Origin of the sequence: Streptomyces marianii (assembly GCF_005795905.1) — a bacterium.
In the GTDB taxonomy this organism is placed as follows: domain Bacteria; phylum Actinomycetota; class Actinomycetes; order Streptomycetales; family Streptomycetaceae; genus Streptomyces; species Streptomyces marianii.
On the sequence record NZ_VAWE01000001.1, the window covers coordinates 4037512 to 4094884 of the forward strand.

At 72.1% G+C, this 57373-nt stretch carries 49 protein-coding genes and 2 pseudogenes (2 of these 51 running past the window's edge); 24 read left to right on the plus strand and 27 right to left on the minus strand.

Translation table 11 applies throughout. The features are described 5' to 3' along the window. The 3 genes in view from FEF34_RS18110 to FEF34_RS18120 are tightly spaced (each overlapping or abutting the next) and all read left to right on the plus strand, a layout consistent with a single transcriptional unit that may run on beyond the window. A protein-coding gene (locus FEF34_RS18110) for a hypothetical protein (protein WP_407698285.1) crosses the window boundary here: on the plus strand, positions 1–802 show its 3' portion. Its footprint begins 503 nt before the window's first position; 802 of the gene's 1305 nt are visible here — the last part of the coding sequence; its start codon lies off the left edge, out of view; it ends in the stop codon at positions 800–802. Further along, positions 799–1440 (plus strand): precorrin-8X methylmutase, encoded by a 642-nt coding sequence (locus FEF34_RS18115; protein WP_138054099.1) that lies wholly within the window; start codon positions 799–801, stop codon positions 1438–1440. Before FEF34_RS18110 ends, FEF34_RS18115 begins: the two co-directional genes overlap by 4 nt. After that, positions 1437–2993 carry a precorrin-2 C(20)-methyltransferase gene (locus FEF34_RS18120; protein ID WP_138054100.1) on the plus strand — a complete coding sequence of 519 codons (1557 nt, stop codon included), beginning with the start codon at positions 1437–1439 and terminating at the stop codon, positions 2991–2993. Before FEF34_RS18115 ends, FEF34_RS18120 begins: the two co-directional genes overlap by 4 nt. Positions 2994–3403: 410 nt before the next feature. Here FEF34_RS18120 and FEF34_RS18130 read toward each other — a convergent pair whose 3' ends face one another. Beyond that, positions 3404–4531 (minus strand): cobalt-precorrin-5B (C(1))-methyltransferase, encoded by a 1128-nt coding sequence (locus FEF34_RS18130; protein WP_138054101.1) that lies wholly within the window; start codon positions 4529–4531, stop codon positions 3404–3406. 11 nt (positions 4532–4542) lie between these two features. On the opposite strand from FEF34_RS18130, the gene FEF34_RS18135 reads away from it, so the two are divergent. Continuing rightward, positions 4543–5277, plus strand: coding sequence for a cobalt-precorrin-6A reductase (locus FEF34_RS18135; RefSeq protein WP_138054102.1), 735 nt, complete (start codon positions 4543–4545; stop codon positions 5275–5277). Between the two features lie 17 nt (positions 5278–5294). Here FEF34_RS18135 and cobM read toward each other — a convergent pair whose 3' ends face one another. Both cobM and cbiE read right to left on the minus strand, forming a co-directional pair. Beyond that, positions 5295–6044 (minus strand): precorrin-4 C(11)-methyltransferase, encoded by a 750-nt coding sequence (gene cobM / locus FEF34_RS18140; protein WP_138054103.1) that lies wholly within the window; start codon positions 6042–6044, stop codon positions 5295–5297. Further along, the gene (gene cbiE / locus FEF34_RS18145; RefSeq protein ID WP_171053304.1) at positions 6041–7282 is read right to left on the minus strand and encodes a precorrin-6y C5,15-methyltransferase (decarboxylating) subunit CbiE; all 1242 of its coding nucleotides are present in this window, start codon (positions 7280–7282) and stop codon (positions 6041–6043) included. The genes cobM and cbiE overlap by 4 nt, the downstream gene beginning before the upstream one ends. A 173-nt stretch (positions 7283–7455) precedes the next feature. Here cbiE and FEF34_RS18150 point away from each other — a divergent pair, with 173 nt between their 5' ends. Both FEF34_RS18150 and FEF34_RS18155 read left to right on the plus strand, forming a co-directional pair. Further along, positions 7456–7959: a cation:proton antiporter regulatory subunit gene (locus tag FEF34_RS18150; protein ID WP_138054105.1), complete on the plus strand. Its 504-nt coding sequence runs from the start codon at positions 7456–7458 to the stop codon at positions 7957–7959. Between the two features lie 2 nt (positions 7960–7961). Next, the gene (locus FEF34_RS18155) at positions 7962–9209 is read left to right on the plus strand and encodes a cation:proton antiporter (RefSeq protein ID WP_138054106.1); all 1248 of its coding nucleotides are present in this window, start codon (positions 7962–7964) and stop codon (positions 9207–9209) included. 101 nt (positions 9210–9310) lie between these two features. Here the strand turns inward: FEF34_RS18155 and FEF34_RS41310 are convergent, their stop codons facing one another. Beyond that, positions 9311–9475 (minus strand): DUF6126 family protein, encoded by a 165-nt coding sequence (locus tag FEF34_RS41310; RefSeq protein ID WP_171053000.1) that lies wholly within the window; start codon positions 9473–9475, stop codon positions 9311–9313. A gap of 134 nt (positions 9476–9609) precedes the next feature. After that, a complete protein-coding gene (locus FEF34_RS18160; protein ID WP_138054107.1) occupies positions 9610–9987 on the minus strand; it encodes a hypothetical protein in 378 nt (125 codons plus the stop codon). A gap of 356 nt (positions 9988–10343) precedes the next feature. Between FEF34_RS18160 and FEF34_RS18165 the strand changes: the two genes are divergently transcribed. Beyond that, on the plus strand, positions 10344–10766 hold the full coding sequence (locus tag FEF34_RS18165; RefSeq protein ID WP_138054108.1) for a DUF7144 family membrane protein: 423 nt from the start codon (positions 10344–10346) through the stop codon (positions 10764–10766). A 374-nt stretch (positions 10767–11140) separates the two neighbouring features. Here FEF34_RS18165 and FEF34_RS18170 read toward each other — a convergent pair whose 3' ends face one another. Continuing rightward, positions 11141–11968, minus strand: coding sequence for an MBL fold metallo-hydrolase (locus FEF34_RS18170; protein WP_138054109.1), 828 nt, complete (start codon positions 11966–11968; stop codon positions 11141–11143). Between the two features lie 284 nt (positions 11969–12252). On the opposite strand from FEF34_RS18170, the gene FEF34_RS18175 reads away from it, so the two are divergent. From FEF34_RS18175 to FEF34_RS18190, 4 genes and pseudogenes are all read left to right on the plus strand, one after another. Then, positions 12253–12939, plus strand: coding sequence for a TetR/AcrR family transcriptional regulator C-terminal domain-containing protein (locus tag FEF34_RS18175; protein ID WP_234042445.1), 687 nt, complete (start codon positions 12253–12255; stop codon positions 12937–12939). Positions 12940–13094: 155 nt separating this feature from the next. Beyond that, entirely contained in the window at positions 13095–13553 is a 459-nt protein-coding gene (locus tag FEF34_RS18180) for a hypothetical protein (RefSeq protein ID WP_234042446.1), read from the plus strand. Between the two features lie 107 nt (positions 13554–13660). Then, positions 13661–13936 (plus strand): annotated as a pseudogene (locus FEF34_RS42930) (IS200/IS605 family accessory protein TnpB-related protein); the annotation flags it as partial. Beyond that, on the plus strand, positions 13923–15881 hold the full coding sequence (locus tag FEF34_RS18190) for an FUSC family protein (protein WP_171053305.1): 1959 nt from the start codon (positions 13923–13925) through the stop codon (positions 15879–15881). The pseudogene FEF34_RS42930 and the gene FEF34_RS18190, both read left to right, overlap by 14 nt. Positions 15882–16073: 192 nt before the next feature. Here the strand turns inward: FEF34_RS18190 and FEF34_RS18195 are convergent, their stop codons facing one another. Further along, positions 16074–16484 (minus strand): RNA-binding S4 domain-containing protein, encoded by a 411-nt coding sequence (locus FEF34_RS18195; protein WP_234042447.1) that lies wholly within the window; start codon positions 16482–16484, stop codon positions 16074–16076. Positions 16485–16603: 119 nt separating this feature from the next. Here FEF34_RS18195 and FEF34_RS18200 point away from each other — a divergent pair, with 119 nt between their 5' ends. Further along, positions 16604–18079 (plus strand): APC family permease, encoded by a 1476-nt coding sequence (locus tag FEF34_RS18200; RefSeq protein ID WP_138054110.1) that lies wholly within the window; start codon positions 16604–16606, stop codon positions 18077–18079. 21 nt (positions 18080–18100) lie between these two features. Next, the gene (locus FEF34_RS18205) at positions 18101–19063 is read left to right on the plus strand and encodes a hypothetical protein (protein ID WP_138054111.1); all 963 of its coding nucleotides are present in this window, start codon (positions 18101–18103) and stop codon (positions 19061–19063) included. A gap of 109 nt (positions 19064–19172) precedes the next feature. On the opposite strand, the gene FEF34_RS18210 is transcribed toward FEF34_RS18205, so the two are convergent. Next, positions 19173–21239, minus strand: coding sequence for a PhoX family protein (locus tag FEF34_RS18210; RefSeq protein ID WP_138054112.1), 2067 nt, complete (start codon positions 21237–21239; stop codon positions 19173–19175). A gap of 317 nt (positions 21240–21556) precedes the next feature. Between FEF34_RS18210 and FEF34_RS18215 the strand changes: the two genes are divergently transcribed. Next, positions 21557–23368, plus strand: a complete 1812-nt coding sequence (locus FEF34_RS18215; RefSeq protein WP_325063637.1) for a VWA domain-containing protein — start codon at positions 21557–21559, stop codon at positions 23366–23368. Positions 23369–23863: 495 nt separating this feature from the next. Here FEF34_RS18215 and FEF34_RS42935 read toward each other — a convergent pair. Continuing rightward, positions 23864–24165 (minus strand): annotated as a pseudogene (locus tag FEF34_RS42935) (ATP-binding protein); the annotation flags it as partial. A gap of 66 nt (positions 24166–24231) precedes the next feature. Between FEF34_RS42935 and metG the strand changes: the two are divergent. Further along, positions 24232–25887, plus strand: a complete 1656-nt coding sequence (metG, locus tag FEF34_RS18225) for a methionine--tRNA ligase (protein WP_138054114.1) — start codon at positions 24232–24234, stop codon at positions 25885–25887. Between the two features lie 202 nt (positions 25888–26089). Here metG and FEF34_RS18230 read toward each other — a convergent pair whose 3' ends face one another. Together FEF34_RS18230 and aspS are read right to left on the minus strand one after the other, a co-directional pair. Then, entirely contained in the window at positions 26090–26884 is a 795-nt protein-coding gene (locus tag FEF34_RS18230) for a hypothetical protein (protein WP_138054115.1), read from the minus strand. Between the two features lie 400 nt (positions 26885–27284). Further along, the gene (aspS, locus tag FEF34_RS18235) at positions 27285–29072 is read right to left on the minus strand and encodes an aspartate--tRNA ligase (protein WP_138054116.1); all 1788 of its coding nucleotides are present in this window, start codon (positions 29070–29072) and stop codon (positions 27285–27287) included. A 188-nt stretch (positions 29073–29260) separates the two neighbouring features. Between aspS and FEF34_RS18240 the strand changes: the two genes are divergently transcribed. Then, a complete protein-coding gene (locus tag FEF34_RS18240) occupies positions 29261–31450 on the plus strand; it encodes an ATP-binding SpoIIE family protein phosphatase (protein ID WP_138054117.1) in 2190 nt (729 codons plus the stop codon). Here the strand turns inward: FEF34_RS18240 and FEF34_RS18245 are convergent. The 3 genes from FEF34_RS18245 to FEF34_RS18255 form a co-directional block, all read right to left on the minus strand. After that, positions 31372–32478, minus strand: coding sequence for an AI-2E family transporter (locus FEF34_RS18245; RefSeq protein ID WP_138054118.1), 1107 nt, complete (start codon positions 32476–32478; stop codon positions 31372–31374). The two genes, FEF34_RS18240 and FEF34_RS18245, sit on opposite strands and share 79 nt — an antisense overlap. A gap of 177 nt (positions 32479–32655) precedes the next feature. After that, positions 32656–33612 (minus strand): pirin family protein, encoded by a 957-nt coding sequence (locus tag FEF34_RS18250; protein ID WP_138054119.1) that lies wholly within the window; start codon positions 33610–33612, stop codon positions 32656–32658. 282 nt (positions 33613–33894) lie between these two features. After that, positions 33895–34392 carry an SseB family protein gene (locus FEF34_RS18255; RefSeq protein ID WP_093653707.1) on the minus strand — a complete coding sequence of 166 codons (498 nt, stop codon included), beginning with the start codon at positions 34390–34392 and terminating at the stop codon, positions 33895–33897. 430 nt (positions 34393–34822) lie between these two features. On the opposite strand from FEF34_RS18255, the gene FEF34_RS18260 reads away from it, so the two are divergent. The 3 genes from FEF34_RS18260 to FEF34_RS18270 all read left to right on the plus strand — a co-directional run bounded on the left by FEF34_RS18260 (position 34823) and on the right by FEF34_RS18270 (position 38455). Continuing rightward, positions 34823–36649, plus strand: coding sequence for an acyl-CoA dehydrogenase (locus FEF34_RS18260; protein WP_138054120.1), 1827 nt, complete (start codon positions 34823–34825; stop codon positions 36647–36649). Positions 36650–36801: 152 nt separating this feature from the next. After that, positions 36802–38115 carry a M18 family aminopeptidase gene (locus FEF34_RS18265; protein WP_138054121.1) on the plus strand — a complete coding sequence of 438 codons (1314 nt, stop codon included), beginning with the start codon at positions 36802–36804 and terminating at the stop codon, positions 38113–38115. Between the two features lie 109 nt (positions 38116–38224). Further along, positions 38225–38455, plus strand: a complete 231-nt coding sequence (locus FEF34_RS18270) for a DUF6458 family protein (protein ID WP_138054122.1) — start codon at positions 38225–38227, stop codon at positions 38453–38455. Between the two features lie 225 nt (positions 38456–38680). On the opposite strand, the gene FEF34_RS18275 is transcribed toward FEF34_RS18270, so the two are convergent. After that, positions 38681–40477, minus strand: coding sequence for an NHL domain-containing thioredoxin family protein (locus FEF34_RS18275; RefSeq protein WP_138054123.1), 1797 nt, complete (start codon positions 40475–40477; stop codon positions 38681–38683). Between the two features lie 63 nt (positions 40478–40540). On the opposite strand from FEF34_RS18275, the gene FEF34_RS18280 reads away from it, so the two are divergent. Continuing rightward, a complete protein-coding gene (locus FEF34_RS18280; protein WP_234042448.1) occupies positions 40541–41257 on the plus strand; it encodes a hypothetical protein in 717 nt (238 codons plus the stop codon). A 232-nt stretch (positions 41258–41489) separates the two neighbouring features. Here FEF34_RS18280 and FEF34_RS18285 read toward each other — a convergent pair whose 3' ends face one another. The 6 genes from FEF34_RS18285 to FEF34_RS18310 all read right to left on the minus strand — a co-directional run bounded on the left by FEF34_RS18285 (position 41490) and on the right by FEF34_RS18310 (position 46556). Next, the gene (locus FEF34_RS18285) at positions 41490–41690 is read right to left on the minus strand and encodes a hypothetical protein (protein ID WP_138054124.1); all 201 of its coding nucleotides are present in this window, start codon (positions 41688–41690) and stop codon (positions 41490–41492) included. Between the two features lie 89 nt (positions 41691–41779). Beyond that, complete coding sequence (locus tag FEF34_RS18290) at positions 41780–42628, minus strand: helix-turn-helix domain-containing protein (RefSeq protein ID WP_138054125.1); 849 nt, start codon at positions 42626–42628, stop codon at positions 41780–41782. A gap of 12 nt (positions 42629–42640) precedes the next feature. Then, entirely contained in the window at positions 42641–43159 is a 519-nt protein-coding gene (locus FEF34_RS18295) for a DUF6879 family protein (protein WP_325063638.1), read from the minus strand. A 10-nt stretch (positions 43160–43169) separates the two neighbouring features. Continuing rightward, the gene (locus tag FEF34_RS18300; protein WP_138054127.1) at positions 43170–43412 is read right to left on the minus strand and encodes a hypothetical protein; all 243 of its coding nucleotides are present in this window, start codon (positions 43410–43412) and stop codon (positions 43170–43172) included. 474 nt (positions 43413–43886) lie between these two features. Next, positions 43887–45443: a recombinase family protein gene (locus FEF34_RS18305; RefSeq protein ID WP_138054128.1), complete on the minus strand. Its 1557-nt coding sequence runs from the start codon at positions 45441–45443 to the stop codon at positions 43887–43889. A 309-nt stretch (positions 45444–45752) separates the two neighbouring features. Beyond that, a complete protein-coding gene (locus FEF34_RS18310) occupies positions 45753–46556 on the minus strand; it encodes a carbon-nitrogen family hydrolase (protein ID WP_138054129.1) in 804 nt (267 codons plus the stop codon). 165 nt (positions 46557–46721) lie between these two features. On the opposite strand from FEF34_RS18310, the gene FEF34_RS18315 reads away from it, so the two are divergent. Then, entirely contained in the window at positions 46722–47546 is an 825-nt protein-coding gene (locus FEF34_RS18315) for a maleylpyruvate isomerase family mycothiol-dependent enzyme (protein ID WP_138054130.1), read from the plus strand. 126 nt (positions 47547–47672) lie between these two features. Here FEF34_RS18315 and FEF34_RS18320 read toward each other — a convergent pair whose 3' ends face one another. Both FEF34_RS18320 and FEF34_RS18325 read right to left on the minus strand, forming a co-directional pair. Next, on the minus strand, positions 47673–48971 hold the full coding sequence (locus FEF34_RS18320) for an MFS transporter (RefSeq protein ID WP_138054131.1): 1299 nt from the start codon (positions 48969–48971) through the stop codon (positions 47673–47675). Further along, complete coding sequence (locus FEF34_RS18325; protein WP_171053001.1) at positions 48968–49621, minus strand: GntR family transcriptional regulator; 654 nt, start codon at positions 49619–49621, stop codon at positions 48968–48970. The genes FEF34_RS18320 and FEF34_RS18325 overlap by 4 nt, the downstream gene beginning before the upstream one ends. Before the next feature lie 287 nt (positions 49622–49908). Between FEF34_RS18325 and FEF34_RS18330 the strand changes: the two genes are divergently transcribed. After that, a complete protein-coding gene (locus FEF34_RS18330; RefSeq protein ID WP_138057566.1) occupies positions 49909–50832 on the plus strand; it encodes a D-alanyl-D-alanine carboxypeptidase family protein in 924 nt (307 codons plus the stop codon). Positions 50833–50922: 90 nt separating this feature from the next. Here FEF34_RS18330 and FEF34_RS18335 read toward each other — a convergent pair whose 3' ends face one another. From FEF34_RS18335 to pdhA, 3 genes are read right to left on the minus strand one after another with little or no spacing between them, the layout of a single operon-like run. Continuing rightward, positions 50923–52365 (minus strand): dihydrolipoamide acetyltransferase family protein, encoded by a 1443-nt coding sequence (locus FEF34_RS18335; protein ID WP_138054133.1) that lies wholly within the window; start codon positions 52363–52365, stop codon positions 50923–50925. A gap of 10 nt (positions 52366–52375) precedes the next feature. After that, on the minus strand, positions 52376–53356 hold the full coding sequence (locus tag FEF34_RS18340) for an alpha-ketoacid dehydrogenase subunit beta (RefSeq protein ID WP_138054134.1): 981 nt from the start codon (positions 53354–53356) through the stop codon (positions 52376–52378). Positions 53357–53358: 2 nt separating this feature from the next. Then, positions 53359–54525 (minus strand): pyruvate dehydrogenase (acetyl-transferring) E1 component subunit alpha, encoded by a 1167-nt coding sequence (gene pdhA / locus FEF34_RS18345; RefSeq protein WP_138054135.1) that lies wholly within the window; start codon positions 54523–54525, stop codon positions 53359–53361. Between the two features lie 322 nt (positions 54526–54847). On the opposite strand from pdhA, the gene FEF34_RS18350 reads away from it, so the two are divergent. After that, a complete protein-coding gene (locus tag FEF34_RS18350; protein WP_138054136.1) occupies positions 54848–55507 on the plus strand; it encodes a response regulator in 660 nt (219 codons plus the stop codon). A 265-nt stretch (positions 55508–55772) separates the two neighbouring features. Beyond that, the gene (locus tag FEF34_RS18355) at positions 55773–56831 is read left to right on the plus strand and encodes a phosphotransferase (protein WP_138054137.1); all 1059 of its coding nucleotides are present in this window, start codon (positions 55773–55775) and stop codon (positions 56829–56831) included. 28 nt (positions 56832–56859) lie between these two features. Here the strand turns inward: FEF34_RS18355 and FEF34_RS18360 are convergent, their stop codons facing one another. Next, on the minus strand, positions 56860–57373 hold the 3' portion of the coding sequence (locus FEF34_RS18360) for a protein kinase domain-containing protein (RefSeq protein WP_138054138.1). 1115 nt of this gene lie beyond the right edge of the window; 514 of the gene's 1629 nt are visible here — the last part of the coding sequence; its start codon lies beyond the right edge, outside the window; its stop codon occupies positions 56860–56862.

The window sequence follows — 57373 nt, forward strand, 5'->3', positions numbered from 1 at the left end:
GTTGCTCGCAGAGGCGGACCGGCGGGCGGTGCTGCGGGTCGGGAGCCACGCCTTCCGTGTATGTGCCAGCCACGCCGCACGCGCGGCGCTCGCCGCGGCGGAGGCGTTCCTGACCGCCGCCGCCGAGGCGGGCACGGGAGCGTGGCGCGTGCGGGAGCTGCCGGAGGGGCAGGACATCGGCGTGGACGTGTGGCTGGAGCGGGCGGGAGTGGCGGCGCAACCGCTCCCCCTCCTCACCGGAACGGAACCCTCCGCCCCGGGCCTGCCTGCGGATCGGCCCGAGGGGCCCGGCACCGGACCGCTGCCCGGTGTCGTGGAGGGACCGGACGGCTGGACCGTGTCCGTCGCCGCCCCGCTCGGGCGGCTCACCGTCACGCAGCTGCGGGAACTGCTGCCGGCCCCCGCCGACGAGGTGCGGCTGACCCCGTGGCGCGGGGCCGTCCTGCCCGGGTTCGCGGACCGCGGCACGGCACTGGCCCGCCTCGAAGCACTGGGGCGGGGCGGCTTCATCACCGGCACCGACTCGCCCTGGTACGGGGTCGGCGCGTGCACCGGCCGGCCCGGGTGCGCCAAGTCCCTGGCCGACGTGCGGGCCGACGCGACTCCCGGCCTGGGCGGACTGCCCGTGTACTGGTCGGGCTGCGAGCGGCGCTGCGGCCGTCCGCAGGGGGAGTACGTGGACGTCGTGGCCACCGGGGACGGCGCGTACCGGGTGACGGCTCACGGCACTCCCGTACCCGTACCGTCCCGCGCCGAGCTCGCAGGCACCATCGCCACAGCCCGAACCCGTACGACGAAATGAGCGACAAGACCGTGTTCGACTACGAGAAGGACGGCGCGGAGATCTACCGCCGGTCCTTTGCCACGATCCGCGCAGAGGCGGCGCTCGACGCGCTCCCGGCCGACGTCGGCCAGGTCGCGGTGCGGATGATCCACGCCTGCGGCATGGTCGACCTCGTCCGCGACCTCGCTTACTCGCCCGGGGTGGTGGCCCGGGCGCGCGAGGCGCTGCGCTCCGGGGCGCCGATCCTGTGCGACGCGCAGATGGTCGCGAGCGGCGTCACCCGCAAGCGGCTGCCCGCGGGCAACGAGGTGATCTGCACGCTCTCCGAGCCGTCCGTACCGGAACTGGCCGCACGGCTCGGCACGACCCGCAGCGCCGCCGCGCTCGAACTGTGGCGGGACCGCCTCGAAGGTTCCGTGGTCGCCGTCGGGAACGCCCCCACCGCGCTCTTCCGGCTGCTGGAGATGATCGACGAGGGGGCGCCCCGCCCCGCCGCCGTCATCGGTGTGCCGGTGGGCTTCATAGGCGCGGCCGAGTCCAAGGACGCCCTCGCCGCACACGGGGGCGGTCCGGAGTACCTGGTGGTGCGCGGCCGGCGCGGCGGCAGCGCCATGGCCGCCGCAGCGATCAACGCGATGGCGAGTGAGGCGGAGTGAGCACACACCGGACCGGCAGGCTGTACGGCGTCGGGCTCGGCCCCGGGGACCCGTCGCTGATGACGCTCCGGGCGGCCCGGGTCGTCGCGGAGGCGGACGTCGTGGCGTACCACTGCGCCCGGCACGGCCGTTCCATCGCCCGCTCGATCGTGGCGGAACACCTGCGCCCCGACCACATCGAGGAGCGGCTGATGTACCCGATCACGGTCGAGACCACCGACCATCCCGGCGGCTACCGGGGCGCGCTCGACGACTTCTACGAGGAGGCCGCGGCGAGACTCGCGGCGCATCTCGACGCCGGGCGGACGGTGGCCGTGCTCGCGGAGGGCGACCCGCTCTTCTACGGCTCCTACCAGCACATGCACAAGCGGCTCGCCCACCGGTACCCGACCGAGGTGATCCCCGGCGTGACCTCGGTGAGCGCGGCGGCCGCGCGGCTCGGGGAGCCGCTGTGCGAGGCGGAGGAGGTGCTGACGATCGTCCCTGGCACGCTGCCCGAGGAGGAGCTGGCGGCCCGACTCGCCGCCACCGACTCGGCGGTGGTGATGAAGCTCGGCCGGACCTTCCCCGCCGTACGGCGGGCGCTGGAACGGGCGGGCCGGCTGGAGGACGCGCGCTACGTGGAGCGGGCCACGATGGCCGGCGAGCGCACGGAGCGGCTGGCGGACGTGGACCCGCAGTCGGTGCCGTACTTCTCGGTGGCGGTGCTGCCGAGCCGGATCGACGAGGTGCGGCCCGAGGCACGGCCCCGGGGCGAGGTCGTCGTCGTGGGCACCGGACCGGCCGGGCCGCTGTGGCTGACGCCCGAGACCCGCGGCGCGCTCGCCGCCGCCGACGACCTGGTCGGCTACACGACCTATCTGGACCGGGTACCCGTGCGGGCCGGGCAGCGCCGCCACGGATCGGACAACAGGGTGGAGTCGGAGCGGGCGGAGTTCGCCCTCGACCTCGCCCGGCACGGCCGCCGGGTGGCCGTGGTGTCGGGCGGCGACCCGGGGATCTTCGCCATGGCCACGGCCGTGCTGGAGGTCGCGGCGCAGGAGCCGTACGCGGACGTGCCCGTGCGTGTACTGCCCGGCCTCACCGCGGCGAACGCCGCCGCGGCTCGTGCCGGGGCACCGCTGGGGCACGACTACGCCACCATCTCCCTGTCCGACCGGCTGAAGCCGTGGGAGGTCATCGCGGAGCGACTGACGGCGGCCGCGGCGGCCGACCTCGTCCTGGCCCTGTACAACCCCGGCTCGCGCAGCCGGACCTGGCAGGTCGCCAAGGCCCGTGAACTGCTGCTCGGCCACCGTGCCCCGGACACCCCGGTCGTCGTCGCGCGCGACGTGGGCGGTCCGGAGGAGAGCGTGCGGATCGTGCGTCTCGGTGAACTCGACCCGGCGGTGGTGGACATGAGGACCCTGCTGCTGGTCGGCTCGTCGCAGACCAGGACGGTGCGCCGCGGTTCGGGCGAGGAGATCGTCTGGACCCCGCGCACGTACCCGGATCCGGCTCCCGTACACGTACCCGTGGACGCCTCGGCCCGGAGTGAGACCGCGCCGGGATAGGTCCGGCGGGAAGGACGGGCGCCGAATGCGGAGGAGGGCCCGGTGCGGTCCGGGCCCTGCCCGGGTCCGTTGCGGTCCGGGTCCGGGTTCTGCCCGGGTCCCTTGCGGTGCGGTGCCGTTCGGGTCCGGTTCGGGGCGCGGGACCGGTCCGGGTGCGGGTGCGGGGCCGTTACGGTCCGGGTCCGGGTCCGGGTCCGGGTCCGGGTGCGGGTGCGGTTCGGGTTCGGGTGCGGAACCGGTCCGGGTGCGGGTGCGGGGCCGTTACGGTCCGGGGCAGTGCGGTGCAGTACCGTGCGGTCCCGTTTCGACCGCGGGTTGAGCCGGGCGCGGAACGGGGGCGAGGACCCCTTCGTGTCAGGGCCCCAGGAGTTCGCCGGCCCAGGGGCGCTTCGCCTCGGATGCCCTTCGTCTCAGGGCCCCTTCGGCGCCGAGCGGCCGACCACCGTACCCGCGCGGTCGACGCACACCACGTCCACCGTGACCGGCGCACCCCGCAGCACCTCCAGTGCCTGGTCACGGGCGGTCACCGCCACGAGATCGCCCAGCGGGACCCCGTGGGCCGCGCACGACTGCAACGCCGCGAGACCGGTGTTGGCGGCGGCGACCTCGGCCGCCAGCGTCCCGTCCGCCCCTCCCCGGCGGGCCAGCTCCGCGAGGAAGCCCTTGTCCACCTGGGAGCGGGCCGAGTGCAGATCCATGTGCCCGGCCGCCAGTTTGGACAGTTTCGCGAAGCCGCCGCAGACGGTGAGCCGGTCGACGGGGTGCCTGCGGACGTACTTGAGCACCGCGCCCGCGAAGTCCCCCATGTCGAGCAGCGCGTCCTCGGGAAGCCCGTACAGGGCGACGACCGTCTTCTCCGACGTGGAGCCCGTGCACCCGGCGAGATGGGTACGTCCTGCCGCCCTGGCCACGTCCACACCGCGGCGGATCGAGTCGATCCACGCCGAGCAGGAGTAGGGCACGACGATCCCGGTCGTGCCGAGCACGGACAGTCCGCCGAGAATGCCGAGCCGCGGGTTCCAGGTGGAGCGCGCGATCTCCTCCCCGTGGTCGACGGAGACCGTGATCTCGACGTCGCCCGAACCGCCGTACCGGGCGGCGGCCTCCATGACGTGGTCCCGCATCATCTGCCGGGGCACCGGGTTGATCGCCGGCTCGCCGACGTCCAGCGGCAGCCCGGGGCGCGTGACGGTACCGACGCCCGGTCCGGCACGGAACACCACCCCCGAACCGGCGGGCAGGATCCGCACGGTCGCACGGACCAGCGCGCCGTGTGTGACGTCCGGGTCGTCGCCGGCGTCCTTGACCACGCCCGCCGTCGCGTGCCCGTCCGCCAGTTCCTCCACGGCCAGCGCGAACGCGGGCCTCTGGCCCTTGGGCAGCGTGATCGTCACCGGGTCCGGGAAGTCCCCGGTGAGCAGCGCGGTGTACGCGGCGGTCGTCGCGGCGGTGGCGCAGGCCCCGGTGGTCCAGCCGGGCCGGAGACCGGTGTGCTTGAGTTGGGCGCTGCGTCCGCCCACGGGCGCCGGTTCACTCATGGAGGTCCCCCGTGCACGTCCTGGTCCTCGGCGGCACGACGGAGGCGCGCGCCCTCGCCGAGTCGCTGCACGCGCGGGGGGAGCGGGTGACCACGTCGCTCGCGGGACGGGTCGCGGCGCCGAGACTGCCGCGTGGCCAGGTGCGGATCGGTGGCTTCGGCGGGGCGGAAGGCCTCGCCGCCTGGCTGCGCGAGCACCAGGTGGACGTGCTCATCGACGTCACCCATCCTTTCGCCGGGACGATCAGTTTCAACGCGGCGCACGCCGCGAACCGGGCCCATGTTCCCCTGCTCGCGCTGCGGCGCCCCGGTTGGATCCCGGTGGCGGGCGACGACTGGCACCCGGTCGACTCCCTCGCGCAGGCGGCCGAGAGGCTGCCCTCGCTGGGGCGCCGGGTCTTCCTGACGACGGGCCGCATGGGGCTGGCGTGCTTCGCGCACCTGGACGACCTGTGGTTCCTGGTCCGCTCCGTCGACCCGCCGGAACAGCCGCACCCCGCGCGGATGCGGGTGCTCCTCGACCGCGGCCCCTTCACCCTCGACGGCGAACGGGCGCTTCTCGCCGACCACGCCGTCGACGTCCTGGTGACCAAGGACAGCGGCGCCGCCGCCACCTCGCCCAAGCTCACCGCGGCCCGCGATGCGGGCATCCCGGTCGTCGTGGTCCGCCGCCCGCCCGTACCCGAGGACGTCCCGACGGTGGCGGGGGTGGAGGAGGCGCTGGCGTGGGTGACGGCGCTTGGGTAGGCGGGCCGGGCCGGCCGTCAGCAGACGTGCCGTTCCCGCGCCGGGTCGTACAGGTGGCTGTCGCGGAACTGGGAGGCGGCCAGGGTGCGGCCCACCAGGATGACCGCCGTCTTCGTGACGCCCGCCTCCTTCGTCAGCCCGGCGATCTCGTCGAGCGTGCCCCGGAGGACCAGTTCGTCCGGGCGGCTGGCCATGGCCACCACCGCGGCGGGGCAGTCGGGTCCGTAGTGCGGCAGTAGTTCGGCGACCACGCGGTCGACGTAGCGGGCGGCGAGGTGCAGGACGAGCAGGGCGCCGCTGCGGCCCAGGGTGGCCAGGTCCTCGCCGTCGGGCATGGGGGTGGCCTGCTGGGCGACGCGGGTGAGGATGACCGTCTGGCCGACCGTCGGTACGGTCAGCTCCCGCTTCAGCGCGGCCGCCGCGGCCGCGAACGCCGGGACGCCGGGGACGACCTCGTAGGGAATGCCCGCCGCGTCGAGCCTCCGCATCTGCTCCGCCACCGCGCTGAACACGGACGGGTCGCCCGAGTGCAGCCGGGCCACGTCGTGCCCCTCCTCGTGGGCGCGGACGAACTCCCCGGTGATCGCGTCCAGATCGAGGTCCGCCGTGTCCACGAGGCGCGCGTCCGGGGGACATTCGGCGAGGAGGTCGGCCGGTACGAGCGAGCCCGCGTAGAGGCAGACCCGGCACGACGCCAGCGTCCGCGCGCCGCGCAGGGTGATCAGGTCGGCGGCACCCGGTCCGGCGCCGATGAAGTAGACGGTCATGAGAGTTCTCCTGCCGGGGATCTGGTGACGGACCACTGCGTCACGGGCATCGCCTGCCGCCACCCGGTGAAGCCGCCCACTGGTACGGCGTGCGCCACGGCGAGCCGCACCAGCTCGCCGCCGTACCGCCGGTAGCGCTCCGCCAGCAGCGCCTCCGACTCGAGCGTCACGGTGTTCGCGACCAGCCGTCCGCCCGCCGGCAGCGCGTCCCAGCAGGCGTCGAGCAGTCCCGGCGCGGTGAGCCCGCCGCCGATGAACACCGCGTCGGGCACGGGCAGCCCGGCCAGACCGTCCGGCGCGGCCGCCGTGACGACCCGCAGTCCGGGCACACCGAGCGTCTGCGCGTTGCGCTCGATGCGCCGTGCCCGTTCCGCGTCCCGCTCGACGGTGACCGCCCGGCAGGAGCGGTGCGTACGCATCCACTCGATCGCGATCGAGCCGGAGCCGCCGCCGACGTCCCACAGCAGTTCGCCCGGCGCGGGCGCGAGCGCGGCCAGCGTCGCGGCCCGCACATGGCGCTTGGTCAGCTGGCCGTCGTTCTCGTACGCCTCGTCGGGCAACCCGGGCACGGCGCCGAGCCGGGGCACGCCGGGCTCGCGGACGCAGTCCACCGCGAGGACGTTCAGGGGATCGCCGGGCGGCCGGTCCCAGCCGGAGGCCGTACCGGTGACCAGGCGTTCCCGCCCGGAGCCGAGTTGCTCAAGCACCCGCAGCCGGCTGGGGCCGAAGCCCCTCGCGGCCAGCAGTTCGGCCACCTCCGCCGGGGTCGCGGCGCCGGCGCTGAGCACCAGCAGCCGCCGGCCGTGGTGGAGCGCGGCGCCGAGCCCCGCGACGGGCCTGCCGACCGTCGTCACGACCTCGGTCTCCTCGACCGGCCAGCCGAGGCGGGCACAGGCGTACGAGACGGAGGACGGATGCGGCAGTACGCGCAGTGCGTCAGGGCCGGCGATCTCGGTGAGGGTGCGGCCGATGCCGTAGAACATCGGGTCGCCGCTCGCGAGGACGGCAAGGCGCCGGCCGGCGTGCTCGGCGAGCAGCGCGGGCACGGCGGGGCGCAGCGGCGACGGCCACGGCACGCGCTCGCCCGGGCATTCGTGGACGGGCAGCAGGGCGAGCTGGCGTGCGCCGCCGACGAGCACGTCGGCGGAGCGCAGCACGGCGCGGGAGGTCTCGGGCAGTCCGTCCCAGCCGTCGGCACCGATCCCGACGACGGAGACGGCGGGGCGGGGGTCGGGCATCACGGACCGGACTCTACTGTCCGCGCAGGTGGTCCCCGGTGCGCGGGGGGATGAGACAACGGTCACCGGCGCGCGGCCCTCCCAAGATCACGTAATACTGAAGTGGAGAACGAGTTCCTGGTCCCGGCCCCGCCACGCGCGCCTCATCGTCCGACTCGGCTCCGGGAGGCACCATGGCCACTCGACGCACTTCCCTGCCGGGCGTCGGTACGCAGTTCGACATCACCTCGGAGAGCGGCCACCACCTCTCGCTGGTCGTCCACCAGGACGGCCGGCGGTTCCTCGGCTTCTACTCCGCGGACGACCCCGACCAGTGGGCGGCTTCCGTGTCGCTCACACCCGAGGAGGCCGGCGGGCTCGCCCGCCTGCTGGAGCCGACCCCCGTCGAGGGCTTGCGCACCGACGGACTCGACCTGGTGACCGAGCACATCCCGGTCCCGGCCCGCTCCCCGTACTCCGGACGACCGCTCGGTGACACCCGGGCCCGTACCCGCACGGGCGCCTCGATCGTCGCCGTCCGGCGCCCGAGCAGTGTGCACCCCTCGCCGGGGCCGGGCTTCCGGCTGATGATCGGTGACACGCTCGTCGTCGTCGGCACCAGGCAGGGTGTGGACGCCCTCGCCGGGATCATCGAGGGCTCCGGGGACGAGCCCGACGGCTCCGGAGCCGGAGGCTGACCGTGCACGGCACGACGACGCTCCTCGTCGAACTCGGCGGGATCATCCTCACCCTGGGGCTGATCGGCCGGTTCGCCGGACGCTTCGGGCTGTCCCCGATCCCCCTGTATCTGCTGGCCGGTCTCGCCTTCGGCACGGGCGGGCTGCTGCCGCTCAGCGCCAGCGGGGACTTCATCGCCGTAGGCGCCGAGATCGGCGTCATCCTGCTGCTCCTGCTGCTGGGCCTCGAGTACAGCGCCTCCGAACTGGTGACGAACCTGCGCACGCAGTACCCCTCGGGCCTCGTGGACCTCCTGCTCAACGCCCCGCCGGGCGCGGCGGCCGCGCTCCTGCTCGGCTGGGGGCCGGTGGGGGCGGTGGCGCTGGCAGGCGTCACCTGGATCTCGTCGTCGGGGGTGATCGCGAAGATCCTCACGGACCTGGGGCGGCTGGGCAACCGCGAGGCCCCGGTGATCCTCGGCGTCCTGGTCATCGAGGACCTGTCAATGGCGGTCTACCTGCCCCTGCTGACCGTGCTGCTCGCGGGACTCGGCCTGGCCGGCGGCAGCATCGCCCTGCTGATCGCCGTCGGCACGGTCTCCTTGGTCCTCCTCCTGGCGGTCCGCCACGGCCGGCATCTCAGCCGGGCGGTCTCCTCCGACGACCCGGAGATGCTGCTGCTGGTGGTACTGGGCCTCACCCTGCTGATCGCGGGTGCGGCGCAGGAGCTGCAGGTGTCGGCGGCGGTGGGCGCGTTCCTGGTGGGCATCGCCCTGTCGGGCGAGGTCGCGGAGGGGGCGAGACGCCTGCTCACCCCCCTCCGCGATCTCTTCGCGGCGGTGTTCTTCGTCTTCTTCGGGCTGTCGACCGACCCGACGGCGATCCCGCCGGTGCTGCTGCCGGCAGTACTGCTGGCCGTGGCCACCATCCTGACCAAGATCGCGACCGGCTGGTACGCGGCCCGCCGGGCCGGAATCGGCTCGCGCGGCCGCCTCCGGGCGGGCGGCACCCTCGTCGCCCGCGGCGAGTTCTCCATCGTCATCGCCGGACTGGCGGCCTCCACCGAGCCGCGCATCGTGCCGCTGGCCACCGCTTATGTGCTGATCCTGGTGATCGTGGGCCCGCTCGCGGCCCGCTGGACCGAGCCGGCCGTCCTCACGGTCCGGTCCTCGCTCCGCCGCAGCCCTCGGCCGCGCCCGCGGCCGCCCGGGGGCGCGGAGCGGGGGGCGTCCGTGCCGGACGGGGTGGTGGCCCCGGCGGCGGGCGGCTGATCGTTCCCGGCTCCCTCGCCGGCTCACGGGTCGCGGCCGGCAGGCGCCGCGGGGTCACGGCCCGCCCGCCCGTCCCACGGCTCGGCAGCACCCGGACCCGATCACTTCTGGGCGCTCTGCCCCACGTGGAAGAGCAGCCAGACGAAGCCCGCGAAGGCATGTGTGGCGAAGACGTACACGAAGACGCGCAGCGCGACGCCGCGCTCCTTCCAGCGCTCGCTCTCACGCGCGATCTCACCCTCGCTCCCACGCGTGGTCTCGCTCATCGGCGGCATCCTCCCGGGCCCGGGCGCGGCGCTCCGGGGACTCCAGCGTACGGGCGGGCCAAGGACGCGTTTCCCTCCCCAGCTGAGGTGCCCCAGGGCGAGGGGAGCTCAGTCCTCGTGCACGTAGAAGGAGCTCAGTCCTCGTGCACGTAGAAGGTGTAGAACATCACGCAGAACGTGGCCGCCGCGATGATCACGGACAGGACGACCGACGTGAGGATGCTGTCGCCGGAAAGGCTGTTGAGGTAGCCGACCGAGCAGCCGACGAGCGCCGCGTACGCCACCGCGCGCAGCTCCCGCGGGAGGCTGTGCTGGTAGCGGCCCAGCGCGTAGCAGAGCCCGGCGATCACCAGGCAGGAGATGAGCCCGATCGCGAACTGCGCGCCCGCGGACTCTCCGGACATGCGGGCGATGAAGGACGTGTAGAGGCCGTAGATCACGCCGATCACGGCCGGCAACGCAATGCCGAGGATGGTGCCGTGGTGCCGCTCGGGCACCGCCGCGTGGACCATGGCGGAGCTCCTTCCGCTGCCCCCGGTTCCCCTTCCCACCAGCGCACACCCGGGCGGCGGGTGCGGCAAGTGGATCAGGCGGGAGCCCTCGGCGGACCGTGCCGCGGGACCGGGCGGCACCACGGCGCCACCCTCCGACGGTCCCGCCCCGGGCGGGACCGGGCGGGCGCCCGAGTGTCCGTCCCCGGCGGGCGTCCCGGCCCCCGCGCTCTGCGCCGACCGAGCCGCGCACCCCGGCGCACCAGGGGCCTCCGGCGGCGCGGGGCACCCCGCCGGGTGCCACCGCCGGACGCGTGCGTGGCACGAACGGCTCAACAGAAATGTCCGCGATCGACCGTCCGGCTCATGCTGACGCCATGAGCCAACACACTGCACGGAGCACGCCCGGAGCGGGTCCGGACGCCGGCTGGGCGGCGGGGGGCACGCTCTTCGCCGGCGTCCTGATGATGGTCACGGGTGTCATCAGCATTCTCGAGGGCATCGCCGGAATCGTCGAGGACGAGGTCTACGCCCGGATCGGCAGCTACGTCTTCTCGTGGGACCTCACCGCCTGGGGCTGGGTCCATCTCGTCCTCGGGATCCTGGTGGCGATCACCGGCTGGGGGATCCTCAAGACCATGGCATGGGGGCGCTATCTGGGCGTCGCACTGGCGTCGCTCAACATCATCGTCCAGTTCCTGTTCCTGCCCTATCAGCCGTTGTGGGCGATCTTCTCGATGGCCATCTCGGTGTTCATCATCTGGGCGCTGGTGACCACGGAGTCGCGCACCGCGGCCTGACCGGGCGATCCGTCCGTGGACGGCTAAGGGCTTGCAGATCAATGACGTGCCCCGGAAGGACCCCGCTGATCGGCTTCCCGCGTCCCGCACCGGGGCCCGTCGTGCCGCCGGTGGCGTTCGCCGGCCCCTCCCGGACGTGGAACGGGCACGAAGCGAACACGCCGAGGGAGCGCTCGGATCGCCGAGCGCCCCCTCGGCGTCTCCCCGCGGGTCCGCGCCGTGGGCACGGCCGCCTCAGTCGACCGGCCGGCGGTCAGGAGCCGGGGCGCGACGGCGATTCGGGGCGTGGCGGCCCGCCGGGTGCGGTGCTCCGGCCGGTCGTGGGCCGTCCACTGCCCGGGATCCCGCACCGCGGTCCCGCCCGGCGCCTCAGCTCAGCCGCCGTTCGCCATCAGCTCGAACTCGAACGGGTCGTGCGACGAGAAGATCCGCACGAGACGAGGATGGGCCCGGCGCAGCCGAGTCAGCCGCTCCAGCTGGCCCAGGCGCATCTCGTGGTCGTCGGCGACGAGCCGCTGGTGCAGCGCGAGCGGCCGGGGGCAGCGCGGGCGGCGCAGGTCGATCTCGCCGTGGAAGAAATAGGCATCGCCCGCGTGCAGCAGCCAGCGGTCCGGCTCCTGGACCGCTACCGCGCTGTGGCCGCGGGTGTGGCCGGGCAGCGGCACCAGCAGGATGTCGGGGGACCGCAGCACCCGGGAGGCCGGGAAGCCCATCCAGTCCGAGTCGGCGTGATCGTGGACGACCCAGTCGACGCCGTGCGCCCACTGGGCGGGCAGGTAGCGGTTCGCCTCGAGGCGGGTGTCGCGCCGCATGGCCGCGCGGTACTCGTCCGCCATCACGTGGACCCGGGCGTGCGGGAAGTCCGCGAGGCCGCCGGCGTGGTCCAGGTCGAGATGGGTGATAACGATGTCCTTGACGTCGTACGGGTCGTGGCCCAGGGCCCGGACCTGGTGGACGGCCGTCCGCGACAGGTCCAGCACCGGCCGCATCGTGCGGCGGAAGAGAGTGCCGAGCCGTCGGGGATCGGAGACCTCGGCGGCGCCGAGACCGGTGTCGACGAGCACGAGCCCGGTCCCGGTCGCGATCAGCAGGCAGTGCGCCACGAGCGGGCCGCCGCCCAGGGGGCGCATCGGCGCGCAGTCGAGGTGGTGGATGGTGGTGGCCGAGCGCCGCTGACGGGTCGGGGTCGTACGCACAGGCATCTGTGCCTCCTGCTCACAGGGGGAAACCCGGCGCGAGGCGGCCGGGCTGGGAGAGGATGGTGGCTGTGCTGTTGTGCTCGGCGGACCGTTCGCTCGTGGCTCCGGTCCCGGAAGGCGCTCATACGAACGGCCGCGTCGTGCGCGGCCGGTCCGTCTTGCATCTCGCCCTGCCTCCACAGCAGTTGCGCCACTTACACCGTAAGTACGAGACAGGAGCGAAGCACTTACGCTGTAAGTCGTCAAGCGTTACCGCGCGTAGCCACCCGAAAGAGGAGCGGTCGTTCATGGCCCGAGGAGCACGACCTGAAGTCCCCGGACCTCGCGAGCCGTTGAGCCGGGACCGGATCGTCGGGGCGGCACTGGTGATCATCGACGAGGAGGGCGTGGAGGCGCTGTCCATGCGCCGTATCGCGGCCCGCCTCGGCGTCCAGGCCATGTCCCTCTACAACCATGTAAGGAGCAAGGACGACATTCTGGACGGGGTGACCGAGTTCATCACCACCGACATGCGGATGCCGCGCCGGGTGACGGGTGGCTGGGAGGAGGGCATCCGCGACATCGCGTACGGCTTCCGCAGGGCGTCTTTGCGCCACCCGCAGGCCTGCGAACTGGTGCTGATGCGGCAGTTGTCCACCCCCACCGCGCTCGCGCCGGTGGACACGATGATCGCGATGATGCTCGACCACGGCTTCGACGAGGAGATCGCGGTGCACGTGCTGCGGCTGTTCATCTCCTTCCAGGTCGGCACCCTTCTGCAGGAGGTCCGCAGCGCATCGGGGTCGGGCCGCGAAGGCCGGGGCACGGACGAGAGGCTGGCCACCCGCACCGCCTACTTCGCCGGCTCCGGTTTCCCCGCCGTCGCGAAGGTCGCGCCGATCCTGGCCGTGAACGACCACGAGGCCGAGTTCGCCTTCGGCGTCGAACTGCTCATCTCCGCACTGCGCGGACTGGCCCCGGTGGCGCAGGACTGACGCGGCCTGCCGGCGCCGCAGGGCCGCGGCCCCAAAAAACCCGCCCGTCCCACGGCTCGGCGGCAACCGGGCCGGCGCGGGCAGACGCCGCGGTCCGGTCTCCGCACCGGTCCACCGAGTGGCCGAACCCGGGCCGGGGGCGCACTCTGGTGCGTATGAGATCGAGCCATGGCACACGAAACGCCGTCGTGGCCGCCGCGGCCGCCGTCGCGCTCGCGGCAGGGATGACCGGCTGTTCGAACGACACTGGCGAGACGCCGAAGTCGGTGGCGTCCAAGGCGGGTGAGGCCGTCGAGTCGGCGACGGCGGCAGCGGCCTCCGAGATGGCGAAGATCAAGGGCGGTCTGAACGCCAAGGCCGACGTGAAGGCCGGGCCCACGGAGGCCGTGAACAACCGCCTCTCCAACGAGATCACCGCGACGAACCCCACCGACCAGGCCGTCGACTACACGGTCCTGGTCAACTGGAAGGACAGCAGCGGGAATCTGCTCGACGCGACCGTCGTGTCGATCGACGCGGTTCCGCCCGGCGGCACGAAGTCGGCGACGGCGCAGACCCATCGGGACCTGTCCGGTACGCCGCCGGCCGAGATCGGGCAGGCGCTCCGGCACTGAGCCCGGCACGGCGGCCGCACCACGGTGCCCGGCCCCGTAGGCCGACCGGACAGGCGGGCTGCCGGTCCCGTGCCGAACTCTGCCGGGCGGTTGGGCCGTTGGGCACGATCCGGCGATGCGCCCCGGGGCGTCCGATCCGGCGTCGGACGGCACCGCCCCCTGCTCACCGAAGTGTTGAGCAGGGGCACCGGACCGTCCAGGCCCGACCGGCGATCCTCGGGCGTGCGGAACCCCGCCCCCGCGTTCCCGGACCACGGACCCGATCCGGTCCGCCGGACGCGGACCGCACGCGGGCGGCCAGGACATCCACAACCGTTCGGAATGTCCGCAGTGACCAGGCATGGGTCCAGGACCCACTCCTGCCCGCTGATGAGGAACGGTGACGTGAGGGAGCGAGTACGGCTGACGCCGCCGGCGTGGCTGGTGTCGGGGCTGCGCCCGCAGCGCACACCGGTCAACCGGGCGGCGGTCGCCCGCGCCGCCGTGGCGCTGTCGGCCCCGCTGGCGGTGGGCTTCGCCGCGGACCGGCCGGTGTACGGGGCGCTGGCGTCGATAGGCGCGCTCTCCGGGGTCATCGGCGACACCGCCGACGCCTACCGGATGCGGATCTTCAACATCGCCGTGCCCCAGGTCTTCGGCGCCGTCGGCGTCACGCTCGGCACGCTCGTGTACGCCCAGGGGTGGCTCACCGTCGCCGTCCTCACGGCCGTGGCCCTCGTCTCCGGAATGATCTCGTCGATCGGCGCGGTCGCCTCGGCCTCGGGACTGCTGCTGCTGCTCAACGCGGTCATCGGGTCGGGGCTGCCGCTGCCCCGGCCCTGGTGGACCGCGCCGCTTCTCCTCGGGCTCGGCGGTCTGCTCGTACTCGCGCTGGCCCTGCTCGGCTGGCCGCTGCGCGGTGGCGCGCCCGAGCGATCGGCGGTCGCCCGCGCCTACCGGGCGGTCGCCGACCTGCTGGCGGCGGCCGGCGGGGACACGTACGACGAGCGCCGCCGGGCCGTCACGCAGTCGCTCGACGACTCGTACGACCTGATCCTCGCCCGCCGCGCCCGCGACCACGGCCGCAATCCCATGCTGGTCCGGCTGCTCGCTCAGCTCAACGCCCTGGTCCCGGTGGTCGAGGCGGCCCCCGCGGCACACCAGCGCGGCCGCCCGCTGCCCGCCGCGGTCCCCGCGGCGGTACGGACGCTGGCGGACGCCGTCGAGCGCGGCCGCTCGGGCCCGTACGAGCCGCACCTGCCGCAGCCCGCCACACCCACCGAGCGCGCGGTCGACCACGCGCTGCGGCACGCGACGACCGTCGTCCTCGGGCCGGACCCCGATCCCCACAACGTGGACGACCGCCTCGGCCGGCCCGCCGCGCTCGGGACCCGTGTCCGCCGCACGACGCGCGACGTGCTGTTCTCCGAGGCGTCCTGGCGCTACGGGCTGCGCCTCGCGCTCTGCATCGGCCTCGCCCAGGCGCTGGTGTCGATCGTGGAACTGGACCGGTCCTACTGGGTCGCCCTCACCGTCACCTTCGTCATGAAGCCGGACTTCGGCTCGGTGTTCTCCCGCGCGGTGGGACGCGGACTGGGGACGGTGGCGGGCCTGGTGGTCGCGGCGGCCGTGCTGGCCGAGGTGCCGCGCGGCTGGTGGGACGTGCCCGTGATGATCGTCCTCGGCGGACTCATCCCCGCGTTCTCGGCGAAGGGGTACGCCTTCCAGACGGCGGCGATCACCCCGGTGATCCTGCTGCTGTCCGACCTGATCAACCGCCAGGGGATCGGTCTGGTACGGGCACGTCTCGTGGACAGCCTGATCGGCTGTGCGATCGCCCTGGTCGCCGGGTACCTGCTGTGGCCGGAGAGCTGGCACAGCCGCATCGGGGACCGGCTCGCGGACTCGGTCGACCACGCCGCGAGCCATGTGGCGCTGGCGTTCGGCGCCGACGCCGGCCGGGGCGAGCGGGCGCGGTCCCGGCGCCGGCTGTACCGGGACCTGTCGGCCGTGCGCTCGGAGTTCCAGCGGGCGCTCACCGAGCCGCCGCCCGCGGGCACGCGCGCGGCCGCGTGGTGGCCGCTCGTCGTCGCCGTCGAGCGGATCGCGGACGCGACGACCGCGGCCCGGGTCCGGGTGGACTACGGCGCCCCAGCGCCCACGCGGAGCGAGGTCGACGAGGTCGTACGGCACCTGCGCGAACTCGCCGGGGACATCCGCTCCCGGGAGGAACCCGCCGTGGTGCGGACGCCGCTGGAGGGCGAGGAGAGGAGCGTCCTCGAACCGCTCCGCCAGGAGGTGACGGCGGCCCGCACGATCGCGTCCCCGTCCGGGGCGCCGGGACCGTGACGGCGGAGACGGACCGTCCGGGCGGGAGGCCGCGGCGGGGCGGCGATGCCTCGGCCACCGAAGGGGCGCACCACACCCAGGGGCCGGAGCGCCTGCGGCACCGCGACCGGCGGGTCCGCCCCCGGCTCCGGCCCGCGGCCCCTCACTCCGCGTGGCGCAGGCCGGACTCGGCACCGACCCGCGGCGTCCCCGTCACCGGGACGGGTGGCCGCGGCCGTGGAGGCGCTCCATCTCCCGCCGGTCGCGCTTCGTCGGCCGGCCCGCGCCCCGGTCCCGCACTCCCGTCGGTGCGGTGAGTTCGCGCGGCGGGGGCGGCGGGCTGTTGTCCACGTAGCACTGCGCCGCGGCGGGCGCCCCGACGCGCTTGCGGATGATGCGGGAGACCACCACGATCCGCTCCCGGCCCGCGTGGAAGAGGCGCACCTCGTCCCCGGCCTTCAGCGCGTGCGCGGGTTTGACGCGCTCCCCGTTGACCCGGACATGGCCTCCACGGCAGGCGGTGGCCGCCTGCGAGCGGGTCTTGGTCAGCCGCACGGACCAGATCCAGCTGTCGACCCGCACGGTCCCTTCCGCGGCCCCCGGGGCCCCCGCGTCATCCGCCATACCACCGAGGGTACGGCGGACGACTACGATGCGCTCCGTCCCCCCGTCGCGGATCCACCCCTTCAGCGCGGCCGAGACCCTGATCCATCGCCACATGCCCTGCCACACAAGGACATTCGATGAGCAGCAATCCCGGCAGAGGGCTCCAGCCCAACGCCCTCGGTACGTTCGACACCGTCGTGATGGCGGTCGCCGGCAGCGCCCCCGCCTACTCGCTCGCCGCGACCACCGCCGTCCTGGTGGGCGCCGTGGGGCTGGCCGGTCCCGCCGCGCTGCTGTACTGCGCGATACCCATGCTCGGCATCGTCCTGGCCTTCGGCCGCCTCGGCCGGATCGACGTCAACGCCGGAGCCAGCTACTCCTGGGTGGGCCGCACGCTTCACCCGTTCCTCGGCTTCCTCTCCGGCTGGGCCCTGGTCGTCTCCGCGACGATCTTCATGGTGGCCGGCTCCCTGCCGGCCGGTGCGATGACCCTCGCGCTCCTCGACCCGGGCCTCGCAGGCGACACCGGACTGGCGGCCCTGGTGGGCGCCTGCTGGTTCCTGGTGATGCTGCTGGTGGTCCTCGGCGGGGCACGGCTGACCGTGCGGGCACAGCTGCTGCTGACCGGCGTCGAGGTGCTGCTGCTGGTGCTGTTCCTGCTGGCCGCGTTCCTGCACAAGGGTTCCGCCGCCGCCTTCGACTGGTCCTGGCTGGGCTTCTCGCACTTCGACGGTGCCTCCGGCTTCGCCTCGGGCGCGCTCATCGCCGCGTTCTACTACTGGGGCTGGGACGTCACGAGCAACCTCAGCGAGGAGACGCGCGACAGCCGCAGGACGGCCGGTGTCGCGAGCCTCGTCGGTGTCGGCGTGGTGCTCCTGCTCTTCGTGTCGTTCACGGTCGCCGTCAACATGATCCTCACGTCGGAGCAGAGCCTGGCGGGCGGCGGCAACGCCCTCGGCGTGCTGGGCGACGAGATCTGGCCCGGCGTCGGCGGCAAGCTGCTGATCGTCGCGGTGATGCTGTCGACGGTCGCCACCCTGGAGACCACTCTCATCCAGGTCACCCGCTCGCTGTTCGCGATGGGCCGGGACCGCACGATGCCCCCCGCCTTCGGCGCCGTGCACAAGCGCTGGAACACCCCCTGGGTCGCGATCGCGGTGGTGGGGGCGGTGGCGCTGGTGATGCTCTTCGCCGCGACGGCCCTCGGCTCGGTCGGCGACGTGCTCTCCGACGCCGTCAACGCGATCTCCCTCCAGATCGCGGTGTACTACGGCCTCGCGGGCGTCGCGGCCGTCGCCGCGTACCGCGGCATGGTGCTGACGTCGGTGAAGAACTTCCTGCTCGGCGGGGCGTGGCCGCTGCTCGGCTCGGCCTTCATGTTCTGGATCTTCTTCGAGTCGCTGAGCGAACTGAGCACCGCCTCGATCGTGATCGGTCTCGGCGGGCTGGCGGCCGGGGTGGTTCCGATGCTCTGGTACTGGCGGCAGGGCAGCGCGTACTACCGGCCCGCGAAGCTCGACGCGGCACGGGCCATCGAGGCGGAGGCCGCGTGCTCAGGTGCCGCCTCCACCCGGCACGACGGTCCGCGCGACACCATGGCGACGGACTTCTGACCGCAGAAAGCAGGCTGGGACATGGTTGCTGCTCGCCGCCGCTTCGAGCCGGTCCTCGACCCGGACTTCGGTGACCGGGCGCTGACGGAGGCCCGCCACGACATCGTGATCGGGCGCTGGCAGGGGGTGCGCGACCTGCTGCACGCCACCGGGCCGGACTGGCCGCGCCGCACCCACCGGCTGCGGCAGCTCTCGCACGCCGCGGCGGGGTCCTCGGCCGTCGAGGCGTGGTGGGCGGCCGAACCGGAGAACCCCGACGCGGCCGTGCTGCGCGCCGCGACCGCGGTGGTCCGGGCCTTCGACGACGCCATCGCGCGGGGCCGGGGCGCCTCCGTGGACCGCGGCCGGATCGACGTGGCGGTGATGGCCTGCATCGGTGCCGCCGAGGCGGCGCCCGCGGACCCGATGCCGTGGGTGTCGCTGCTGACGGTGGCCAGGCTCTACGACGGCGGCGTGGGACGGCGTCAACTGCGTTGCTGGTGGGATGAGTTGCGACGGCGAGACCCGGACAACGTCGAGGGCCACGTGCAGTTGCTGCGCTACTGGTCGGCGCGCTGGCACGGCACGCACGGCTCCATGTACGACGTCGCCCGCGACGCGGCGGGCGCGGCCCCGCCCGGCTCCCCGCTGCCGGTGCTCGTGCAGATCGCCCGGGTGGAGGAGTTCCGCTATGTGGCGGAGGGTTCCCGCGGCCGGGCCCCGGTCCGCGACTTCGGCCAGCACTGGAAGCACGAGCTCGCGGTGACCGAGGTGCGGCGCACCTGGGAGCGCTGGATCGGCGGCCGGCCGGCGGGCCCGGTCCTCCCCGAGGAGGTGGGCGAGCTCAACCATCTGACGCACGCCGCCTGTTACGCCGGCGAGACGGACGTGGCACGCCGGCTGTTCGCGATGCTGGGCACACGGGCGGCACGGGTCCCCTGGTCGTACACGGGCGACCCCGCCGAGCAGTTCGCCCGGTTCCGCGCGGCGACCGCCTCCGACTGACGCCCCCGGCCGGCGCGGAGAGCCGCCGCGGACGGGCGCGGCGGCCCCGCGGGAACGGCCTCCCCCGTGGGCCCGGCGGGAGCGGCCGGGCCCACGGGGCTCACCGGGGTCAGACGCCGATGTCGCGGCCGTCCTTGCGGTAGACGGCGACGACCGACGGGCGCACGAGGCGGCCCGGTCCGTCGGGCCACACCGATGCGGGCTTCTCGACGGTCGCCCCGTCGATCTCCCCGGGGTGCTGGACGGCGACGATCACCCGGCGGTCCTGGATGATCGGGCCGCAGGTCTCGGCGCCCTTCGGCACCGTGAGGAACTGCTTCAGCTCACCCCGGCGCTCGCCGGTCGTCGCGACCCCGAACAGGCCGTCGTGCGAGCCCAGCTGGGCGCCGTCGGTGGAGATCCACAGGTTGCCGTGCGGGTCGAAGGCCACGTTGTCCGGGCAGGAGATCGGGCTGACCTTCTCCTTCGGGTAGCCGGCGAAGTACGTGGCCGGGTCCTCCGGGTCGCCCGCGACCAGGAACAGCCGCCAGGCGAAGCCGTCGGAGGACGGGTCGTCCCAGTGTTCGGCGAGCTCCAGGATCTGGCCGTGCTTGTTGAGGTTGCGGGGGTTGGCCTCGTCCGCACCCGGCTTGCCGGCCTTGCCCCGGTCGGTGTTGTTGGTCAGCGCCACGTACACGCGGCCCGTGCGCGGGCTCGGCTCGACGTCCTCGGGGCGGTCCATCTTGGTGGCACCGACCTTGTCGCCGGCGAGGCGGGTGAAGACGTACACCTCCTCGGCGGTCATGCCCGGGACGTGCGAGACGTCACCGGTGGCCAGAGGGATCCACACACCGCTGCCGTCGAACTCGCCGTCGTTCGGGAGCTTGCCGGTGCCGTCGATGTCCTGGGGGGAGTCTCCGGTGAGCTTCGCGACGTACAGCGTGCCCTCGTCCAGCAGCGTCAGGTTGTGCGCGCGGGCGGCACGGCTGCCGCCCTTCCGCATCCGCTTCGACGAGACGAACTTGTAGAAGTAGTCGAAGCGCTCGTCGTCGCCCATGTACACGACCGGGCGGCCGTCCCGGGTCAGCCGGGGCTGCGCGGCCTCGTGCTTGAAACGGCCGAGGGCCGTGCGCTTTCGGGGCGTGGAGTCCGGGTCGTACGGGTCGAGCTCGACGACCCAGCCGAAGCGGTGCGACTCGTTGGGCTCCTGGGCCGCGTCGAAGCGCTTGTCGAAGCGCTCCCACTTGCGCTCGGTGGCGCCGGTGGTCAGGCCGTAGCGCTTGTCGGTGGCGCTGGTGCCGTTGGCGAAGTACTGGTTGAAGTTCTCCTCGCCGTGGAGCGTGGTACCCCAGGGGGTCGTACCGCCGGCACAGTTGTTGAGCGTACCGAGGACCTTGGTTCCGGTCGGGTCGGCGGACGTCTTGAGCAGGGCGCTGCCCGCGGCGGGGCCCGTGAGGCGGAACTCGCTCGTAGCCGTCAGACGGCGGTTGAGCCAGTGGCGGGTGACGGGCGTGAGCTTGCCGCTCCTGCGCTCCTCCTGGACGACGACCACGGAGAGGCCGTGCGCGGCCCAGGCGATCTCGACCTGCTCGCGGGTCGGGTTGGCGGCGTCGTAGCCTTTGAACATCAGCTGCTCGTCCGTGTACTCGTGGTTGGCCACGAGCACCTGGCGGCCGTGCTCGCGCAGCGGCAGCAGGCTGAGGAAGTCGTTGTTGTAGCCGAACTGGCCTGCCTGCGCCCCGGCCGTCTGCCGGTCGGCGTCGAACGCGGGCGCGCCGCGCAGGATCGGCTCGCCCCAGCGGATCACCACGTTCTGGGCGTACCCCTCGGGAACCGTCACCTTGTCGGCGGTGTTGGGCCCGACCGGCGTGAAGCGCAGACCGCGGGCGCCGTCGCGCGTGCCGCCCCCGTGTCCGCCGTGGCGGGCGTCACCGGCGGCGGGCACGGCGGCTGCCTGCGCGGACGGCGCGTTCTGCGCGACCACGGCACCGCCGGCGGCGGTGGCGACGGTCACGACAGCGGCGGTGCGCATCATCGAACGCCGCGACAGCGTCGCGGCGATGACGTCACCGGCGTACTCGTTGTCGCTGGTGTTCGGCACCTCGTGGAAGCAGGCGTCCCCACAGCGGTACCGGCAGGTGAGAGCGGAACGACCGCCCGCGTGGTTCGAGCTCAGGAGCGGCAGCATTCTGCGCACGTCTTCCCCAATCCCCTCGGCGCCCCGCGCCGACATCGTGTCGGAATGTCTCCGGCCGCGACGGTAGGGGCACATGTGAGCAGTGCGGCGGCAGCCAGGTGAACGGGGGATGAATCCGGAGCGACCGGGGGCGCCCTTGACGCGGGAGGGGCTTGCGGCCGTACGGAAGAGGCGGCCGCTAACCTTACGTGTCCGCGCTGGCCGGAGCTGCGGCGTTGCCGCAGCCGGGCCGGACAATGCCGGAAAATGCGGACATTGATCGCACCCAATTCACGCGAAAGGCCTCGCTCATGGGCATTCGGAGCTTGCTGCGAAAGGTGTTTGGACGCGAGCGTACGGAGTCGTCCTCACCGGCCTCCACGACGACCCCCACCGTCTCCCCCTCCGTCCCGCCCCAGGCCGAGGCCCCCAACCCGCAGGACCGTGCGGCGGATCTGGTGGCGGCGGCGTTCGACACTCCCCCGGGCACGCGCCCGACGATCCCGCCGGCCCGGACTCCTTCCACGCCGGACGCGGCCGCGGGGACGGAAGCGGCCGCGGGGACGGAAGCGGCCGACGCGGCCGGGCAGGACAAGCCCGCCGAGGACGGTGCCGCCGCGACCGCCCCGGATGCGGGGACCGAGGCAGCTCCGGCCGCCGAGCCGGGGTCCGCCGCGACCGAAACGCCCACGGCGGATGCGGAGACGGCCGCCGAGGACGCGGACGGCGCGGCACCCGGGACCGCCCCGGCCGATGCGGCCGAGGCCGACGCCGGGGACTCGACATCCGGGACCGCCGTGGACGAACCCGCTCCCGCCTCCGACGCGAGGACAGGAACGGAGGAGGCCGAGCCCGAGGCCGCGGCTGAGGCGACCGCCGACACCGCGGAGCCGGTCACCGAGACGGGCACAAACGCCGACGCCGCGGTCACAAAGCCCACGAAGGAAGACACAGCCAAGACCGAGCCGGTCGCGGCTGAGGCGACCGCCGACACCGCGGAGCCGGTCACCGAGGCGGCCCCCGCCACCGACGCGGCGCAGGCGGAGCCCGCCACCGCGGCCGACGCCGAGACGGACACCACCGCGGGCGACACCGCTCCCACGACGCGCGAGCCCGTCGCCGCCGACGACGGCACCGGAACGGCTCCTGCCTCCGACGGGACCGCGGCCGAGCCGGCCAGCGACGCCGACCCGGCCCCCGCCGAGGACACCACCGTCGAGCCGAAGCCCGAACCCGCGGACACCACCGTCGAGCCGAGCCCCGCGGTCGAGCCCGTCGCGGCCGCCTCTGGTCCGGTCGCCGCAGCCACCGGCACCGAAGCCGATGCCGTCGAGAAGCCCTCCGCCACAGCCACCGGCGCCGAGACGGACCCCGAGCCCGTCGCCGCCGAGCCCGTCGCCGCCGCGGCCGGGGCCATCGCGACCGCCCCCACCACCGACGACGACACCGCCGCCACCGGCAAGCCCGCCTACTCCCTCGCACGCGTCAAGGCGCGGGCCGCGGCGCTCGTCGGCGCGTACAAGGCGGCCGGGGCGGCGCTCAAGGGGGCCGGGGCCGCCGGGGCGCGGGCGAAGGTGTACCTCGTGCTGGACCGGTCCGGGTCGATGCGGCCGTACTACAAGGACGGCAGCGCACAGCAGCTCGGTGAGCAGACCCTCGCGCTCGCCGCTCACCTCGACGAGGACGCGTCCGTCCACGTCGTGTTCTTCTCGACGGACATCGACGGCACCGGCGAGCTGACGCTCGCCGAGCACGAGGGCCGCGTCGACGAACTGCACGCGGGCCTCGGGCACATGGGACGTACCAGCTACCACCGGGCCGTCGAGGAGGTCGTCGCGCACCTCGAGAAGTCCGGCGCCGACGGCCCCGCGCTCGTCGTCTTCCAGACCGACGGCGCGCCCGACGCCAAACAGCCCGCCAGGCAGGCGCTGGCGGAGGCGGCCGGAAAGCCGCTGTTCTGGCAGTTCGTGGCGTTCGGCGAGTACGACGCCAAGGGCTTCGACTTCCTGCGCAAGCTCGACGCCGACGCCTCCGTGGAGAACGCCGCGTTCTTCCACGCCGGCCCGGACCCCCGCGAGCTGACCGACGAGGAGCTCTACGAGGGGCTGCTCGGCGCGTTCCCGAAGTGGCTGGACCGCCGCGGCGGCTGATCGCCGCGACCCGGCCGGTGTCGCCGGAAGGCCGCACCGGCCGGGGACGGGACCACGCGCCCGCAGAGCGGCCCGGACCCGCCCCACAGAGGTGCGCCCACGGGTGGCGGAAGGTTCCGGGGGCGCGGAGGGGTCGTGCCACGGACGCTCAAGCGTGATGTGGGGTGCCCGGAGGACCGGCCTTACCCGGTGAACGGTCCGGGGCACGCCCAGCTCACGCCGCCCCGAAGAGGAGCCCCCGGGGGACCCCGGACGCTGCCCGCCCGGCGCGGGCCGGACACGAACCCTCACCCCGTCGGGGCTCCGCCCGGACGGGGTCCGGCGGCGTCCGGGGACGGGCGCCCGCCCGTGTGAACCGGTCCGCCCCGCACCGGCAGCGACACCCGCACCACCAGCCCGCCCCCGGGCCCGGTCCCACCCCCTGACACCGAGCCCGCCGGCCCCGGACCGTGCGAAGGCCTGGGCCCGGGCCCGGGCCCAGGCCCACGCCCTAGCCCCGGCTCCGCCCGTATCCGTCCCGCCGTGCGCCACGGCGATCGAGCGCACGATGCTGAGGCCGAGCCCCGCGCCCGGGCCCGTCCGGTCCCGCCCCTCCCCGCGGCGGAACGGCTCGAAGAGCCCGGCGGCCTCCGCGGCGCCGGCCATCGGACCGGTGTTCGCGACGGTCAGCAGCCCGCCGTCGCCGACACCTCGACCGTCCCGCCCGGAACGTTGCAGGCCACCGCGTTCGCCACCGGATTCCGCACCAGCTGGGCCGGCAACAGCCGGTTGCCCGGGACCGTGCCGGCCCGGGAGGCCTCGGCTCGGACGCCGTACCGTTATGCGTGTGAGTCGATCTTCCGGCGGCCGTTAGGATTTCGACCATGGCGGCCACTGGATCCGAGAAGCAGGGGACGAGCGAAGGCGTGAAGGCCTTTTACGTATCGACCCCCATCTACTACGTCAACGACGCTCCTCACCTGGGCCACGCCTACACGACCGTCGCAGGCGACGTGCTCACGCGCTGGCACCGTCAGCGCGGCGAGAAGGTGTGGTATCTCACCGGCACGGACGAGCACGGTCAGAAGATCATGCGCACCGCGGAGGCGAACGGCGTCACCCCGCAGGAGTGGTGCGACAAGCTCGTGGAGGAGGCGTGGAAGCCCCTCTGGGAGCACCTGGAGATCGCGAACGACGACTTCATCCGCACGACCGAGCGCCGGCACACCGACCGCGTCCAGGAGTTCGTGCAGGACCTGTACGACAAGGACGAGATCTACAAGGGCGGGTACGAAGGCCCGTACTGCGTGGGCTGTGAGGAGTACAAGCTCCCCGGCGAGCTGCTGGACGGCGAGGGGGACCTCGCCGGCGAGCAACTGTGCCCCGTGCACAAGAAGCCGGTGGAGATCCTCAAGGAGGAGAACTACTTCTTCAAACTCAGCGAGTACGGCCCGAAGCTGCTGGAGTTCTACGAGGCCAACCCCGGCTTCATCCAGCCCGCGTCCGCCCGCAACGAGGTCGTGAACTTCGTCAAGCAGGGGCTGCAGGACCTGTCGATCTCCCGATCGACGTTCGACTGGGGCATCCCGATCCCGTGGGACGAGAAGCACGTCATCTACGTGTGGGTCGACGCCCTGCTGAACTACGCGACGGCGGTCGGCTACAACGAGAACCCGGCGAAGTTCGCGGACACCTTCCCCGCCGACGTCCACCTCGTCGGCAAGGACATCCTCCGCTTCCACGCGATCATCTGGCCCGCGATGCTCATGGCGCAGGGCCTCCCGGTGCCCGGCAGGGTCGCGGCCAACGGCTGGCTGATGGTCGGCGGCGAGAAGATGTCGAAGTCGAACCTGACCGGCATCAAGCCCCAGGACCTGACCTCGCACTTCGGCGTGGACGCGTACCGCTGGTACTTCCTGCGCGCGATCGCGTTCGGCCAGGACGGCTCGTTCTCGTGGGAGGACTTCTCCGCCCGCTACACGAGCGAGCTCGCCAACGACTACGGCAACCTCGCATCGCGGGTCGCCGCGATGGTGGGCAAGTACTTCGGCGGCTCGCTGCCCGAGGCCACCGCGAACGGCGAGGCCGAGAAGGCGGTCCAGGAGGGCCTGGCCAAGGCCGTGGCCGAGGCCGACCGAAGGATCGGCGAGGAGCTGGACTTCCAGGGCGGCATCCTGGCGGTCTTCGACTTCGTGAAGCAGGTCAACGGCTACATCACGGAGCAGGAGCCGTGGAAGGTCGCCAAGACTGCATTTGATCATGCTGCTGACGCAGCGGGCTCCGAGGAGGGCCGCGCCCGCCTCGCGACCATCCTCTACACGGCGGCCGAGTCGTTGCGGGCCGTGGCCGTGCTGCTGAACCCGGTCATGCCGGACACCTCGCAGAAGCTGTGGGACTCCCTGGGCGCGGAGGCGTCGCTGGGCGCCCTGGCCGCCCAGCGGGTCCAGGACGCCGCGGAGTGGGGCGGGCTGCCGGCCGGCTCGACGGTGACGAAGGGCGCGGTGCTCTTCCCGCGTCTCGAGGAGCCCAACAAGGCCTGAGGGCCCGGGAGGCGTCCGGTGCGCACGCGCACCTGACCGGCCCGCCGGACACCGGCCGCGGCGCGCCCGAGCGCATGGCGGGGCCGGGGAGTCACGGTTTCCCCGGCCCCGCCGCGTATCCGCCCCGCCGCGGATCCGCCCCGCCGCGGGCGGCACGTCCACCGGTCGGCGGTCATCGGTCCGGCGCCGTCCCGCCGGCCGGTCAGCGCGCCAGTGAGGCGCTGTCGCCCATCACGGCCACCGGCCGCTTGTCCGGATCCAGCAGGCGCAGCAGGTCGGCCATCCGGTCCAGTCCGAGCGAGACGCAGCCCTGGGTCGGGCCGTCGTGGTCGACGTGGATCCAGACGCCCCCGCCCCGGTCCCAGCCCATGGGCCGCCGCTCGTCGAGCGGGGTCAGTCCGGATTCACGGTTGTAGTTGATCGCGACGACGTAGTCGAAGGAACCCCGCAGGGTCTCACCCCGGAAGCCGGTGCCGACGGCCACGAACTCCTCGGACTGGTGGTACGGGAGTTTCGTGCCCGGGTCGGGCAGCCGGCCGCCGGCGTCGGTGAGCCCGAAGACGCCGATCGGCGAGCGGTGGTCCCCGGCCCAGTGCTCGTCGGTCCATCCCTTCAGGGCGTTGCGCGCGGGCCAGGGCCCGGCGACGGCCCTCCAGCGCCTGTCCTCGTCGCGCTCGTAGAGCGTGGCCGTGGACTCGCTGGAGTTCGTCGACCTCCCGCTCACCAGGAATGCCTGGTCGGTGGCGTCGGGGATGAGCTCACTGGTCCTGGGCCCGAGCCCGGGGAGCCGGGCGGGTCCCACACGGTCGGCGGCGGGCGGGCCGGCGTGCGGTGCCGCGGGGGAACCGGCCGGCGGACCGGCGTGCGGCGCTCCGGCTTCCGGCGCCGCGGGGAGGGGGCCGGCGGCGGGCGGCGCCGAGGGCTTCGCGCAGCCCCCGAGCAGCAGTCCGGCGGCCAGCAGTGGCAGCGCTGCTCTGGTCAGTACGGTGCTGAGCACTCCGCGATGTCCTCTCGTGATCCTCGCGCGGTGCGAGCGGCCGGTCGGTCCGGGCGGTTCACACGGCGCGTGCGGTCCGGGCGGCCCCTGCGGCGCGTCCCGCGCCTGGCGGGGCCGGGTCCCGGTGGGCCGTCGACGGCTCCTCGCGTGCATTCCCGCCGCCGTGCCGCCCGTCGTCGGCGCGACGCCGTGAACGACTCGGAAGGAGCACGAAAACAACGCGGAAGGGCCCGGAACCCGAGGGACGCACCGGGTCAGTGCGTCCCCGGTGGCTCCGGGCCCTTCCGTGATCATCGCCGCGTCGGCGCCGTCGTACGGCGGGCCCGCTCGGCGGGCCCGCCCTCACCGGGCGGACGGGTGCGGTACCGCCCTCACCGGGCGGACGGGTGCGGTACCGGCCTCACTTGGTGGGCTTGTACGGCGTCGGCTTCGCCGGCCCCTTGTAGATGCCGATGTGCAGCTCCTTCAGGCGGGCTTCCTCGACCTCCGCGGGGGCGCCCATCAGCAGGTCCTGCGCGTTCTGGTTCAGCGGGAACGCGATGGTCTCGCGGATGTTCGGCTCGTCGGCCAGCAGCATCACGATGCGGTCGACGCCGGGGGCGATGCCGCCGTGCGGCGGGGCGCCGTACTGGAAGGCGCGGAGCATTCCGGAGAACTCGCGTTCGACGGTCGCACGGTCGTAGCCCGCGATCTCGAAGGCCTTGAACATGATGTCGGGCTCGTGGTTCCGGATGGCACCCGACGACAGCTCGACGCCGTTGCAGACGATGTCGTACTGCCAGCCGAGGATGTCCAGCGGGTCCTGGGTCTCCAGGGCCTCCAGACCGCCCTGCGGCATGGAGAAGGGGTTGTGCGAGAAGTCGATCTTCCCGGTCTCCGGGTCCTTCTCGTACATCGGGAAGTCGACGATCCAGCAGAACCGGAAGACGTCCTCCTCGAAGTGACCGGAGCGGCGCGCGGCCTCGACCCGCACCGCACCCATGATCTTGGAGACCTCGTCGAACTCGCCCGCGCCGAAGAACACCGCGTGGCCGGGCTTGAGGCCCAGGCGCTCGGTGAGGACCTCGACGTTCCCCTCGGTGAGGAACTTGGCGATCGGGCCGGACAGCGCCCCGTCGTCACCGACACGCACCCAGGCCAGGCCCTTGGCGCCCTGCTCCACGGCGTACTCGCCGAGCTGGTCGAAGAACTTCCGCGGCTGGTCCTGCACGGCCGGCACCGGGAGGGCGCGGACGTGCTTGCCGGCGAACGCCTTGAACTCCGAGCCCTCGAAGACGTCGGAGATGTCGACGAGCTCCAGCTGCGCCCGCAGGTCCGGCTTGTCGGAGCCGTACTTGAGCATCGACTCGCGGAACGGGATCCGCGGGAACGGCGAGGTGACGTGGCGGCCGCCGCCGAACTCCTCGAACAGCTCGGTCATCAGCCTCTCGACCGGCCGGAAGACGTCCTCCTGCTCGACGAAGCTCATCTCGATGTCGAGCTGGTAGAACTCGCCGGGCGAGCGGTCGGCGCGGGCGTCCTCGTCGCGGAAGCAGGGCGCGATCTGGAAGTAGCGGTCGAAGCCCGCGATCATCAGCAGCTGCTTGAACTGCTGCGGCGCCTGCGGCAGGGCGTAGAACTTGCCGGGGTTCAGCCGGGACGGCACCAGGAAGTCACGGGCGCCCTCGGGGGAGGTCGCGGTGAGGATCGGGGTGGCCATCTCGTTGAAGCCGAGCGCGGTCATCTTGTGCCGGATGGCGGAGATGACCGCGGTGCGCAGCATGATGTTGCGGTGCATGCGCTCGCGGCGCAGGTCCAGGAAGCGGTACTCGAGGCGCCGCTCCTCGTTGACGCCGTCGTCCGTGTTGATCGTGAAGGGCACCTGGGCCGAGGAGCCGAGCACCTCGACGTCGGTGACCTCGATCTCGATCTCGCCGGTCGGCAGGTCCGGGTTGACGTTGTCCGTGCCACGGGCGGAGACCTTGCCGTCCACGCGGACGACGGACTCCTTGCTGAGGTGGCTCAGGGCCTCGTTGGCCGGGGTGCCGGGACGGGCGACGAGCTGGACCAGACCGTAGTGGTCGCGCAGATCGATGAAGAGGATGCCGCCCAGGTCTCGGCGATTGTGCAGCCAGCCGCTCAGCCGGACGTCGGTGCCGACGTCAGAGGCGCGGAGCTCGCCGCAGGTGTGGGACCTGTACCGATGCATCGTCGTTCATCCAGTCTTCGCGATGGGGGATGTGGGCGGACCCACCAAGGTTACCGCCCGGCCCATGGTCGCCCTTCCGGATTACGGCGCGGTGCCGTGAGGCCCGGCGGCACCGCGGATCCACCGTGGCCGGCCGGCCCCTGCGCCCCAGCGGGTGTGGGCCGGAGCAACCTGAATAGAGTAGGAAAATGCGCACCGAGGACGTCCTGGCCGCGACGGCGACCGGCCTGTGGCGCTGGGACAACGCAGCCGGGACCGTGAGCCTCGACGCGGAGGCCGCCCGGCTGCTCGGGCTGCCCGGTGGGGGCGGCACGTACACCACCTCGGCCGTGCGCTCGCGTCTGCACCCCGTCGACTGGAACGAGGTCAGCGGCATCATCGGGCTCGCCGTGGCCGAGGGGACCCTCGCCGAGTCCCGGGTGCGGGTCGTCGACATGGAGGGACGGGTGCTGCGCACCGTGCGCAGCCGGTGCAGGCCGGTGGTCGAGGGCGACGGCTACCACCTCTTCGGCACGATCCAGGAGGTCCCGGAGCCACAGCCGGGCACGAGCGCGCACACCCCGGTCACCGGCGACTGGCGGCGTTCCCGCGAGGCGTTCCTGCTGGACGCGGGCCGGGCGCTGGCCGAGGCGCGGTCCACCGCCGAGGTGCTGCGGGTCGCCGCGTCGCTGTCGATGCCGGGCTTCTCCCCCGACGGTCTCGCCGTCTTCGGCGTCACGGCGGACCGGCTCAAGGTCCTCGGGCACCACGGCTACGACGAGCACGAGGCCGGGCCCCTCGCCGACATGCCGCTCGACACCGAGTACCCGGCCGCCGAGGTCATCCGCACGGGACGGGCCCTCTACGTGCCGACGCCGGAGGACTACCGGCGCCGGTACCCCACGATGTGGCCGCTGATCGAGGTCTACGGCAGGCAGTCGTGGGCCTTCCTGCCACTGATCGTCGCGGGTCGCACGATGGGCACCTGGATGGCCGCGTTCAGCCATCCCGTGGCCTTCACACCCGACGAGCGCTCGGTCCTGACCACGGTGGCCCGGATGCTGGCGCAGGCGCTGGCCCGCGCCGGGGTCGCCGAGAGCGAACGGGAGCTGTCGCGGGGGCTCCAGCGCTCGATGATGCCGTCGCTGGGGCCGGGCATCCCGGGCATGTCGGTGGCGGCCCGGTACGTGCCGACCGGCGGCGGCCTCCAGGTCGGCGGCGACTGGTACGACCTGATCCCGCTGCCCGGCGGCTCGCGTGCCGAAGGAGCGGGCAGCGGGAGGATCGCGCTGGTCATCGGCGACGTCCAGGGCCATGACGTGCGGGCGGCCGGGCTGATGGGGCAGCTGAGGACCGCCCTGCGCGCGTACGCCGCCGAGGGCCACCGCCCCGACGCGGTGCTGGCCCGGGCCTCCCGCTTCCTGGCCGGGCTGCACGACTACACGGAGAGCGAGGCGTACGACGACGGCGATCCCGTGGGCGGCCACACCGCCCCGCGCTTCGCGACCTGCCTCTACCTGGAGTGCGACCCGGCGACCGGCTCGATCGAAATCGCCCGGGCGGGGCACCCCGATCCGGCGATCAGGATGGCCGACGGCACGGTGATCCTGCGGCCCACGGCCGGCGGTCTGCCGCTGGGTATCGACCCGGACTCCGACTACCCGACGACGCAGATCGTGCTGGAGCCCGGTGAGACGATCATGATCTGCACGGACGGGCTGCTGGAGACCGGCGGGCACGACCTGGACAGCGGTTGGGAACGGATCCGGTCCGTGCTGGAGGAGCACCCGGAAGAGGTCGGCTCGCTGGAGAAGCTCGCGGACGCTCTGGTGCAGGCCGTGCACGGGCCGGCCTCGCACCACACCACGGGTCCGCTGTCGGACCGCCGCGAGGACGACATCGCGGTCGTGCTGCTGTCCCGGCACGGCAGGCCCGCCCGCCGGGCCCCGCGGCGCACGGTCCTGACCGTCCGCCAGGCCGAGCCGGAGCGGATCTCGGTGGCGCGGCGGCAGATGCGGGACCTGCTGTACGACTGGGCCGACCACGAGCAGATCGACTCGGCGGTGCTGATGGTCTCCGAGATGGTCACCAATGTGCTGGTGCACACCGACGGGGACGCGCTGATGGTGGCGGAGGCGGCCGGGGAGCACGGCTGCCGGCGGTTGCGGGTCGAGGTCTCGGACACCAGCGACGAACTGCCGCACAAGCGGCGCCCGGGCGAGCTGGCGTCGTCCGGGCGGGGCCTGGTGCTGATGGAGATGCTCGCCGACATCTGGGGCGTGGACCCGAGGGGCGAGGGCAAGTCGATCTGGTTCGAGCTCTACGAGCCCGGTCCGGGGGAAGGACCCCCGGAGGCGGTCCCGCCGGGGCCGTGCGTGGGCTCGCCGACGGCTTCGTAGCGGCTGCGCAGCTCCCCGACGATCCCGAACGCGGCGGCCGTCAGCGGCACGGCCAAGAGCATCCCGAGGATCCCGGCGATGCCCGCGCCCGCGGTGATCGCCAGCATCACGACGGCCGGATGCATCTGGACCGTGCGGCTCTGGATCATTGGCTGCAGGACGTGGCCCTCCAGTACCTGAACGGCGAGGACGACGCCGAGCGCCCAGAGCGCGATCACGAAACCCCGGTCGGCGAGCGCCACGAGCACGGCCATCGAACCGGAGAGGAAGGCCCCCAGATAGGGGATGTAGGCGAAGACGAAGACGAGGGCGCCCAGACCGACCGCCCCGGGCACCCGCAGGACCAGCAGGCCCACGGTGATGCAGACGGCGTCGATCAGGGCGATGAACGTGGTGCCCCGCATGAAGCCCTCGACGGCCTCGAAGGCCCGCCGCCCCATCGCCTCCGCCATGTCCCCGGTGGACTGCGGGACGAGGGAACGCAGGGTGGCGACCGCGCGGTCGGAGTCGCGGAGGAAGAAGAAGATCAGCAGCAGGGCCACGACCGCGATGGCGATCATCTCGCCCACGACGCTGATCCCGGAGATCACCTCGGACGCGGCCGTCCCGCCGAACCTGGAGAGCAACTCCTTGGAGTTGGTGGCCAGGTCGTCGAGCGAGGTGCCGGCGGCGCCGAAGTGCCTGGCAAGGCCGTCGGCGGCCCGCTTGAGGGAGGCGACGATCTGGTCCCCGGACTCGATCAGCGCGTTGACCACGATGTACATGGCTCCGCCGACGACCGCGACGACGGCCGCACAGGTGATCCCGGCAGCGAGGGAGCGCCGGACCTTCATCCTGATCAGGCGACGGTGCAGCGGACCGAGCAGCGCGGTGCCCAGCAGCGCGAGCAGCAGGGGGGTGACGGCGGTCTTGAACTCGACGATCAGCCACACGCCGACGGCGGCGACCCCCGCGACGAGCAGCGCGACGGCGCACCAGGCGGCGAGACGCTGCACGGGCCGGGGGAGAAGGGTCTGCGGCGGCGGCACGCTTCCAGCCGATCACGCCCGCCGCGGGCCGTCCCGTCCGCGGGGTCCGGACGGGTGACGGCTCGTCAGGTGAGGAGCGGCGCTCGTCGCGGCGGGGGAGCGGACCGCCCCGTCCGCCGGGCCCGGCGGACGGCATCGGTCGCCGCCCGCCGGAGCGGACTTCCGAGGACCGGGGGATCACATCCCGTGGACGGCCGGGATGGTGCCGAGGCGCCCCTTCTGGAAGTCCTCGAACGCCTGCTGGAGTTCCTCGCGGGTGTTCATGACGAACGGGCCGTAGTGGGCCATGGGCTCACGGATGGGCCGGCCGCCGAGGAGGACGACCTCCAGGTCCGGCGTGTGGGAGTCCTGCTTCTCGTCCGCACGGACGGTCAGCGACGAGCCGCTACCGAAGACGGCCGTCTGCCCCGGGTGGACCGGACGCCGCTCCGCACCGACCGAGCCCCGGCCCGCGAGGACGTAGGCCAGGCCGTTGAAGTCCTCCCGCCACGGCAGTGTGGCCTCCGCGCCCGGCGCCAGCGTCGCGTGGATCATCGTGATCGGCGTGTGCGTGATGCCAGGCCCCTCGTGGCCGTCCAGCTCACCGGCGATGACCCGCAGCAGCGCGCCGCCGTCGGGCGTGGTCAGTAGCTGGACGTTGCCGCCGCGGATGTCCTGGTAGCGCGGAGGCATCATCTTGTCCTTGGCCGGGAGGTTGACCCACAGCTGGAGGCCGTGGAAGAGACCGCCAGACATGACGAGGTGCTCCGGTGGCGCCTCGATGTGGAGCAGGCCCGAGCCGGCCGTCATCCACTGGGTGTCGCCGTTGGTGATGGTGCCGCCACCGCCGTTGGAGTCCTGGTGGTCGAAGATGCCGTCGATGATGTAGGTGACAGTCTCGAAGCCGCGGTGCGGATGCCACGGGGTCCCTTTCGGCTCCCCGGGCTGATACTCCACCTCGCCCATCTGGTCCATCATGATGAACGGGTCGAGGTGCTTGTAGTTGATCCCGGCGAACGCGCGGCGCACCGGGAAACCCTCCCCCTCGTATCCCTGGGGCGCCGTGGTCACGGCGAGCACGGGCCGCTGGACGGCGCCGTCGGCCGCGGAGACGCGCGGCAGGGTGAGCGGGTTCTCGACAGTCACTGCAGGCATGGGGGCCTCCTTGTGCGTCCAGTTTAGTTGAATCCTGAACTTCTCACCACCCCCAACACGGATCCCTCCGGACGCATTCCCGGCGACCCCGCAGTGGACGGGCTCCGCACCGTCGAGGGACGGCCCCACGCGCGAAGACCCCGCACACAGACGGCCGGCGACACCGCGGAGGGTGCTCGCCGGCCGTCTGACGGAGAGAAAGGGAGTACGGGGACCACCCGGGTGCGGGCACCACCGGGGTGCGGGGACCACCCGGGTGCGGGCACCACCCGGGTGCGGGCACTACCCGTACATGCGCCGCATCGCGAAGTCGACCATCTGCTCGACGGCCTTCGCGTCGAAGACCATCCGATGCTCGCCCTCCATGTCGAGGACGAAGCCGTACCCGGTGGGCAGCAGGTCGATCACCTCGGCGCCGGTGATCACGAAGTACTTGGACTCCTTGCCCGCGTAGCGGCGCAGCTCCTTGAGCGAGCTGAACATCGGGATCACCGGCTGCTGCGTGTTGTGCAGCGCCAGGAAGCCGGGATTGTCCCCACGCGGGCAGTACACCTTCGACGTCGCGAAGACCTGCTGGAAGTCCTCCGCGGAGAGCGACCCCGTCGTGAAGGCCCGCACCGCGTCGGCGAGCGAAGGCGGCGACGGCTCGGGGTACAGCGGCTGCTCACCGTAGCCCGCTCCGGGCATCCCGGCACCGGGCATACCCGCGCCCGACATCGGCTGCTGCGGCGGGGGGCCGTAGTGCTGCTGACCGCCGGGGGTCTGGTCGTAGCCGTACATGGGCGCAAGCCTACCGAGGCTCCGCCGGGAGCGGGCGCGGCCGCCGGCCGTGCCTCAGCGGCCGAGCCCCCTGGACCTGATCGCGCCGACGCAGGACGACCGCGCTCCGGTGCCGACCGCGAGGACCGGGCCACGGAGCACCTTCGAGTCACGGACGGGGCCACCGCCCCTCGCCGCCCCGAGGGGCGGTGAGGGCGGTGAAGCGGGTGCTCGACGCGGTGAGTCCGCGCCGGGGTGTGGACCGGGGCCCGGACAGCAAGACAGTCTGGTGCGAGCCGGCGGGCCCGGAAGTGCCGTGGGATGCGGGCCGCGTCACAGATGTCCGTGAGGGGTTGCTTCTTATTACCGACGGGTAGCATCATCGTAGCTACTTGCTGGTAGATGTACGAGGAACCCTGCCTCCTCCCCGATCCGTTACGGAGCCGTCGCCATGGGGCACTACAAGTCGAATCTCCGCGACATCGAGTTCAACCTCTTCGAGGTCCTCGGGCGCGACAAGCTGTACGGCACGGGCCCGTTCGCGGAGATGGACGTCGAGACCGCCAAGAGCATCCTCGACGAGATCGCCCGCCTCGCGGAGAACGACCTCGCCGAGTCCTTCGCCGACGCCGACCGCAACCCGCCGGTCTTCGACCCCGAGACCAACACCGCCCCGGTGCCCGCGAGCTTCAAGAAGAGCTACAAGGCATTCATGGACTCCGAGTACTGGCGCCTCGGCCTCCCCGAGGAGATCGGCGGCACCACCGCGCCGCGCTCCCTCGTCTGGTCGTACGCCGAGCTGCTCCTCGGCTCGAACCCGGCGATATGGATGTACTCCTCGGGCCCGGCGTTCGCCGGCATCCTCCACGACGAGGGCAACGAGGCCCAGAAGAAGATCGCCCGGATCGCGGTCGAGAAGCAGTGGGGCTCCACCATGGTGCTCACCGAGCCCGACGCGGGCTCGGACGTGGGCGCCGGCCGCACCAAGGCGATCCAGCAGGACGACGGCTCCTGGCACATCGAGGGCGTGAAGCGCTTCATCACCTCCGGTGAGCACGACATGGAGGAGAACATCCTCCACTACGTCCTCGCCCGCCCCGAGGGCCACGGCCCCGGCACCAAGGGCCTGTCCCTCTTCCTCGTACCGAAGTTCCACTTCGACTGGGAGACCGGCGAGCTGGGCGAGCGCAACGGCGTCTACGCCACCAACGTCGAGCACAAGATGGGCCTCAAGGCGTCCAACACGTGCGAGATGACCTTCGGCGACAAGCACCCCGCGAAGGGCTGGCTGATCGGCGACAAGCACGACGGCATCCGCCAGATGTTCATGATCATCGAGTTCGCCCGCATGATGGTCGGCACGAAGGCGATCTCCACGCTGTCGACGGGCTACCTCAACGCGCTGGAGTACGCCAAGGAGCGCGTCCAGGGCCCCGACCTGGCGAACTTCATGGACAAGACCGCGCCCAAGGTCACCATCACCCACCACCCCGACGTGCGCCGCTCGCTCATGACGCAGAAGGCGTACGCGGAGGGCATGCGCTCCCTCGTCCTCTACACCGCCGCGGTGCAGGACGAGATCGCGTTCAAGGAGTCCACGGGCGAGGACGCCAAGTCCCTGCACGGCCTGAACGACCTGCTGCTGCCGATCGTGAAGGGCTACGGCTCCGAGAAGGCGTACGAGCAGCTCGCCCAGTCGCTGCAGATCTTCGGCGGCTCCGGGTACCTGCAGGAGTACCCGATCGAGCAGTACATCCGCGACGCCAAGATCGACACCCTGTACGAGGGCACCACGGCGATCCAGGGCCAGGACTACTTCTTCCGGAAGATCGTCCGTGACCAGGGCGCATCGCTGAACCTGCTGGCCGAGGAGATCAAGAAGTTCCTCGCGGTCGGCACCGGCGGCGACGAGCTGAACGGCGCCCGGGACGCCCTCGCCAAGGCCGCCGTGGACCTGGAGGCGATCGTCGGCCGGATGCTCACCGACCTCACCGCCACCGGCGAGGACGTCAAGAACATCTACAAGGTCGGCCTCAACACCACCCGCCTGCTGCTCGCCTCCGGCGACGTCGTCGTCGGCTACCTGCTGCTGCGCGGTGCGGCCGTCGCCGCCGAGAAGCTGGAGACCGCCTCCGCCAAGGACAAGGCGTTCTACCAGGGCAAGATCGCGGCCGCGAAGTTCTTCGCCGCCAACGTCCTGCCGGGCGTCTCGCTCGCCCGCGAGATCGCCGAGGGCGTCGACAACGACCTGATGGAGCTGGACGAGGCGGCCTTCTAGTCCGCGCCCGCACCACACCGTCGCGAAGGCCCGCTCCGGGACGGAGCGGGCCTTCCGCCGTATCGTGCCCCCCCACCCCCGTGCCGCACCGCGGACGGCCCGTCCCACCGGGCGGACCGGGCCCTCGGGGAACGCTCGTTAAGGTGAACACCATGAGCAGCCGTGCAGCCTCCCCGTCGCCCGCCGCCTTCGACCGCGGCCTCACCGAGGACATGATGTCCTTCCTGGCGGCGAGCCCCTCGCCCTACCACGCCGTGGCGAACGCCGCCGAGCGGCTGGACAAGGCCGGATTCCGGCGGGTCGAGGAGACCGACGCCTGGGACGGGACCAGCGGCGGCAAGTACGTGCTCCGGGGCGGCGCGATCATCGCCTGGTACGTGCCGGAGGGCGCTCCGGCCCACACCCCCTTCCGCATCGTCGGCGCCCACACCGACTCCCCCAACCTCCGCGTCAAGCCCCAGCCGGACATGGGCGCGCACGGCTGGCGGCAGATCGCCGTCGAGATCTACGGCGGACCGCTGCTCAACTCCTGGCTCGACCGCGACCTCGGCCTCGCCGGCCGGCTCACGCTGCGGGACGGCTCCACCCGCCTGGTGAACGTCGACCGGCCCCTGCTGCGCGTGCCCCAACTCGCCATCCACATGGACCGTTCCATCTACGAGAAGGGGCTGCAGCTCGACAAGCAGAAGCACATGCAGCCCATCTGGGGCCTCGGCGACACCGTCAGGGAAGGCGACCTGATCTCCTTCCTGGAGGAGGAGAGCGGACTCGCACCCGGCGAGGTCACCGGCTGGGACCTGATGACCCACGCCCTGGAGGCCCCCGCCTTCCTGGGCCGGAACCGCGAACTCGTCGCCGGCCCGCGGATGGACAACCTGCTCTCCGTGCACGCCGGCACAGCGGCGCTCGCCGCCGTCTCCGAGCGGGACGGCCTGGCTCACATCCCCGTCCTCGCCGCCTTCGACCACGAGGAGAACGGCTCCCAGGCCGACACCGGGGCGGACGGCCCGCTCCTCGGATCGGTGCTGGAACGCTCGGTGTTCGCCCGCGGCGGCACCTACGAGGACCGCGCCCGGGCCTTCGCCGGCACCGTCTGCCTGTCCTCCGACACGGGCCACGCCGTGCACCCCAACTACGCGGAACGCCACGACCCCACGCACCACCCCCGCCCCAACCGCGGCCCCATCCTGAAGGTCAACGTCAACCAGCGGTACGCGACGGACGGCAGCGGCCGGGCCGTGTTCGCCGCCGCCTGCGAACGTGCGGGCGTGGAGTGGCAGACGTTCGTCTCCAACAACGCGATGCCGTGCGGCACGACGATCGGCCCGATCACCGCCGCCCGCCACGGGATCCGCACCGTCGACATCGGCGTCGCGATCCTCTCGATGCACAGCGCCCGCGAACTCTGCGGCGCGGACGACCCGTACCTGCTGGCCAACGCACTGGTGGCGTTCCTCGAAGGCTGATCCGCCCGGCCTCCGCCGAGTGCCCGGCGGACGTCGTGCCGGCTCTCCCGCGTAGGTGTCGCCCGCCGGGGTACCCGGAGGTCCTACATCGACACGGGAGGCGGAGATCATGGGCCTGGGAGGCTGCATCCTGCTGATCGGCGCGGGGGCGATTCTCACCTTCGCGACCGACTGGGAGACCGAGAGCGTCAACCTCGACCTGGTCGGGCTGATCATGATGGCGGTCGGCATCATCGGCGTCGCCACCTTCACCAGCATCGCGCGCCGCCGCCGGGCGGTCGTCCCCCCGGTCGCCCCGACCGTGGTGGAGGAGCCCCGGCACAGCGGCTACGAGCGCTGACGCGCCGACGGCCCGATCCGGTCGGCGGCGGGACGCCCGGGGCCGGTGTCCGTCGGCATCCGCCGACGCTGACATCCGCGAGAACACCGTGCCGGGCACGGTGTTTCGCATGGTTCTCCTGGGACAGGGGACGGCCGTCGTGCACCATCGCGGTCCGTCCCGCAACAAGCACGCCGCCGTACTCGCCGCGGTGGCCGCGGTCGTCGTCGCGCCGGCCGGGAACGGCTACGCGTCGTCCATGCCCGCGAGCACCAGCGGAAGCCGGGCCACCCCGTCCCGGGTCACGCGGACCGGAACACCCCAGTCCTGCTGGTGCACATGGCACGCCGGGTACGGGTTCGCGGGATCGTCGTCGCAGGAGGCCGCCATCGCCGACACATGCAGCACGCCCTCCGTCACCGACGGACCCAGCTCCAGCTCCCGGAAGAGGTCGGTGCCCGCGCCCTCGCCCCCGGCCAGCAGCTCGGGCGGGGTGGACGACACCAGCAGCCGGGTCGACGGGCCGTAACGGGTGTCGAGCTTCTGCCCCTCGGGAGCCTGGAAGACCACGTCGAGCCGCAGCGTCCCCGGTGCCACCTCGGTGGCGGCACGCCGAGTACGGTGCGCCACGGCCTCGACGCGGACGGCCTCCTCGGGCAGCCGCAGCCGCGTCAGCCGGTGCCGCGCCGACTCCACGACGACGATCTCCTCGCCGTCCAGCACCGCGCCGGACGGCTCGCGCAGGTCGGTCGCGAGAGTCGTCACCTCGTCCGACGCCGGATCGTAGCGACGGAGCGCGTGGTTGTACGTGTCGGACACCGCCACCGAGCCGTCGGGCAGCGCGGTGACGCCCAACGGGTGCTGGAGCAGGGCCTGTCCGGCGGCCCCGTCGCGGTGACCGAAGTCGAAGAGGCCCGTGCCGACGGCGGTGTGCACGATGCCGTCGGTGCCGATCCAGCGCAGCGCGGATGTCTCCGAGTCCGCGATCCACAGCCGGTCCTCGGCAGCGGCCAGCCCGGACGGCTGCGCGAACCACGCCTCGGCGGCCGTCCCGTCCACCAGACCCTCGTTGGTCGTGCCGGCGGCCACCTCGACCGTGCCGCTCTCCGGGTCGTACGTCCACAGCTGGTGGACGCCGGCCATGGCGATCCACACCCTGCCCTGCCACCAGGCCACGTCCCACGGCGAGGACAGGTCCACCTCCAGCGCCGGACCCGACGTCGGCGCCCCCTGCCACCACTGCCGCCCCGTCCCCGCGACCCGCTCGATCACGCCGGTCCCGGGATCGAACGTCCGCAGCGCGTGGTTCACGGTGTCGGCGACGACCACCTTCCCCGACGGCAGCAGCGCGAGCCCCTGCGGCTCCCGGAAGTCGCCGTCGCCGATCCGGCGTACGACGGTCTCCCCGTCCGCCTCCAGCTCGACGAGCTGGTGCCGGGTCGAATCGGAGACCAGGAAGCGCCCGGAGGGCAGCCGCACGGCCTTTCCCGGGAAGCGCAGATCCGTGGCGACCGGCTCCGGCGGCACATACGGCCCGTCCCCGCGCCGCAGCGTCCCCTTCGCCTCGTGCTCGACCTCCAGCTGCTCCACGAGGCGCTCGATGGCATGCGCGTGGCCCTCACCGGCGTGCTGGGCGACGACGTACCCCTCGGGGTCGATCACCACGAGCGTCGGCCAGGCCCGTACCGCGTACTGCTTCCAGGTCGCGAGCTCGGGGTCGTCGAGGACCGGGTGGTGCACCTCGTACCGCTCGACGGCGTCGACGACGGCCCGGTGCTCGGCCTCGTGAGCGAACTTCGGCGAGTGGACACCGATGATCACCGTGGTGTCGCGGTGCTTCTCCTCGAGCTCGCGCAGCTCGTCCAGGACGTGCAGACAGTTGATGCAGCAGAACGTCCAAAAATCCAAGATCAATGTGCGACCTCGGAAGTCGGCGAGCTTGAGGTCCTTCCCGCCGGTGTTGATCCAGCCGCCCTTGCCGATCAGCTCGGGGGCACGGACACGGGCACGTCGGGGCGCGGGCGCGGGGGCGGCATCGTTCATGCTTCAAGCTTGCCATCCTGGTATGAACGTCGGATCACACGCGTAGGACGGGGGGAGCGACGAATGGCTGCGGGCGGGAACGAGACGACTGCCGGTGAGACGGCGCGGACGGAACAGAGCTTCATGGCGCTGCCGGACCGCACCGAGGACAAGCGGGAGCCATTCGCCACGTGTCTGGAGGAGGTCGTCCGAATCCTCGGGCTCGCCGTCGCTCCCGAGCCTCAGCCGGGTGGACCCCTGACCTGGGAGCACCGCGCTCGGGCGGCGCTGCGTGAGGCTTGCCGCCAAGGCATGGACCTGTCCGAAGCAGCGTTCGGCGCACTCGTCAAGGCGGCCGTCCACGATCCCAACCCGAGTTTCAACCGTGGTTTCATCGAGCCGGCTCTGAACGCTTTCGGACACAGCCGCGTCCAATCCGCGCTGCTCGGGTACCTGCGGACCGGCACGGACCTTGAGCGAGCGGGCGCCGCGCGGGCCTGGTACTGGTCAGCCCTACCCCTGCCGATGCCCCTCGTACGGGCCAAGAGCCCGGGATTTACCGGTCAGGCGGGGTCCGATGACGGCTCGGCCGTGGTGGCCGAGTGGAATGAAGCTGCTTTGCATGAGTTCGTGAACAACGAGCACCTGGATGTCCGACGCTGCATCCTGCCGGGTCTGTCGCTCCGGAAGTCGGCCTACCCCCCGGAGCTGCACGACCTGGTGGAAGCGGCGGTGTCGACGGCCCGGTCCCACCCGGACGAGTACATCCGCCACCGCGTGGAACACCAGGTCGGCGATTGACACGCTCAATGAGCACGCTCGACCACTGCGACCTCCGAGAACTCCCGGAGGAAGGTCATGTGGCCTGTCCGACCAGTGTGCTGTATGCACATGTCGGTGCACACGTCCGCGCTCCCGGTCGGCGCGGCTATCCACTGGCAATCCGGGTTCAGACATCGCGCCGTGGCCGTCGTCTCCGCTGAGGGGTGGCGGTGCATGACGTAGCTGACGTACCGGAGCACGGCTCTCACGGTCATGCCGCCCCCTTGGGGTGCGGGTGGTTCCGCAGCTCCACGTTGCAATCGCTGACCGTGGAGCGGTCGCCCCGAAGACGGGCTTCCCGGCGCTCTGCGGCCAGGGCGGCGCAGACCCCGCAACCGGCCACTGGTCCGGGCTCCGGGTCTGTGCGCAACGGCAGCTCTACCGGGGGTTGCGCATACGTGATCGGCTTCACGGCCCCGCTCCTTGTGTCGTCCGTGTAGCGACCACGCTAGGAACGCCGGGGCTGCAACTCCCAGGAGATTGCACGAGGTTGCACGGTTTTCACCTGAGTGTCTGCATGGCGCTCGCGATCACCGCGCGGGCCTTCACTCCGTAGACGGCCATGCCGGCGAGTTCGGTGAACGTGTCCGTGTACGCGGCAACCTCGCTCGGCTGGGTCAGCGTGAGGTAGCCAGAGACCAACTCGACGTTGACCTGTCCGGTGTCGAAGATCCAGAACCCTTCCACCGGCATCCGGGAGCGTTCGGTTCGTGTGAGGACCACGCCCAGGCTGACGCTGGGCAGTGAGCCGACCGTGAGGAGGTGGCGGAGCTGTTCCTCCTGCACGTCCGCCCCACCGAGCCCGTTCCGCAAGACCGATTCCTCAACCAGGAACGCGAACCGCCGGTCACCTTCGTAGAGGACGCGCTGACGCTCCATGCGGACGGCGACCGCGTCGGCCACGTCGTCCACCTCCACGCGCCTCCGCTGGACAGCCCGCAAAACCGCTTCGGTGTAGCCGTAGGTCTGGATCAGGCCCGGGATGAACCACGAGGAGTAGGAGCGGAACCGGCGGGTTCGCTCGAAGAGCGGGAGACGGGCTTCCTGTGCCTGCTTGAGCCCGGCGCGCTCCATGCGCCGCCACCCGACCCACATGCCTTCGGCGGTGCGCAGCGAGGCCAACAGGTCTTCCGTTTGATCTTCCGACCCGCACGCCTGGCACCACGCTCGGATGTCGTCGGCGGACGGGGGCGTGCGCGCGTTCATGATCCGTGACGACTTGGACGGGTGCCAGGAGCACAGACGGGCGATGTCCCGTCCGGTGAGGCCGGCATCCCGGCACAGCTCAGCGAGTCGATTCGCCAGAGCCTGCCGGGCCTGCTGTGCGCTTGATGAGGGTGAGACGGCCATGGTGGTGACAGCTCAGCGCGGTCGGTACTCCTCGTGCGGAACGGCCCGTTGCCAGGCTGCTTCGAAGGCGACGGCGCACAGCTTCACCCGCTCGGGCTCCTCCGTGTACTCCCGCCCGTCCTTGTCGAGCTGCCCGTTCCCCGTGAAGTGGTGGAACAGCGCTTGCCCACCGTCGAACAGCCAGAAGTCAGTTCCCGGCAGGGCCAAGTCCGTGGTCTGCCGCCGTGGCAGCCACCGGACCAGTTCACCCGCCGCGATGTTCGTGAAGGTGCAGTCGTACTCGTACCGCACGTAGTCGCTGATCGGCTCCGACACGATCCGGAGCCGCCGGACCACGACCCCTCGGGCCGTCGCCTCGCTTACCGCGTCGTGCCAGCCGCCCCACCACGAAGACCGGTCAGCGGGGTCGAGGCGCTTCCCCTGCTGCCACGCGATGAACTCGGGGTCATCGAGCATGTAGCTGTCACGCAACTCAAGGTGCACCGCCGAGTGCTGTGCTCGTGCCAGTGCATGACGGGCGGGTGGCTGCACGGCCTGCCTCTCAGTTGTCGTCCGGGCGCGGGATGTACTTCAGCATCACCGCAGGCAGCCGGATGAACGTCTCGTGGTCCGGAACGTCCGTGGAGTGGCCCGGGATCGAACCGATCTCCTGGCACGCCTTCACCTCGTCCTCGGTCGCCTTGTACGACTGAATCAGAAGGTCGCCGGTCTCCTCATGGAGCCAGATCGTCGGAGACTCGTCAGTCGGCGTGTTCGGGATGATGCCGAGGAACTTTAGGGTCATGGTCGCTCCCGCCGTCGAGTGGGTTGCACCAGCGTGCACGAGCCTCACCCCTGCGGCTGAGCCGCGCAAGATGGCCTTCAGACAGGGCCGTTGGGGTGCCAGCGAAGGGACGAGAGCTCCCGAGTCCGCCGTCCCGATCAGGAGTGACGAGTGCGGAGGCTCGTGGTGTTGCCCTGCTTTCCGGGCGGCATCATGGGGCGTTCGGCGGGCTTTGCAGGGCGTTAATTCTGTCGCTCTCGCGCCTGCGGCGGTCGATATCCGCTGGTCAGGGCGATGATGGGCCCGAAAAACGGCGTCGCACCCAGCGTGCGTGTTTCGAGCTGGGGCCGGGGTCGGGATGGTGACCACAGCCCAACTTCGCGCCGACCCTCCGATGGCCCCAGTGACGAAGTGACGGAATGACGTTTTGTTCTATTCCATCTATAGAGACTCAGAAATCTCTTAAAGAGGTAATGGGCTTCGACCGTCATTCCGTCACCCCGTCACCCGTTGACTCCACCCAGCGTCGTCTCCGGTCGCCCAGACGATCCGGCAGCGCTCGTCACCGTTGAACCTCACGCCCACCCTGCCTCGCTGGACTTCCACGCGATCGATTGCAAGGCCAAGGCGTTCACGCCTTCCGGCTGCGTCGTCGGCTTCCCAAGCTTCACGTAGCAGGCCCGCATCCAGAAGCGGAGAGATGTCCACGGAAGGGGTCGGCATTCGCAGTAGGTCCGCGCGCAGCCCCTCGATCCGGGTACGAAGTCGTCCTGCGAGCCGGTTGTACCGGTCGATCGCGTCTGCGCCGGTGAACTCGCCGCGGACGTACCTGGCCTCCTCCAGATCCGCCAGACGGGCCCCCTCGTCCGCGATCTCAGCTTCGATCGCGTCCCGCTTCGCAAAAACCTCCGGGTCCTCCCTCTGCACCCAGCGATCGGCGATCACGGTGAGCAGCGGGTCCTGGGGCTCCAGGGACGGAAGGCGTGAGAGGAACGCCCGGGTCACGTAGTCATCGATGCTCTCCACGCGAGCCGATACGCCCGAGCATCCTCGCCCCATCCGGTGGCTGGAGCATTGGTACGACGTGCCGGCCTTGCTCATCCGGGCCCCGCACAGCCCACAACGCGCTATCCCGGTGAGCAGCGACTTCCCCTGCTTGTGGCCGTGCCGCTTCCCCGCCAGAGGAAACGTGCGCGCTTCGAGCTGGCGGAGGATGAGCTCACGTTCCCCGACCGTGATGATCCCCTCGCCGATACTCACAGTTTCGAGCGTCTCCGGGTCCCGGTAGGGAGAGACCCGGTTCATGTACTTGCGTGTCCCGTCCGGCTGCTCCTCGTACTCGGTCTGCGGCATGAGACCGGCGAAGGCCGGTGAGCGAAGGAGTTGCATGACGCTGGACGAGTTCCACTCGCCTCCACGAGCGGACTCCACCCCGTGCTCGTTCAGCAGCCGGGCGATGTGGACGAGGGCCTTCCCGGACAGCGCCTCGTCGGCGATCAGGCGTGCGTAGACGGCGGTCTGGGGGTCATGGACGAGCTTCTTCGCCTCCGGGTCCACCAGCAGCCCGTAAGGCGGCTGTCCGCCGATCCACTGGCCCCGCTGGCGTAGGTACCGCTTGGCGTTGCCGACGCGCATCCCAAGGTTGCGGGACTCGTTGCGCGCCAGTTCCGCCAGCATCGCGATGGTGACCCGGGCGCTGTCGTTCTTCGTGTCGAGGCCGTCCATGACGGAGACCAGCCGTCCGCCGACCCGGCCTATGTCGTCCAGCGCCTTGCCGACCTCGCCGATGCCCTTGCGGGACAGGCGGTCGAGCTTCCAGACGATCAGAACGCCCACGACGCCGGCCGTGGCTGCTGTGATCGCCGCATCGAACCCCTTGCGGCTGACGTTCTTGTAACCGGAACGTCCACGGTCGATGTGGACCTTGCGGACGGTCAGTCCGTTGCGCTCCGCCCATGCGCGGCAGTCGGCTTCCTGGCGGTCGATCGCCGTCTTGCCCTCCCGGTCCAGGGACAGGCGCAAGTACAGGTCAGCAGTGGTGTGTTGGTGCACCTCCCAACGCTAGCGAGAAGTGCTCACATTGGTTCAGGAAATCCAGAAATCTACAACAACGCACTTACCCCGCAGGTCAGCGAGGGTGAGCTCTTTGCCTCCGGTGTTCAACCATCCGCCCTCGCCGATCAGCTCGGGGGCACGAACACGGGCACGTCGGCGGGGCGCGGGGGAAGCGGCGGTCATGAGTCCAAGGGTGCCACTTCCGGAGTGCGCACCTCCGGCGGGTCCGGGGCCGGCCCGGCGGGAGCCGCCCCTTTCCCGGAACGCCGGGCAGCGGCGGGGAGGGGCGGGGAGGTTCCCGGAGCGTCAGACCCCGGGTGCCGAGGGCGGCGCCAGGCCCAGGCGGCGGTCCTTGAGGGCCGGGAACTGGTCGCGGGTAGCGGCGGGCCTCTCCGGGTCGAGGTCGGCCGTGAGGACCTCCTCCCCGCCACCCGCCTCGGCGAGGACCTCACCCCAGGGGTCGACGACGATGCTGTGGCCCGCCTGCTCCACGCCCGCGTGGGTACCGGCGGTGCCGCAGGCGAGGACGTACGCCTGGTTCTCGACGGCGCGGGCCCGCGCCAGGAGGGTCCAGTGGGCACGGCGCCGCTCGGGCCAGCCGGCGGGGACGACGAGGACGTCGGCTCCGGCGTCGACCAGGCCGCGGAAGAGCTCCGGGAAGCGCAGGTCGTAGCAGGTGCCGAGGCCGAGGGTGGCCTCGGGGAGCCGTACGGTCACCAGCTCCTCGCCCGCGGCCATCATCACGGCCTCGCCCTTGTCGAAGCCGAAGCGGTGGATCTTCCGGTAGACGCCCGCGAGGCGGCCCTCGGGGGTGAGGACGAGCGAGGTGTTGAAGAGACGCCCGTCGGGCGCCCGTTCGACGACGGACCCGGCGTGCAGCCAGACGCCCGCGTCGGCGGCCGCCTTCGCCATGAGCTGGCGCGTGGGACCGTCCAGCGTCTCGGCCTCCGCCTCGAAGGCCTCGTACGCGAAGGCCCCGACGGGCCAGAGCTCGGGGAGGACGACGAGGTCGGATCCGCGCTGTTCCCGGACCAGTTCGGCCGCTCGACTGCGGCGGGAATCCACCGATTCGTCCCGGTCTACTGCGATCTGGATGAGTGAGGCGCGCACACTACCACCGTCCTGGCATTCGAGCCGTCAACACGGGCCTACGATCGTCACACGAAAGCACTGCCGGGGTGCCCAAGGGCAGCGTACTGTTCTCTCCCGGGGGTCACCCCCAGGACCCCCGGCAGCCGCCTGCACCCAGCCCGCGCACGACCGCCGAGGGGTTCCGTGACCGTCCATCCCAGTCTCCAGACCTACGCCGACGCCTGGGCCCACTCCGTCGAAGCCATATCCGAGCTGGTGCAGCCGCTCGCCGAGGGGGAGTGGAACCGCGCGACGCCGTGCCCCGGCTGGTCGGTGCGCGACATCGTGTCGCACGTGATCGGCATGGAGTGCGAGATGCTCGGTGATCCCCGGCCGATCCACACGCTGCCACGCGATCTCTACCATGTGCGCAGCGAGTTCGCCCGCTACATGGAGATGCAGGTCGATGTGCGCCGCCACCACACGGCGCCGGAGATGACCGCGGAGCTCGAGTACACGATCATCCGGCGGAACCGGCAGCTGCGGAACGAGAACCGTGCTCCCGACACGCTGGTGCGCGCCCCGCTGGGTACGGAGCAGACGCTGGAACTTGCCTACCGTATGCGGGCGTTCGACATCTGGGCGCACGAGCAGGACCTGCGCACCGCGCTGAACAGGCCGGGCAACCTCGACTCCCCCGGCGCGCTCGTCGCCCGTGACAACTTCCTCGCGGTGCTGCCGAGGGTCGTCGCCAAGGACGCCGGCGCCCCTCCGCATTCGGCGGTGGTCTTCGACGTGCACGGTCCGGTGGAGTTCCTGCGTACGGTGCGGGTCGACGCGGACGGACGCGGCACCATCGACGGCGCGCCCTCGCTGGGCCCGGCCGCGACGCTGGCACTGGACTGGGAGACGTACTTCCGGCTGGCGGCCGGACGGGTCAGGCCCGCGGCAGTCGCCGACCGGATCAAGATCGAGGGGAACACCGACCTCGCGGGGGCGATCCTGGACTCGTTCGCGGTGACGCCGTAGCGGGTGGCGTCCGGGCCGCGTGCCCCGGGCTCGGGACGCCGTGCCCCGGGCCGCCCGTCGGCGGTGCACGTCTCGGGGGTGCCGTGGACGCCGTGCCGCGTACGCCCCCGGCATGCACCGTGCGCCTCACGCCGGGACGTGCACCGCCTCGACCCGGCTCGACACCAGCCGCTCCCGCTCCCGTCGCACCGTGCGCGCCCGCAGCCTCAGGATCTGCGTCACGCCCAGCGCCTCGAGGACGAAGACGGACGAGAACGCGATCCGGTAGTCGCCGCCGGTCGCGTCCAGCAGTACGCCCACCGCCAGCAGCGTGGTCATGGAGGCCACGAAGCCGCCCATGTTGACGATCCCGGACGCCGTCCCCTGGCGGTCCGGCGGATTGGCGGGCCGGGCGAAGTCGAAGCCGATCATCGACGCGGGTCCGCATGCGCCGAGGACCGCGCACAGGGTGATGAGCAGCCACATCGGGGCCGGTCCCGGATGGGCGAGGGCGGCGGCCCACACCGTGGCGGTCGCCCCGACCGTGCCGAGGGCGAGGGGCGCCCGTGCGGCGTGGTGCCGGGCGACGATCTGGCCGTAGACCAGTCCCACCACCATGTTGGAGACGACCACGAGGGTGAGGAGCCCGCCCGCGGTGTCCCGGGGGAGCCGCTGGGCCTCGACGAGGAACGGCAGCCCCCACAGCAGCAGGAACACCATCGCGGGGAACTGGGTGGTGAAGTGCACCCACAACCCGAGACGGGTGCCGGGCTCGCGCCAGGAGAGGGCGATCTGCCGGCGGACGAAGGCCGCCCCGGCGTGCTCGGCGGGTGGCGGTTCCCAGCCTTCGGGATGGTCCTTGAGGAAGAGGAGGAGCAGGACGAGGACGACCGCTCCGGCCGCGGCGCTGCCCGCGAACGTCGCGGTCCAGCCGAGGCCGTCCAGCATCCGGGAGACCACGATCGTGGAGACCAGGTTGCCCGCCATGCCGAACAGGGCCGCGACCTGGGCGACGAACGGTCCCCGGCGGGCGGGGAACCAGCGGGAGCCGAGCCGCAGCACGCTGATGAAGGTCATCGCGTCGCCGCAGCCGAGGAGGGCCCGTGCGCCGAGGGCCGTGCCGTAGGAGGGGGAGAGCGCGAAGCCGAGCTGTCCCGCGGTGAAGAGGACGACGCCGATGGTCAGCACCCTCTTGGTGCCGAGCCGGTCGACCATGAGGCCGACGGGTATCTGCATGCCCGCGTAGACGAGCAGTTGGAGTATGGAGAACGTCGACAGCGCGGACGCGTTGACGTCGAAGCGGTCGGCGGCGTCGAGTCCGGCGACGCCCAGCGACGTACGGAAGATGACGGCGACGAAGTAGACGGAGACGCCGATGCCCCAGACGAGGGCGGCCCGGCGTCCGCCCGGGGGATCACCGGGCAGTGCGGCGGTTTCCCGGCTCATCGCTCCTCACCCCGGACCAGCACCTTGACCCAGCCCAGGTGCTGGTGCACGCAGGCCGCGGCCCGCTCGGTGTCACCGGCCCTGATGGCGTCCAGCATCTCGGCGTGCTCGGCGACGTTCTTGGCGATGCGGTCGGGGTGCGAGTGCATGACGGCGACCCCCATCCGCAACTGCCGGTCGCGCAGCTGGTCGTAGAGGCGGGAGAGGATCTCGTTCCCGGCGTGCCGGACGATCTCCGCGTGGAAGCAGCGGTCGGTGACGGCGACCTGGGCGAGGTCGCCGGACTCGGCGCGCCGCTTCTGCTCCTCGAGCAGTTCCTCCAGGCGCTCGATCAGCCGGGGCGGGGCGGGTACGGCCCTGCGGACGGCGAACTCCTCGACCAGCAGCCGGGTTTCGACGACGTCGGCGATCTCCTGTGCGGAGACGGCGAGGACGAGCGCGCCCTTCTTCGGGTAGAGCCTGAGGAGCCCTTCCATCTCCAGCTTGAGGAGCGCCTCGCGGACGGGGGTGCGGGAGACCCCGACGGCCTCGGCGAGTTCGCCCTCGGTGAGGAGGGTGCCGCCCTCGTAGCGGCGGTCGAGGACGGCCTGCTTGATGTGGGCGTAGACGCGGTCGGCGGCAGGGGGCTGTCTCACGGGGGCGGCGGGCATGCGCACAGCATAGATACAACAGGTGTGCATCCGTGGACGTGTCCGCCATTCAGGACGGCCCGGAGCACGGGACCGGACGCGAGCGCGGGCGCGTGCACCGCCCCGGGGAGGCGGCGCCGGGGAAGCCCGGCCGAAACACGCGTCACACCCGTGCATCCATTCGCGCCCCTCACGTGTCTTGTATCGGGATCGTTCTTTCTCCAGATCCCCATTTGACTGTGAAAGCCAGGCTTTCGACGCATACGCGACTAATCGGAGCGTTTCCTTTGAAAACCAGCCACAAGGGCCTGCGCCGCGCCGCCACCGTCGCTCTCGCGGGTGGTCTGCTGCTGACGGCCTCGCCCTTGGCCGCCCCCGCGCAGGCGGCCACGCCGATCCCGTCCATCACCGCCAAGGGCGGATTCCTGCTGGACCAGGCGGACGGCAAGCCCATATACGGCAAGGCCAACAACACGCGCCGCCAGATGGCGAGCACCACGAAGCTGGTGACGGCCATCACAGTCCTCACCATCCCGGGCGTCGACCTGAACAAGAAGGTCACGGTCAAGGCGGAGTACCGCAACTACGTCGCCCGCGAGGGCGCCAGCACCGCTGACCTGCGCACCGGTGACAAGCTGACCGTCCGCCAGCTGCTGTCCGGGCTGATGCTGCCGTCCGGCTGCGACGCCGCGTACGCCCTCGCCGACACCTTCGGCACGGGCACGACGACCTCGGCCCGCACGAAGTCCTTCATCGGCAAGATGAACGCGAAGGCCAAGCAGCTCGGTCTGGTCAACACCAAGTTCGACTCGTTCGACGGCATCTCCACGACCGGGAACAACTACACGACCCCGTGGGACCTGGCGAAGCTCGCCCGACACGCCATGAGCAGCTCCGTCTTCCGCGACGTCGTCAAGCCCACGTCGTACAAGGCCCCTGCCACGACCAGCACCGGCGGCACCCGCACGTACACCTGGTACAACACCAACAAGCTGCTGGGCTCCTACAACGGCGCCATCGGTGTGAAGACCGGTACGGGCACGGCGGCGGGCCCCTGCCTCGTCTTCGCCGCGACCCGCAACGGCAGGACCTACACCGGTGTCGTCCTGGCCTCGTCCACCGGCGACAACCGCTTCAAGGACGCGGCGAAGCTGCTCGACTTCGGCTTCGCCTCCACCAGCGCCCGCTCGATGGAGCTGCGCCCGCTCCCGGCCGGCGCCCAGCGCGACTGATCGACGCGCGCACCGACCGACGGGAAGGTCCCGGGACGCGTTGGCATCCCGGGACCTTCCTCGTGCGGTGCCGCGTGGTGAACCGGCTGGTCAGGCCCAGGTGATGAGCCTCTTCGGCTGCTCCAGCACGGCGGCGACATCCGCCAGGACCTTGGAGCCCAGTTCGCCGTCGACCAGTCGGTGGTCGAAGGAGAGAGCGAGCGTGGTGACCTGGCGCGGCTTGATCTTGCCCTTGTGGACCCACGGCTGCAGCTTGATCGCACCGACCGCGAGGATGGCCGACTCACCGGGGTTGAGGATCGGCGTACCGGTGTCGACCCCGAAGACGCCCACGTTGGTGATCGTCACCGTGCCGCCCTGCATGGCGGCCGGCGTCGTCTTCCCCTCACGGGCCGTGGACACCAGCTCGCCGAGGGCCCCGGCGAGCTGCGGCAGGGTCAAGGCGTGCGCGTCCTTGATGTTCGGCACGATCAGACCACGCGGGGTGGCCGCGGCGATGCCCAGGTTGACGTAGTGCTTGAGCACGATCTCCTGGTTCGCCTCGTCCCAGGCGGCGTTGACCTCCGGGTTGCGCCTGATCGCGACCAGCAGCGCCTTGGCGATGAGCAGCAGGGGGTTCACCCGCAGCCCGGCCATGTCCTTGTCGGACTTGAGCTCCTCGACCAGCTTCATCGTGCGCGTGACGTCGACCGTGATGAACTCGGTGACGTGCGGCGCGGTGAAGGCCGAGCCGACCATCGCCGCGGCGGTGGCCTTCCGGACGCCCTTGATCGGGATCCGGGTCTCGCGGGCGCCGGCGGCCGCCGCGCCGGAAGGCGCCGCCACGGTCTCCGCGGCCACGGGCTCGGGCGCCGCGGCGGGCGCGGGTGCCTCGGCCGGGGCCACGGCAGCACGGACGTCGTCGCGGGTGATGATCCCGTCGGGTCCGCTCGGCACGACCGTGGCGAGATCCACTCCGAGGTCCTTGGCCAGCTTGCGGACCGGGGGCTTGGCCAGCGGTCGGGGCGCGGCGGGCGCCGCGGTCCCGTGACCGTTCAGCTCGGCCTGCACGGCCGCCTTGGCCTCGGCCCGCGCGGCCGGCTGGGCCTGCCCGGGCACCGGGGTGCCCTTGCGCGGACGGCGCTTGGTGGAGGACTCGGCCACGCCGTAGCCGACCAGCACGGGCTGGCGGCCGGTGGGCTTGTCCTTCGCCCCGGCCTCCGGCTCGGCTGCCGCGACTGCGGGCTCGGTGGCCGCCGGCGGCGGCTCCTCGGCCGGGCCGGAGCCCGGTGCCACGTCCACGGTGATGATCGCGGTGCCGACGTCCACGGTGGTGCCCTCGTCGAAGCGAAGCTCGTGCACCACTCCGTCGTACGGGATGGGCAGTTCCACCGCGGCCTTGGCTGTCTCGACCTCGCAGACGACCTGACCGTCGGTGACGGTGTCGCCGGGCTGGACGTACCACTTGAGGATCTCGGCCTCGGTGAGTCCCTCGCCCACGTCGGGCATCTTGAACTCGCGGAAGCGGGCGGAAGCGTCAGTCATCGTCGTCACGACCCTCTCCTCAGTACGCCAGCGAGCGGTCGACGGCGTCGAGCACCCGGTCCAGTCCCGGAAGGTACTCCTCCTCCAGCCGGGCCGGCGGGTACGGAGCGTGGAACCCGCCGACCCGCAGGACCGGCGCCTCCAGGTGGTAGAAGCTCCGCTCCGTGATGCGGGCGGCGATCTCCGCGCCCGAGCCGTAGAACACCGGGGCCTCGTGGACGACGACCAGCCGGCCCGTCCTCTCCACCGACCGCTGCACGGCGTCGAAGTCGATCGGGGACATCGAGCGCAGGTCCAGGACCTCGACCGACTTGCCCTCCTCCTCGGCGGCCGCGGCGGCCTCCAGGCAGACCTTCACCATCGGGCCGTAGGCGGCGAGGGTGATGTCCGTGCCGGCGCGGGCGACGCGGGCGGCGTGCAGCGGGTCCGGGATGGACTCGGTGTCGACCTCGCCCTTGTCCCAGTAGCGCCGCTTGGGCTCGAAGAAGATCACCGGGTCGTCGCTCTGGATGGCCTGCTGGAGCATCCAGTAGCCGTCGGCCGCGTTCGACGGCGAGACGACCTTGAGACCGGCCACATGGGCGAACAGCGCCTCGGGCGACTCGGAGTGGTGCTCGACCGCGCCGATGCCGCCGCCGTAGGGGATGCGGACGACGACCGGCAGCTTGACCTTGCCGAGCGCGCGGGCGTGCATCTTCGCGAGCTGCGTGACGATCTGGTCGTACGCGGGGAAGACGAAACCGTCGAACTGGATCTCGACGACCGGGCGGTAGCCGCGCAGGGCGAGACCGATCGCGGTGCCGACGATGCCGGACTCGGCGAGCGGGGTGTCGATGACCCGCTCCTCGCCGAAGTCCTTCTGGAGCCCGTCGGTGATGCGGAAGACTCCGCCGAGCTTGCCGACGTCCTCGCCCATGACGAGGACCTTGGGGTCGGTGTCGAGAGCCTTGCGCAGCGACTCGTTGAGCGCCTTGGCGAGCGACATCTTCTCTACGGCCATGGCTACTTGCCCTCCTGCGGCGCGTCGGCGAACGACGCCTGGTACGCGGCGAACTGCGCGCGCTCCTCGTCGACGAGGGCGTGCCCGTCGGCGTAGACGTTGTCGAACATGGCCATGTCGTCCGGGTCGGGCATGGCGCGCACCGCCTCGCGGACACGCTTGGCGAGCGCGTCGCTCTCCGCGTCGAGCTCGGTGAAGAACGCCTCGTCGGCGTGGCCCTGCGCGGCCAGGTACTTCCGGAGACGCAGGATCGGGTCCTTGGCCTCCCAGGCCGCCCGCTCGTCGTCGTGGCGGTAGCGGGTCGGGTCGTCGGAGGTGGTGTGGGCGCCCATGCGGTACGTGAACGCCTCGACCAGCGTCGGGCCCTCGCCCCGGCGGGCGCGCTCCAGCGCGGACCGGGTCACGGCCAGGCACGCGAGCACGTCGTTGCCGTCGACGCGGACGCCGGGGAAGCCGAAGCCCTGGGCGCGCTGGTAGAGCGGCACCCGGGTCTGGCGCTCGGTGGGCTCGGAGATCGCCCACTGGTTGTTCTGGCAGAAGAACACGACCGGGGCGTTGTAGACCGCGGAGAAGGTGAACGACTCCGCCACGTCGCCCTGGCTGGAGGCGCCGTCGCCGAAGTACGCGATCACCGCGGAGTCGGCACCGTCCTTGGCGACGCCCATCGCGTAGCCGGTGGCGTGCAGCGTCTGCGAGCCGATGACGATCGTGTACAGGTGGAAGTTGTTGCTGTTCGGGTCCCAGCCGCCGTGGTTCACGCCGCGGAACATCCCGAGCAGATTCGTCGGGTCGACCCCGCGGCACCAGGCGACGCCGTGCTCACGGTAGGTCGGGAAGACGTAGTCGTCGTCGCGCAGGGCGCGGCCGGAGCCGATCTGGGCGGCCTCCTGGCCGAGCAGCGAGGCCCACAGGCCCAGCTCGCCCTGGCGCTGCAGCGCCGTGGCCTCGGCGTCGAAACGGCGGGTGAGAACCATGTCCCGGTAGAGCCCGCGGAGCTCGTCGGGGCCGAGGTCGGCGACATGGCGGTCGTAGTCCGGGTGCTCGACCCGCTCACCCTCGGGCGTCAGCAGCTGTACGAGCTGGGGCTCGGAACCCGTTGGCTTCTTCGCTGCGCTGACGCGCTTACTGCTGCGGCGCGGTTTGCGCGCGGCAGTGTTCTCCACGGTCACGTGCGTGCTCCTCCGTCTGTCCGGCTCCCGGGGTCCGCCGGGGTCCAGTGCGGCTCGCCTGTCTCCCTACGGTGCACGGGGTGGGTGCGGCTCGGCCGGGAACAGGCGTGACAGGTGCCCCGGCGAGCGCCTGCCAAAGGCACGTTACCCAGTGGGGCGCATTCCTGCGAAACCCCATTTGACCTGCGATTTTGCTTGGATTTCCAAGTAAATCGAGAAATACGGGAACAACCACTGGTCACAGCCTTGCCGGCTGCCGGAACACGGGCACGTTATCCCGGTCGCCCCGGCATGGGAAGAGTGAGTATGTGAGACTTGGGCCGTGCACGAAGAAGGAAAAATCACCGTATTCCTGGTGGATGACCACGAGGTCGTGCGTCGCGGCGTGCACCAGCTGCTCTCCGTCGAGGACGACATCGAGGTCGTCGGCGAGGCCGGTACGGCGGCAGATGCCCTGGTCAGGATCCCTGCGGTGCGCCCCGATGTGGCGATCCTCGACGTTCGCCTCCCCGACGGAAGCGGGATCGAGGTCTGCCGGGAGGTCCGTTCGCTGAACGAGGACATCAAATGTCTGATGCTCACCTCGCACGCGGACGACGAAGCCCTCTTCGACGCGATCATGGCGGGGGCCTCCGGCTACATCCTGAAGGCGATCCGCGGCGCCGAGCTGCTGACGGCGGTGCGGGACGTGGCGGCGGGCAGGTCCCTGCTCGACCCGGCCGCCACCGCGCGCGTCCTGGAGCGACTGCGGGACGGGAACGCCCCCAAGACCGACGACAGACTGGCGAGCCTGACCGACCAGGAGCGCAGGATCCTGGACCTGATCGGCGAGGGGCTGACCAACCGGGCCATCGGCGAACGGCTGCACCTGGCGGAGAAGACCATCAAGAACTACGTCTCCGGTCTGCTGTCGAAGCTGGGCATGGAACGGCGCTCCCAGGCCGCCGCGTACGTGGCACGGCTCCGGGCCGAACGGCACTGAGGCACCCGTATACCCGGAGCGCCGGATTCCACCCGGTCGGGCAGAAGCCGTCCGGGTGAGGAACCTCCGGGCGCCGGACAAGCGCCCGCGGGCGGGGGCGTGGGGCGGACCCGGTCGCGGGGGTGACGGCCGCGCGCGAGGCCGTTGGCGTCACCGCCGGCGAACCGGTCCGCATGCGCCTCACACCCCGCTTCGCCACCGTGCACACCCCGGCCGTCCCGAGCAGCGACATCGGCGACACGCTGGGTGATCTAACATCTGAAGGGTGCCGCGCTCATCTGCTATTGCCCCACCCCCGATCGGCCCACCACCCCTCGCCGCGCTGCTGCGCCGGTACGAGGACGCCGGCGAACCCCTCTCCTGCGAACCCGTCACCCAGGGCCTGCTGAACCGCGGTTACCGGCTCGCCACCACACGCGGCGCCTACTTCCTCAAGCAGCACGTCGACGAGCCGACCGCCGACCGCGAGACCATCGCCCGCCAGCACCGGGCGGTCCGCCGCCTCCAGTCGCTCGGTGTTCCCGTCGCCCCGCCCGTGGCCGACAGGTCCGGCGACACAGTGGCCGTGATCGGCGGCCGCTGCTACGCCCTGCACCCCTGGGTGAACGGCCGTCACCGCCGCGGGGCCCAGCTCACCACCCTCGAGTCCCGCCGGCTGGGCGCCCTCCTCGGCTTGGTGCACACCGGCCTGGAGCGGGTCATGGACGCGGAGCCGGGGGGACGCCGAAGTACGGTACGACCGCACGAGAGCGCGGATCCCGAGGAGACCTTCGCCCTCATCGACGCTCTGCTGGAGCTGGCCCGCACCCATCGCCCCGGGGACAGTTTCGACGTCCTCGCCGAGCACCGGCTGCTGGAGCGCCGCGCCCTGCTCGAAGGGCATGCGCACCGCCGGCCGCCGCCGGCCGCCGCCGGCGGCTGGGTGCACGGCGACTTCCACCCGCTCAACCTGCTCTACCGGGGCGACCACCGAGGTGCGGAGCCGGCCGCGATCGTCGACTGGGACCGGCTGGGCGTCCAGCCGCGGGCCGAGGAGGCCGTGAGGGCCGCGGCGATCTTCTTCGTCCGGCCCTCGGGCCGGCTGGAGCTGGGCAAGGTACGGGCCTACGCGCACGCCTACCGGCGGGCGGCCGGGGCCGACGCGGCGGAACTCGCCGCCGCCGTGCACCGGGTGTGGTGGGAGCGGCTCAACGACTTCTGGATACTGCGCTGGCGCTACCAGCTGCACGACCGAAGGGCCGACCCGCAGTTCCCTGCGGTGTCGGCCCTGGCGGTGTGGTGGACGCGGGAGTACGAGGCGGTCTGCGAGGCCTTCGCCGGCTGACGGCGCCGACCGGGCGGCCCTCCCCGGGTCAGCCCGGCGTGGTTCCGGTGGTGGTGCCGGCGTCCGCGCCCGCGTCCGTACCGGTCGTCGTGCCCGCGTCCGTGCCCGTGCTCGTACCGGCATCGGTACCGGTGGTGGTGCCGGCGTCGGTGCCGGTCGTCGTGCCCGCGTCCGTACCGGTGGACGTGCCCTCCGTCGTGCCCTCGCTGGTGTTGCCCTCCGTCGTCCCGTCCGTGGTGCCCTCGGTGTCCGACGGGGTGTCGCTCGGGTCGTGGCTCGGGCTCTGCGGCTGCGACGGCGGCGGTTCCTGCCGGGAAGGACGGTCGCTCGGCGGCCATTGGCCCTGGTTGCCGTTCGTGCCCTGGTCCTCCTCCTCTTCCTCCTCGGATTGCTCCTCCGAGGGGGTCGGCGAAAGGTCGGACTGGGTCGGGGTGTCGGAGACCTTCTGGTCGTCCTTCGGCTGCGTGCCGGGGTTGCCCGCCCGGTCCAGCGCGAAGGCCACACCCGCCACGACCGCGATCACCGCGAGCGCGACGAACAGC

Coding starts and splice junctions, on each gene's coding strand:
- FEF34_RS18115 (WP_138054099.1), top strand. CDS start 799: ATGAGCGACAAGACCGTGTTCGACTACGAGAAGGACGGCGCGGAGATC.
- FEF34_RS18130 (WP_138054101.1), bottom strand. CDS start 4,531: ATGAGTGAACCGGCGCCCGTGGGCGGACGCAGCGCCCAACTCAAGCAC.
- cobM (WP_138054103.1), bottom strand. CDS start 6,044: ATGACCGTCTACTTCATCGGCGCCGGACCGGGTGCCGCCGACCTGATC.
- cbiE (WP_171053304.1), bottom strand. CDS start 7,282: ATGCCCGACCCCCGCCCCGCCGTCTCCGTCGTCGGGATCGGTGCCGAC.
- FEF34_RS18150 (WP_138054105.1), top strand. CDS start 7,456: ATGGCCACTCGACGCACTTCCCTGCCGGGCGTCGGTACGCAGTTCGAC.
- FEF34_RS41310 (WP_171053000.1), bottom strand. CDS start 9,475: ATGAGCGAGACCACGCGTGGGAGCGAGGGTGAGATCGCGCGTGAGAGC.
- FEF34_RS18160 (WP_138054107.1), bottom strand. CDS start 9,987: ATGGTCCACGCGGCGGTGCCCGAGCGGCACCACGGCACCATCCTCGGC.
- FEF34_RS18165 (WP_138054108.1), top strand. CDS start 10,344: ATGAGCCAACACACTGCACGGAGCACGCCCGGAGCGGGTCCGGACGCC.
- FEF34_RS18170 (WP_138054109.1), bottom strand. CDS start 11,968: ATGCCTGTGCGTACGACCCCGACCCGTCAGCGGCGCTCGGCCACCACC.
- FEF34_RS18175 (WP_234042445.1), top strand. CDS start 12,253: ATGGCCCGAGGAGCACGACCTGAAGTCCCCGGACCTCGCGAGCCGTTG.
- FEF34_RS18180 (WP_234042446.1), top strand. CDS start 13,095: ATGAGATCGAGCCATGGCACACGAAACGCCGTCGTGGCCGCCGCGGCC.
- FEF34_RS18190 (WP_171053305.1), top strand. CDS start 13,923: ATGAGGAACGGTGACGTGAGGGAGCGAGTACGGCTGACGCCGCCGGCG.
- FEF34_RS18195 (WP_234042447.1), bottom strand. CDS start 16,484: ATGGCGGATGACGCGGGGGCCCCGGGGGCCGCGGAAGGGACCGTGCGG.
- FEF34_RS18200 (WP_138054110.1), top strand. CDS start 16,604: ATGAGCAGCAATCCCGGCAGAGGGCTCCAGCCCAACGCCCTCGGTACG.
- FEF34_RS18205 (WP_138054111.1), top strand. CDS start 18,101: ATGGTTGCTGCTCGCCGCCGCTTCGAGCCGGTCCTCGACCCGGACTTC.
- metG (WP_138054114.1), top strand. CDS start 24,232: ATGGCGGCCACTGGATCCGAGAAGCAGGGGACGAGCGAAGGCGTGAAG.
- aspS (WP_138054116.1), bottom strand. CDS start 29,072: ATGCATCGGTACAGGTCCCACACCTGCGGCGAGCTCCGCGCCTCTGAC.
- FEF34_RS18240 (WP_138054117.1), top strand. CDS start 29,261: ATGCGCACCGAGGACGTCCTGGCCGCGACGGCGACCGGCCTGTGGCGC.
- FEF34_RS18250 (WP_138054119.1), bottom strand. CDS start 33,612: ATGCCTGCAGTGACTGTCGAGAACCCGCTCACCCTGCCGCGCGTCTCC.
- FEF34_RS18255 (WP_093653707.1), bottom strand. CDS start 34,392: ATGTACGGCTACGACCAGACCCCCGGCGGTCAGCAGCACTACGGCCCC.
- FEF34_RS18260 (WP_138054120.1), top strand. CDS start 34,823: ATGGGGCACTACAAGTCGAATCTCCGCGACATCGAGTTCAACCTCTTC.
- FEF34_RS18265 (WP_138054121.1), top strand. CDS start 36,802: ATGAGCAGCCGTGCAGCCTCCCCGTCGCCCGCCGCCTTCGACCGCGGC.
- FEF34_RS18270 (WP_138054122.1), top strand. CDS start 38,225: ATGGGCCTGGGAGGCTGCATCCTGCTGATCGGCGCGGGGGCGATTCTC.
- FEF34_RS18275 (WP_138054123.1), bottom strand. CDS start 40,477: ATGAACGATGCCGCCCCCGCGCCCGCGCCCCGACGTGCCCGTGTCCGT.
- FEF34_RS18280 (WP_234042448.1), top strand. CDS start 40,541: ATGGCTGCGGGCGGGAACGAGACGACTGCCGGTGAGACGGCGCGGACG.
- FEF34_RS18290 (WP_138054125.1), bottom strand. CDS start 42,628: ATGGCCGTCTCACCCTCATCAAGCGCACAGCAGGCCCGGCAGGCTCTG.
- FEF34_RS18300 (WP_138054127.1), bottom strand. CDS start 43,412: ATGACCCTAAAGTTCCTCGGCATCATCCCGAACACGCCGACTGACGAG.
- FEF34_RS18320 (WP_138054131.1), bottom strand. CDS start 48,971: ATGAGCCGGGAAACCGCCGCACTGCCCGGTGATCCCCCGGGCGGACGC.
- FEF34_RS18325 (WP_171053001.1), bottom strand. CDS start 49,621: ATGCCCGCCGCCCCCGTGAGACAGCCCCCTGCCGCCGACCGCGTCTAC.
- FEF34_RS18340 (WP_138054134.1), bottom strand. CDS start 53,356: ATGGCCGTAGAGAAGATGTCGCTCGCCAAGGCGCTCAACGAGTCGCTG.